Source organism: Mesorhizobium sp. M00.F.Ca.ET.216.01.1.1 (genome assembly GCF_004010325.2).
In the GTDB taxonomy this organism is placed as follows: domain Bacteria; phylum Pseudomonadota; class Alphaproteobacteria; order Rhizobiales; family Rhizobiaceae; genus Mesorhizobium.
This window is the reverse complement of sequence record NZ_SADR02000004.1, coordinates 287,063-333,818: the sequence shown is the minus strand read 5'-3', so window position 1 is coordinate 333,818 and position 46,756 is coordinate 287,063. Positions and strand designations below refer to the sequence as shown.

Below are 46,756 nucleotides of genomic sequence, written 5' to 3'. Positions count from 1 at the left end.
GTCTTTCTTTCCCGCGTTTCGACCCGGACCCGCGGCTCAGTTCCTGAGGCGCGCCGCGTCGCGAAAGCCATCACGCTTGTGCGACTGACAAAGCCCAATGCTCATAAAGCCGGATCAGGTCCGGCCGGTGTGTGGCGTAGGTGCAGTATGACGATGTGAGCCGCTACACCGTGCGCGTCGTAGCCGATTGCGCGGGCTTCCGGTCTCGCGCCGGCCCAACTGCGGCCGCTTTCGAATGGCTTTGCGTGGAAGGTTCCCAGTCTGTCCATAGGCTCGGAAGAAGTCGGACAGTTGACATGGCCGGTCAGTTGCAACTCCCTTTCCCAGCACTCCACTGCCCGGTAGAGCGCATGAAAGTTCTCCTTTCGGGCAGTTCTTAAGACGCTCGTCACGCCATGAGGCAGTGGGGCATCGGTGTGCGTCAGGTGCTTCTGCCCATGCAGGATTCCACAACATTGATGAAATCGTTTGTTTCGATGAAAGGCATCCACACTTTGGATAGTTGACCACGCGTTTCAAAGATCGTGAACTACATCTCGTCGTTGTGCTCGACGCACTTCCGACAAGTAACCTCACGGGCGCGGCATGCAGGATCCGAGCCCAGCCGGTCATGAGTGCGGCCTTGCCGGGTCGGGCGATAGGCAGTCATGCCCTTCCTGCGGGTCAAGCACTCCGAAAAAACATTTCCCCCATAAATGCTAGATCTTCCGCTGCCTTTTCGCGTCACAGGCCGTCAAACGTCCGGCCGTTCACAACAGTGATCCGGCAAGTGTTTGGCTGCGCGAGACGATGCTGCAGGGAGTCGTCCTGCATGGCACTTCGCTATGATGCTGCGGTGCCGTCTAACGGCGCCTCGTGTTTGAACACACTGAACGGCCACCGCGATCAAAATCGATGGTTCGAGGACCGTTGATCATCACCCCGCCAGCCTCGATCTTGTTTGCCGCCACGAGAGCGACACAGAGACTGCTGGTGAAGATGCCCGCCTGCCCGCTATGTTCCGGATGGTTGACCATCCCGGATGGACCCATCGAGGGTGTCAAGGCGAGCATGAGCACAGGCGCGAACAGTTCACGGGCAGGCGCGACGGTGGCCGCAAAGCAACGTCGCGCCAGCATGCGATCTCAGCAGGATCGGCACCATCCTGTCAGGGAGCAATGCGAGTGGCTGGCTTAGCCGCTGCGACGCTGCCCGGCATCGATGACGAGGACCTGGCGCCGTGCGAGGAGCAAGAGTAGACGGATAGTATGCGCGGGAGTGGCGACCGACCACCTTGTTTCTAAGGCAGACTGAAAGCGGCTCTTACCGGGCGGCTACGCTGTTTCAGAGACTGGGGCGTCGTGCACATCCAGCCGATACTCTTTGTTGCGGATTGCGAACCGATTGCATTGCCGCAGTTACTGGCATCATGTTAACGCGTCGGACGGCGACATTGGCGAGCACGGTTTTGTGGCCGCAGTTGACAAAGCCCATAAGTTCTAGATGCTGCGTGCTAGAATAGATGTTTGAAATCGCAGGGAGTTTCTGATGTCCAACCTTAAGGAAACTGAGGCAACCCAGGCAGCAGGCGAGGTGCCCGTGAAGGAACAGACACCCGATACAAAGGCGCCGAAGACGCGGAAGCGGACCGCGCAGCGCGCAGGTGCTATACGAACCAGAGCCGCCAGCTCGGCTCTTCAGGCGTCTTCATCTAAAGCGATCGCTTCGCCTACAGTCCGGGCAGCGCGGAGAAATTACTCTGAGAACGAGCGTGCCCAGAAGCTCGGCGAGATCGAGAAGCAGATCGGACGGGGAGAGAGTATCAAGGCAGCCGTTCAGAACGCTGGAATATCGGAACAGACGTACTATCACTGGAAAAGGGCTGCTGGGCAGACAACACAGAGCGATGAGCTCAAGGATCTTGTGAAGCTTGAAGAAGAGAACGCCCGTCTGAAGAAGCTCCTCGCTGACCGGCTCCGGAAAGAAAACGCCGAGCTCAGGAAAAAGCTCGGGCTTGCTTGAGCCCTTTGCCGCCATAGGCAAAAAGCCCGAGGGGCGGCTGACCTGAGCTCCAAGGTGACCTTCCTTTCTTCCTGTGACACAGCGAACAGCGTCGCGCCCAGCAGCCGATACTGGCGCAACGAGCTGTTTCGACCTGAGACCGGGCAGCCGGCAACTGAAGACGTTCTTGACGAACGCGCCCAGCCGCTCCCGCCGCCAGTGGTGATCGAGCTGGACGTCGCCGGCAAGGTGCGGCTGCGGATTCCACTGACCACGCCGCCAACACTGGCAGCGGCGATGGTGAAGGCGCGGGGCGTTTCATGATCCCGGTCCCGAGCCAGGTGCGGATCTGGTTGGCGGTGGGCCGGACCGATATGCGTCGCGGAATGCAGCGTCTCGCTCTGCAGGTTCAGGAGACATTGGGCCGGGATCCGCATTTATGCGTCGGGCGAGATTATGTGGCGGAGCCGCCCTGACCCCTTCGGACCGGCCAAACCCAGCTTGCCTCCGCCACATAAACATTCAGATGGAGTTCAGCAGTTGCAGAACGGAGTCATTTGGTCGGAAACGCACGCCGTGATCGCCGGTGACGCCCGCTTTCTCGAGTCCATTGCGCATCATCTCTACATCCGCTGTGGCATAGCGGTGGGTCGTGGCGACCCGTGCATGCCCGAGCCAGGCTTGGATCGTCAAAAGGTCCACGCCGGACTGGAGAAGCTTCATGGCGAGGGAGTGCCGGAAGATGTGCGGCGATATGGGCTTGTCGGCCAAAGCCGGTCTGGTAGGCCCGGCGCTCGTTGCGGGCGCCGAGGAATATCGGTCGCGGCTCGTGATGGGCGATCCCGCGCTCGCTCAACAAGGATGTCAGCGCCCGCAGCCGGGTCCTTAGCAATGGGGACGACGCGGTCTCTACGCCCTTTGCCGCGCAGCAGCACTTGTGGGTGCGGCCGCTCCAACTGAAGGTCGTTTGCGTTGACGCCGGTGGCTTCGGAGGCCGGGCGCCGGTTCGTGCCAAGAAAGAGCAGAAAGGCTCGGTCGCGCCGACCACGGGGCGTCTTTGGATCTGGCGCCGCGATGAGGGTGTCCACTTCGGCCGTGGTGAGGTGGTACGTCACGTCAATGTGCGTCCGTTTAATGGGAATCGTCAGCACGCGTTGGGCGACGCCGAAGGATGCCGGGTCGGCGGCAGCGACGTGGCGGAAGAAAGATCGGATCGCGGCCAAGCGGGCGTTGCGCGTGGTGACGGAATTGTTCCGCTTCTCCTCGAGTTCGTCGAGAAAAGCGAGAACGGGATCTCGATCAGCTCTTCGAGCGCCAACGCCCCCGGCTTCTTCCGCAATCGGGCGGCGGCAAAGAGGATCAGCATGCGCAAGGCATCGCGATAGCTGGCCACGGTCGCGGGAGTCGCATTGCGCTGCTTCGTCAGGCGCCGGCGGAAATAGGACTCCAGGAGCGGCGCTAGGAGTAGGTGTTAACTCATGCTGCTCCTTGAGCGCGCCGCCATCGAGTGCCACCTCGGCTTGATCAATCAGATCAACGAGGCGTTGACGGTGGTCGAGGCGGATATCGCGGTGGTGCCCACTAGGATCCGACAATCCGTCGCCTGATGACGTTGCCTCCGTCACCGTGGGTGCGAACGTTGCCGCGGCAATCGGCAACATTCGGCGCTTCAGCGATCCACAGAGGCTTGTCGCCTACCTTGGCTTCTTCCGAGCGTGCGGCAGTCGGTGAGGGACCGGCCTATCATGGCCGCATCACGAAGCACGTCTCCTGAATCGAAACCTCTATCCGATCGACGAACGCCTCAAGTCTCGCAGGCGAGCAAGGCCGGGCGGGTCCGGGCGGGTCCAGATGTAGTAGGTATCCTAATCATCGCCGAGCGTGTTTAGCTTGGGTCGCGCAGAAAGGTGGATGGCGTGAGCGCGCTGAGATGGATCGCCATTTGGACTAAACGACGGGACGGCTGACTGGTATGCGCGTTCAATTGATCTGGCGCCTTAAATGCAGGAAGGCTTCGCGGCCGGTACGAGGCGCATCCCTCCTCCGAAGCAGCACGCCCAAGTATCATCACAAGCCCCGAGCGCTCGCGTTCGGCGATGTCCAATTTCCGACAATGTCGGAATACAGTCAGATCTGCTGGATTGACTTTAAATGGTTTTCTCATTTGGCACAGCGCATGCTGGTTATCCGCAAACACGTGACCGACCAACAAGAAGTCGCATGATCACCTCACCAAAACATACAGCCGCGGAACAATCACTTGGCCCGAACTTGCTTATCGCCCTCCCCGTCACCACAACCGGAGCCATCCATGTCTGACGGGCTGCCCAGGATACCTACTGCGACCGCGCTTGCCCGGTGACGACCGCTCCGGCTCCGCCCGTTACCGACGAGGCAAAGTGACGGATTTCCTGCTTTTCAACGACATGGAGGTGGTTGTCATTCCCGCTGGGGGACAGACTCGGCCTGTTCAAGGCATTGCGCGAAGGCGGCAAGATGACGGCCACCCGTGCGCGAACTCAAGGAGCGCAGCCTGTATCGTGTATCAGGCAAATAGGCCGTGGGTCAGTGACCTTGACACAGGGGACATGCGCAAGGTCCTGAAGTTTGATGTAGCGATAGAAGGGTGCCAATGACAACAATAGCTTACAGGAACGGAACCATGGCTGGCGACGGCCGAGCCTTGGGTTTTGACTCAGTATCCGTCGGTGAGAAAACGAAGGTGTTTCGCTTATGCGACGGCACACTCATCGGCGTTTCCTCTTCGTCCTTGGGTATTCCAAAGGCCGTTCGAGACTGGGTTGAGAAGGGCATGGATGTTTCTGATATTCCTGTGCCGCGCAACGACGACAATTTTGAATTTGAGGCGCTGATAGTGCGCAAAAATGGGGAAGCCGTATTGTTGGACGGCAATTGGCTGCCAAGTGATCCCGTGAAAGGTGAATATTATGCCATCGGGAGCGGCAAGCAGTATGCTTTGGCCGCGCTGGTTTTGGGCAAGTCAGCTAAGGAAAGCGTCGAAGTTGCCGCGAAACTCGACGTTTGGACTGGTGGCACAGTCACTGCCATAACTCACTAAACCCGCCTTTCGGCGGGAGTGTGACAGTGCGAGCGTGGAAGTAGGGCGCCACCCCGGGGCACGTCGAGCCCTGTCATCTGCTTGCGTTGTTGGACATGTGAGCTGGTCCATAAGCGCGCGAAAGCGTCCAGTTGTGGCCAAAAGCACGATTTGCGACAGAACCGGCCCGCTTCTATGAGTATGGGCCGCTTTTTGCGGCCAGCGTGCTTGCCATCCTGCCGCCAGTGGCCGTCGCCTTCTTCTTCCAAGGTTACCTCGTCATGAAGTAGAGCACCACGATCTTGTCGGAGAAATCGGAAAGGCGGACGGCCCTTCCGTCCGCGTCGGCCAGTTCGAAAGGCGGCGCGGCCTGCTCGTCGATCGCCTGGAAGAACCTCTCCGCGCTGTCCCTCATCTTGTCGAGATCGGCGCCCGGATGGTGGGCCAGCGCGGAGGTCGCGAGGATCAGCGCCAGAAATTGAATCGCAAGCGACGGTTTCGCTTTCATGGACAATGCATTCCGGTTGGGGGCGTTCGAGGGCTCCGCGGCTAGAATTGGTCTCACTGTGTCTGCTCCCGCTCCCGGCGGCTCATCTGCCTGATAGGCGCGTTCCCGCTCGGGCCATGTGCTTTTGATGAAGGCCAGAACGGCCCGGATCTCCTCGTCGGTGAGGACATTCCCGAAGCCCGGCATGTCGCTCTGGTAGCCGCCGCCGACGACCGCGGCCGGTCCCGGCGCCGGCATGCGTCCCGAAGGCAGCGGGCTTTCCAATCGCGCTGACCTTCGCCTGGCTAAAACCGTCTTGCCTAGCGCTATCGCCGCGGCCGGGGCGCCGCCACCGGCCATCCGGTTGGCGAGCCAAGGCAATGTCCAGACCAATCCGAGGCCTGCCGCGGCCACGCATCGATAAGAGGACCGACGCCCTTCTCCTTTGCCGCCGCTGGAGAACAGGTACTTGATCAGCGCGGCCGTCCCGAGGACGAGCACGACGACGACAAGCAGCCACACCAGGCCCATGCCGAACATCATCATGCCGCTCATGCATTCCATCATCGAAGCCTCCTATTCCGTGGCGTAGACGCCGCCGGTCCCGTCAGACTTCCGGATTTCGAGAATCTCGAAGGGCGCTTCCTTCGTGCCACTCATGCCGGGGGAGCCCATCGGCATGCCGGGCAGCGTCATGCCCTTTGATGTCGGGCCGCTCGGTCAAGAGCTTGTTGACCGTGCCGACCGGCACATGGCCGCTCACCACATAGCCGTCGATGAACGAGAGAAGGCAGCCATCGGCTTCCGGCGGAATGCCCTCTTCGCGGCTCATGGCGAAAAGGTCGTGCGTCGGCCTTGACGGTGACAGCGAAGCCGTTTCCTGCAAATAGCCGGCATAACCTTCGCAGCAGCCGCATTGCGGGTTCTTGTAGAGCGTGACGTCCTTTCGCCGGCGAACGCCGGAGCGGCGCCTGACAGGATCGAGGCGAGGACAAGAGCTATCAGGGTATTGGACATTTTTGCTTCTCCTTCGGCTTGTGGACTGGTCAGGCGACCGGCCGCCTGGTGTTCGAGAACGTGGCAGTGGAACATCCAATTGCCGGGATTGTCGGCGACGAAGGCGATCTCGACCTTCTCGCGCGGCGAAACCAGCGCCGTGTCCTGCCATTCGCGACGTGGGGTGGGCTGGCCGTTGCGGGAAATCACCCGGAAGGAATGGCCGTGCAGATGGATCGGATCATGCCACGCGGTTGCGTTGGTCGTGGCGATGACGTGGCTCTTATTCCGCAAGAGCGTCAGCCCCGGCTTCATGTCGTGATTGGCCTCGTCGGCGGCGACGCCGTTGATGAACCAGGCGGTGCCGGAATTCATCGTCCTGCATCATGCGCCCGGACCCATGCTTTCACCCATGTCCTGCGCCACCATCTCGCCCATCATGCCGCCGGTGAAGACGACTTCGTTGCGGGACGCTGTATCGAGGTCCGGCTCCGGCAGCGGAATGGTCGGCAGGGTCAGCGGCCAATCAGGCACACGTGCCCTAAGCGGAGTGTCGGAATAAACAAGATCGACGAGCTCATATTCCAGCCCCTCGTAGAACTGGTCGAAGATCGAAAGCCGGCTGCCCGGCTTGCCCGTCATGTCGAGGATCAGATCGGTGCGCATTGCGGGACCCAGCACCACCCGCCTCCGGCGCGTGTGGCGTCACCGGCTGGCCGTCGAGCGCGATGACGGCCGGCCTGAAAACCCGTGAAGTCGGGACTGAAGATGCGTGCATTGGCGGCGTTGATCAGCCGCAGCCGGATGCGCTCGCCCTTTCTGACCGCAAAGGTATCCGGCACGCGGCCATTGATGGTAACCGTGTTGCCGACGCGGCCATTGTGGTGAATGTCGTGCCGGTTGCCGAAATCCTCGCTGATTGCGCCAGATTTCGTCAGCCCTCAGTCACCGAGCATCCAGGTCACCTCGCGATCGGCCCGCACCGCCTTCGGTTCCTCGATGATCAGCGGACCATAAAGTCCGCGCCCGACCTGTTCGAAGCTCCGCTGGTGCGGGTGATACCAGCAGATGCCGACGTCGACGGCGTCGAACTCGTAGACGAAGCGCTCGCCCGCTCCAATCGGCTTCTGCGTGAGGTGAGGCACGCCATCCATGGCATGTGGCACACGCACGCGATGCCAGTGCACGGTCGTTTTCTCGGCAAGGCCGTTCTCTACCTCGACCCGCACGCGCTCGCCCTGACGGACCCGGATTTCCGGGCCTGGAACGGGCCTTCGGCGCGCAATCGAGCCCGGTTCACCCGGCCCAATGGCGTCCACTTTGGGGGCGCATGCACTGCAGACCCGCTGGACCTGATCCGGGAGAGAATGGGCGCGGCGATTGGAATAGCTATGAAAGCGCATCGGACCGTGGAACTGCGCGCGCAGACTTTCGGAGGAAGGCTCGCTTTTAAGCGTTATCGTGCAACTCTGACCGTTCTTCGCCTTGGCGGGTGCCGCGGAAGAATCCCGGGTTCTGCGAGCGCTCCGAGAACACCTGCGGTCGATCCTGTACCACAATTTCGCGAAGCTCGATGCTCTCTACAAACGATGTCTTGGATTCTCACGCCCTTATTTCAGCACTTCGCTCGCTTGCCCGACTCGGCCGCGGTCAGCCTTCACCGCCAATTTTATTGGCGCAGCGACGTTCCTATCGGGTCAGGCGAGGCTTCTTGAACCTGCCGCTCTCTCGTTGCCCTGGCACGATTAATCGTCCTCTCAGTCTCGTCATTGGCGGAGTCGCTCCTGAGGCGCGCGCCGGCGAGTTCGAGGAGCGCGTGGCTATCTCCTCGGTCCAGCCGGATTCCGCTGCGCGCTCAGCCAATTCCTGGAAGGCCGATTCCAAGGCGAGCTGGCATTGAAGGCCGCGGTCCGGATGGTCGACTGGGCAGCTTGGTTCCACGATCGCAATGCTTGATCGCTTCATTGCAGGCCATGGGCTCTCGCCCTCTCCTTTTGCCACACGAGGCGCCAGCTCACGTGTTGTTGTTGGCGTGCGCCCCGGCAACCGCTTTCACCAGCCGCTCCGGCGATCCCGCGCGCTCCAGCTCCGCAAAGAATGATGCGGCGTGACGCTACCCAGCCGGTGCTTCTCGGCCAATTTGCACACATAGGGATAGTCGACCATGAAATCGGATCGAGGCGAGGCGTTGGACGTTTCAGTCTTGGTCTGAATGCCGCCGCCCACGAGCCGATCGGCCTTCTCGATGATTTGGCGCACCCTCGTTGTCGACAAGCCATGTTCCTGAGCCAGGTCGGCGAAACTCTTGCCCTTCAGAAAGCCGTCGACCAGGGCTATGTTCCTATCGACGGTCGGCTAAATCCCAGCAGGCGCGCAGTTTTCCAGCATCATTCCGTTTGTTCATCCGCTTGTCCGCGCCCCCTGCAAATCCTACCGGGCCAAATCGGTGCTTGGAAGACCCACTCATGTCATGGCCTCGGGAAAGTACCAGGCCGACGGTCATGTGAATACGAAAGATGCTGGCGATCACCATGATCGTTGGTGACCGCTGACCTCCCGAATGTCGGCTTCGACGGCACACCGGGAGCTCTCGGCAATGTTGAATAATTCCGTTTGAAGATGGTTGACTTCGTCGTCGAGGCTCGATCCATCAGGATCGGTATCGACGATTCTATATTTGAGGAACCCAAATTCGTTTGACTCGCGCAATTCGCTGTACGGCGTATCATCGCAAGCGCGGGATTGCGACATCCTGCGAAGTGCCCACGTTGCTGGAATCGATTTTGCGGAAGTAAAAAGGCCCCGGCGCTGGGTCGGCGCGCAGGGCCTTCAGGCATGTACGAGCTACCAGCATGTCCAGTTATGATCGTGCGCTATCATAATGAACAAACGGTGAATGATCGCTATCCGAGGTGCAGGGCGGGCGAGATGGTGGGGCGGTGGGGGACCTGTACCGCTGCAGCGGGGCCACGAGCAGCGACTCGAGCCATGCGCCACGCTGCAGGACCTCGATTTCGGGCCAAGCCTCGAGCCCGCAACTCGCCTTGCTTCTCGGAAATCATAAGGCTTTGTGGGGCGGTTAAGCAGCGCGATATGGCCGCGGCGATACGAAGTTTTCATCTTTACCCTGTTCAGACGGTCAGGCTGCCTTCGCCGCCGGCTTGGCTGCCTTGACACGGGTTATACTGCGGCGACCGTCGACGCCGATCGGAACGTCACCGTCAACCGTAGCGCGACGCACAACCCGGTGCTGGTCGCCATAGTCGTTGACCGCATAATGCTGGGTAGCACGGTTGTCCCAGATAGCGACGTCGCTTACTTGCCAGCGCCACCGCACGGTATTTTCCGGGGCAGTGACGTAGGACTGGAACACCTCGTAGAGTTTGGCGGAATCGCTCTTGGAAAGGCCGACGAGGCGCTGCACGAAATTGCCGAGCAGCAGCGACTTCTCCCCGGTTTCGGGATGGACGCGCACGACCGGATGCTCGGTCTCGTAGATCGTCGATGTGAAGACTTCCTCGAAGTGCCTCTTCTCTTCGGCTGTGGCGCGCGGGCGCACGGCTGCGTAGTCGTAGGCATTGCTATGAATAGCCCACAGATTGTCCGCCAATATTTTGAGCGGCGCCGGCAGATTCTCGTACGCGGCGTGCGTGTTGGACCAGATCGTGTCGCCCCCCGCCGCCGGAATGACGACGCCACGTAGGACCGAGAATTTCGGATAGGCATCGACGAAAGTCACATCGGTATGCCACTGGTCTGCCCTGCCACCGCCACGGCCGGAATCGAGATTGAGGATTGAGGCCGTGCCGGCTGCCGGCCCCTGCGTGGGATGAGGTACAAGGTTACCCAGACGCCGCGCGAACAATTCCTGCTCCGCATCGTCGAGGTGCTCCTGGCCGCGGAAGAAGATCACCTTGTGTTTTAGAAGAAGCTGGTTGATGGCTGCTATCGCTGCGTCCGAAAGGTCTCCGCCAAGGCGAACGCCTCTGATTTCAGCTCCGACACGGCTGGTCAGCGGTACAACGTCGGAGTCAAGAATGGTCCGGTTGACAAGGACTGGATTGCTCATGGGTTCTCCTGTTTGATCTTGAAAGGGATAGCAAGTCACATCCGGCCAGCGGATGTCCGCGCTGCGTTGAAAAGTCTCATCGCTAGTCGACAGAGCTATCGAACAGGATAATTGATGTAAACTATAGAAAGAATGTTCTAATTTAAACTGGCTCGACGAAAGAGCAGTCTCCGTTGCTCCGGTCTCGGTGTTGAGTTCTCTAAGGCTGCGCCACACCTTGGTCCCCACGCCGGCATATGATCTCATTGTGCAGCCCCGTGCTCGCACGCCCCGTACTGGCGAAACTAATTGCAAGCTGCTGCAACACGCCCCCCTGGCGGCCTGCACCGAAACGACGACAGGGGTGCATCTGATTAGCCGTGAACCCAGGTCTCAAAAACCATCCGGCGTGACGAGCGGACGCACCGCACGTGTGACACCCGCCTTGTGGGGCAGGGTTGCCTTTCTCAATCCCGGCGTTGGTCGACGTCCCAATGAGCAGCAAGCTATTATCGGCCGCCGAATCTTAGTGGCTTCGTCGAGAGCCTCAATCAACCAAGCGGCGAAAGCCTCGCTAGAGTCTCGCCCGCCTGTCGCTATGAAGCAGTTGCAGGCAGCGCTGCTTCAGGCGCATGAACTCGCCCGATGCAATGATTTCCGTTGCCCTGGGTCTTTCGAAGGGCACTGTTTCGATTCCCTTCTTCTTCGGCGCGCGGCTTGATGCCGACATACGGTTTCTTGACCTGCCGCCTGAACGGCTGCCGAAGCGGGTGCCCCGCCAGCGACCCCGACAATCCACTGTTCCGCAACTGCTGAAGAGCCGACTGCGCTCGCATCCCGATGCTGCGCAACGGCACTATGCCGACATTCTGGAGACCGCAGCCGCATGAGCCTTGAGATGTTCCGCCGACCGTCGACAAAGGCGTCCTCTCGCCTGCGTCCGCCATTTGCGTCAGTGCTCGATCTGATTGGGGAGACGCCGGTCGTCGAACTGAAGAGCTTCGATACCGGCAGGTGTCGTCTCTTCGTCAAGCTCGAAAGCCAGAATCCCGGCGGATCGATCAAGGATCGCATTGCGTTGTCGATGATCGTTAATGCCGAACAGCGTGGCCAGCTCGCGCGGGGCGGTACAATCATCGAAGCGACCGCTGGCAACACAGGGCTCGGCCTGACCTTCTGGCGGCACGAAGCGCGTGATCGCGTGTCCAAAAGCTGACAGCGTCAGACAAATGTCAGGTTCATTACAACCAACATCTGGGCACTGTCGAGGTTTTTCGAAGCAATGGGCGCTAACTGCGCGCTGAGCGCGTTGGCATGGTTTTTGAGACTGAGTGACTGTGACTGCACTCAATGGGGCAAGACGAGCGATCCGCTCCTCCCTGAACCCGTGTGCCGTCTCTGAGAGGAAACCAGCTCGTGCAGAAACCTTTGGAAATAGCTTTGGACCGCAACGTGGTATTGCAGATGGAGTCCCCGGCTCCTTCGATTAAAGTCGAGAACTGGCTGCGTGGCGAGCCCCTCACCAGCTTTGAGCCCGGCAAAGTGTGCATAGTCGAATTTTGGGCAACTTGGTGCGGCCCATGTGTGGACGGGATGCCCCATCTGATCCAGCTGCAGGAGAAATACAAGGACAACGGCGTTGAGATCGTCGGAGTCGCGGCTTCTGAAGACGCTCCAACGGCCGACGAGGCCCGAAGCACGTTGGACGCTTGGTTGACCGAAAAATTCCCGAATCTGAACTATCGGATCGCATTCGACTCCACAGGCGAAATGGACAAGCTTTGGATGGAGCCCAGCTTTTCTTACGGGGTCCCGACCTCGTTCGTGGTCGACCGAGACGGCCACATCGCCTTTATCGGTCATCCGACGCAACTCGATGAGGTTTTGCCGAAGGTGCTTAACGGCAGCTGGCGCATCAGCGATCAGGCAAAATCCGCCGATACGGAGCGGATTGCGGAAGGCGAAACCATAGCGCGCGAACAAGCGCTGACCAAGCCCATATACGACAAACTTCGGCCGGCAATGGAGGCCGAGGATTGGAAGACGGCGCTCTCGGCGATTGAAGAAGGCCTCGCATTGATACCGGACAAACTCAACTTCCGCGTGAGTCATGTCAATCTGTTGCTTCACAGAATGCGCGACATGCAGGCCGGCTTGCCCGTAATGCGCCAATTCGTTCGCGACGCGATCGACAGAAAGTCCGAGGGATGGATGTATTGGGCGCTATACCAACTCTTCGCGCCGGGCTTTGATTATTCCGGCTTTCCGTCTGCTGAGCGCTTCGCGATGGGCGAAGAGCTGTCCAAACACATCGTGGCACTGCCGCAAGGCGGCGGCTCTAAGTTCCTGTCTTATCCGGTGGTCGCTCAGTACTATCATGAGAGCGGCAACAAAGATCGCGCCATCGAGTTGGTCGAGCAGACACTGAAAGCGCTGGAGGGTCCGGAGCCTATCTCGGACGACCTGAAACAGCACCTTCTACCCGAGTTGCTGCAGGCTCTGGCCAACTACAAGGGTGAGAAGGTTTGTTACGGCGCTCTCTGTGTGGCTCCGCAAGAGGATTCTCCCAAAAGGTGAAAGGGGCGGCCAAGGAGGAAACCAAAGAGGGGCGAATGGCTTACTGGCCAATTCGTCCATTTCCCTGACGTGGATGTACAAATAGGTCGGCCCAGGCGTCCAGCCCAGCCTCGCCGTTACCGCAAACACGTGACCGAGCAAGGAGAAGACGTGCCTGATCAACTCACCAAAACATACTGCCGCTAAGGGTCTCCCGGACCCGTCAAAGATGGCACTGGAGTAAGGCTGGCAACATGAAGAAGGTTACTCAGCCAGCTCGGCGCTGCCCACCGATCCACCTGCGCCCACAGGCGGGGAAGACGGGGGACGCAGCCGACCGCCTGTCTCTGCGCCAGGCAAGAACGGAGGACAGGACGATGACGGAAGTGACGCCATCTGCGACGAACGGCCCGGCCGCGCAGACGAAAGCGCCAGCCGTCAAAAATCCGTCCATCGCCACTGGCCTGACCAGGATCGGGCGGACCCCTACCGGGTTCGCCGCCCACGGCCTCTACGATCCGCGCAACGAGCACGATGCCTGCGGCGTCGGCTTCATCGTCAATATGAAGGGCGTCAAGTCGCATCAGATCGTCACGGACGGCCTGGCGGTGCTCGAAAATCTGACGCATCGCGGCGCCGTCGGCGCCGACCCGCTGATGGGCGACGGCGCGGGCGTGCTGGTGCAGCTTCCCGACCGCTTCTTCCGCGAGGAGATGGCCAGCCAGGGCGTCGAACTGCCCAACCCCGGCCATTACGCCGTCGGCCATGTGTTCATGCCGCGCGATCCTGAGCTTCAGGCGCATATCGAAGGCATCATCGCCGAGGTCGCGCAGCTCGAAGGCCAGCCGCTGCTCGGCTTTCGCGACGTGCCGGTCGACAATTCATCGCTGTCAAAGGCGCCTGATATCGCTGCTTCCGAACCGGTCCAGCGGCAGGTATTTCTGGGTCGCGGCGCCGAGATCGAGAGCGACGACGATTACGAACGGCGGCTCTACATCCTGCGCAAGGTCATTTCCGGTCGTATCCACGAAGAGACCAAGGGCGTCGACAATGGCTTCTACGTCGTGTCGATGTCATCGCGGACCATCGTCTACAAGGGCATGTTCCTGGCCTATCAGGTCGGCGCCTATTACAAGGATCTGACCGATCCGCGTTTCGAGACGGCGCTGATCCTCGTCCACCAGCGTTTCTCGACCAACACCTTCCCGTCGTGGAAGCTGGCGCATCCCTATCGCATGGTCGCCCACAATGGCGAGATCAACACGCTGCGCGGCAACGTCAACTGGATGGCGGCGCGGCAGGCCTCGGTCGATTCCGAACTGTTCGGCAACGACATCTCCAAGCTGTGGCCGATCTCCTATGAGGGGCAGTCGGACACCGCCTGTTTCGACAATGCGCTCGAATTCCTGACGCAGGGCGGCTACTCGCTCGCTCACGCAATGATGATGCTGATCCCTGAGGCCTGGGCCGGCAACAAGCTGATGGATCAAGATCGCAAGGCCTTTTATGAATACCACGCCGCCCTGATGGAGCCGTGGGACGGGCCGGCGGCGGTGGCCTTCACCGACGGCCGCCAGATCGGCGCCACGCTCGACCGCAACGGGCTGCGCCCGGCGCGCTACATCGTCACCGACGACGATCGCGTCATCATGGCCTCGGAAGCCGGCGTGCTGCCGGTGCCGGAGGAAAGGATCGTCAAGAAGTGGCGGCTGCAGCCCGGCCGCATGCTGCTGATCGACCTGGAGAAGGCTCGCATCGTTTCCGACGAGGAGATCAAGTCGGAGATCGCGACCAGGCATCCCTACAAGAGCTGGCTCGCCAACACCCAACTCATCCTCGAAGACCTGAAGCCGGTCGAGCCGCGGGCGCTGCGCAGGGACGTCAGCCTGCTCGATCGCCAGCAGGCGTTCGGCTTTACCCAGGAAGACACCAAGCTGTTGATGTCGCCGATGGCGACCACCGGCCAGGAAGCGGTCGGCTCGATGGGCACCGACACGCCGATTTCGGCGATGTCGGACAGATCGAAGCTGCTCTACACCTATTTCAAGCAGAACTTCGCCCAGGTCACCAACCCGCCGATCGACCCGATCCGCGAGGAACTGGTGATGAGCCTGGTGTCGTTCATCGGGCCGAGGCCGAACATCTTCGATCTCGTCGGCAATTCGCGTCGCAAGCGGCTCGAAGTGCGCCAGCCGATCCTGACCAATGGCGATCTTGAGAAGATCCGCTCCATCGGTCACACCGAGGACCGTTTCGACACCAAGACGATCGACATCACCTATGCTTCGAACGAAGGCGCGGCCGGCATGCAGGGCGCCATCGACCGGCTGTGTGAGCGCGCCGAGGCGGCGGTCGCCGGCGGCTACAACATCATCATCCTGTCCGACCGTCAGCTCGGGCCGGACCGCATCGCCATCCCGGCATTGCTGGCGACGGCGGCGGTCCACCATCATTTGATCCGCAAGGGATTGCGCACGTCGGTGGGGCTGGTCGTCGAGTCCGGCGAACCGCGCGAGGTGCATCATTTCTGCTGCCTTGCGGGCTATGGCGCCGAGGCGATCAATCCCTATCTCGCCTTCGACACGCTGCTCGACATGCACAAGCGCGGCGAGCTGCCGGCCGAAGTCGACGCCAATGAGGTCGTCTCCCGCTACATCAAGTCGATCGGCAAGGGCATTCTCAAGGTGATGTCGAAGATGGGCATCTCGACCTACCAGTCCTATTGCGGCGCGCAGATCTTCGACGCCATCGGGCTGAAGACCGACTTCGTGCAAAAATATTTCACCGGCACCGCGACGCTGATCGAAGGCGTCGGGCTGGAAGAGATCGCGGCCGAAACGGTCAGCCGCCACGCCGACGGCTTCGGCAACGACCCGGTGCTGCGCAACAGCCTCGAGGTCGGCGGCGAATACATGTTCCGCATGCGCGGCGAAGCGCATATCTGGTCGCCCGATGCGGTGGCCACCCTGCAGCACGCCGTGCGCCAGGGATCGTGGCAGACGTTCAAGGACTATTCCGCTCAGATCGACAGCGAGACGGCGCGGGCGCAGAGCATTCGCGGCCTGTTCAAGATCAGGCTGGCCGAAGAAACCGGGCGCAAGAAGGTCGCGCTCGACGAGGTCATGTCGGCTGCCGATATCGTCAAGCGGTTCTCGACCGGGGCGATGTCCTTCGGCTCGATTTCCAGGGAAGCGCACACCACGCTGGCCCGTGCCATGAACGCCATCGGCGGCAAGTCTAACACCGGCGAGGGCGGCGAAGAGGCTGACCGTTACCTGCCGCTGCCGGACGGCGGCAAGAACCCCGAGCGTTCGGCGATCAAGCAGGTCGCTTCCGGGCGTTTCGGCGTGACGGCGGAGTATCTGGTGAACTCCGACGTGATGCAGATCAAGGTGGCGCAAGGCGCGAAGCCCGGCGAGGGCGGTCAGTTGCCCGGTCACAAGGTCGATGCCACCATTGCCAAGGTCAGGCATTCGACGCCCGGTGTCGGCCTGATCTCGCCGCCGCCGCATCACGACATCTACTCGATCGAGGATCTGGCGCAGCTCATCTACGACCTCAAGAACGTCAATCCGGCGGCTGATGTCTCGGTCAAGCTGGTCTCCGAAGTCGGTGTCGGCACGGTTGCGGCCGGCGTCGCCAAGGCGCGCGCCGATCACATCACCATTTCCGGCTATGACGGCGGCACCGGCGCATCGCCGCTGACCTCGCTCAAGCACGCCGGCAGCCCGTGGGAAATGGGCCTTGCCGAGACGCACCAGACGCTGGTGCTCAACGGCCTCAGGTCGCGCGTCGCGCTGCAGGTCGATGGCGGCCTGCGCACCGGGCGCGACGTTGTCATCGGCGCGCTGCTTGGCGCTGACGAATTCGGCTTCTCGACCGCGCCGCTGATCGCGGCCGGCTGCATCATGATGCGCAAGTGCCATCTCAACACCTGCCCGGTCGGCGTCGCGACGCAGGATCCGGTGTTGCGCAAGCGCTTCAAGGGCACGCCGGAACACGTCATCAACTTCTTCTTCTATGTGGCGGAAGAGGTCCGGGCGCTGCTCGCCGAGATGGGCTACACCCATCTCGACCAGATCATCGGCGACACCGAACTCCTGGAGAAGCGGGCGCTGATCCAGCACTGGAAGGCGCGCGGGCTCGATTTCAGCAGGATGTTCTTCAAGCCGGATGCCCCGCATGAGGCGGTGCACTGGACCGAGCGGCAGAAGCATCCGATCGACGACGTGCTCGACCGCAAGCTGATCGAGTTGGCCAAGCCGGCGCTCGAAGCCAGGCAGCCGGTCAGCATCGAGCTGCCGATCCGCAATGTCGACCGTTCGACCGGCGCCATGCTGTCGGGCGAAGTGGCAAAGCGCTTCAGGCACAAGGGCCTGCGCGAGGACACGATCTCGGTAAAACTCACCGGAACCGCCGGCCAGTCCTTCGGCGCCTTCCTGGCGCGTGGGGTTTCGTTCGAGCTGGTCGGTGCGGCCAATGACTACGTCGGCAAGGGCCTGTCGGGCGGCCGCATCGTCATCCGCCCGCCGGAGAACACGAAGATCGTCGCCGCGGAGTCGATCATCGTCGGCAACACGGTGCTCTACGGCGCGACCGAGGGCGAGGCCTATTTCTGCGGCGTCGCCGGCGAGCGTTTTGCGGTTCGCAATTCGGGCGTCGCCGCCGTCGTCGAAGGTGTTGGCGACCATGGCTGCGAGTACATGACTGGCGGCATTGTCGTCGTCATCGGGCAGACCGGCCGCAACTTCGCCGCCGGCATGTCGGGCGGCGTCGCTTATGTGCTCGACGAGGTGGGTGATTTCGCCGAGCGCTGCAACATGGCGATGGTCGAACTGGAACCCGTTCCCGAGGAAGACGACCTGATGGAGAAACTGCTCCATCATGGCGGCGACCTCGACCACAAAGGCCGCGTCGACGTGTCCGGCGACATGACCAGCCATGATGAGGAGCGGCTCTATCAGTTGATCTCGAACCACGTTCATTACACGGGTTCGGTGCGCGGCCGCGAGATCCTCGACAACTGGGCGACTTTCCGGCCGAAATTCCGGAAGATCATGCCGGTCGAATACCGCCGCGCGCTGATCGAAATGGAACGCATGCGCATGGGCGTTGCGGCGGAATAGGTATTGGGATTTCCGGGAAGCAAAGCTTCCCGGTCGATGCCTTCATCAACAATCCTGGCCTCGGACTGAAGGTTGCCATGGCTGCCTTATGAGGTTAACGGGTGCGACGTCGAGCGCGCCATCTGGACAGCAGGGACTGGACTATGGGCAAGGTAACAGGGTTTCTCGAGATCGACCGGCAGGTGCACAAGTACCAGCCGGCTTCCGACCGCATCCGGCATTTTCGCGAGTTCACGCTGCCGATGTCGGACAAGGAGGTCGAGAAACAGGCCGCGCGCTGCATGGATTGCGGCATTCCATACTGTCACGGGCCGACCGGCTGCCCGGTCCACAACCAGATCCCGGACTGGAACGACCTCGTCTACAATGGCGACTGGGACAATGCGATCCGCAACCTGCATTCGACCAATAATTTCCCGGAATTCACCGGCCGCATCTGTCCGGCGCCTTGCGAGGAAGCCTGCACGCTGAACCTCGAGGACATTCCGGTCGCCATCAAGACGATCGAGCAAGCAATCGCCGACAAGGCCTATGAAACCGGTCATATCCGGCCCTATCCGCCGGAAAGGAAAACCGGCAGGCGCGTCGCAATCATTGGCTCGGGGCCGGCCGGCATGGCGGCCGCCCAGCAGCTTGGCCGCGCCGGTCACGACGTTCACGTCTATGAGCGCGAGAGCCGGCCGGGCGGGCTGATGCGCTACGGCATCCCCGACTTCAAGATCGAGAAGCACTATATCGACCGGCGCATCGAGCAGATGCAAGGCGAGGGCGTGAGCTTCCATTGCGGGATCAATGTCGGCGTCGACAAGCCGGTGGCGGAGCTGCTCGCCGAATATGATGCGGTGCTCTATTGCGGCGGTTCGGAAACGCCGCGCCCGGCCAACATTCCCGGCGACGATCTCGATGGCGTGCATGACGCGATGCCTTACCTGGTGCAGCAGAACAAGCGCATCGGCGGCGAGCCGATCCAGTCGGTGGCGTGGCCGTCGCCGCCGATCGTCGCCGGCGGCCAGCATGTCGTCGTCGTCGGCGGCGGCGACACCGCGTCCGACTGCGTCGGCACCGCCTTCCGCCAAGGCGCCGTTCGTGTCACCCAGCTCGACATCCGGCCGCAGCCGCCGGAAAAGGAAGACAAGCTTTCGGTCTGGCCCTACTGGGCGACGAAGATGCGCACCTCGTCCTCGCAGGCGGAAGGCGCCGAACGCGAGTTCCAGGTGGCGACGCTCGAATTCATCGGCGAGGACGGCGCGCTGACCGGCGTCAAATGCTGCGAGGTCGATGAAAAGCGCAAGCCGATCGCCGGCACGGAATTCGTTATCCGCGCGGATCTCGCCTTCATCGCTATCGGCTTTGCTGGGCCGGCCGCGGTCGGGCCAGTGTCGGAACTGGCTGGCCAGATGAAGATCGCCATCGACAGCCGCCGCTCGAACAACGTCGAGGCCAATGATCGCGACTACAAGACCAGCGTCGAAAAGCTCTATGCAGCGGGCGATGTGCGCCGCGGTCAATCGCTGGTCGTCTGGGCGATCCGCGAGGGCCGTCAGGCAGCGCGTTCGATCGACGAGGCGCTGATGGGATCGAGCGTGCTGCCGCGCTGAGACCGTTTGGAAACGCTACTCCCGCGGCCATCTGAGGGCGCTTTGCCCTTCAGGTGTCCCGGGGGCAGGTTTACGGACGATCGCCGTGGTCGTTTCGGTTGTGGCCGCGGCCGCAGGCTGCCGCCTTGGCGGCCAAGAAAAATCGTCGGCGCGGCCGGGCGAAGCAGCGGGCGCCTTGCCCTCGACGACGAATTTTTCACCGGGCCCGGCTTGGCCGGCGCTGCGGCACCGAGGAGTTCCGAACCGCCGTCGAGTGCCGGTGATTTCGAGTCGGCGTCGGTAGCCGGGGCGGAGGCCTCAGTCTTTTCGTTCGAGGGTGGACTACGCTACTGGCCCAGTACCGGCAAGCATCGAAGGACCTTTACAATCATAAAGGTACGTCACCGGTCTCGCGGCTCACCTATGACGATCTAGACGCGCATTCGAGTGAAGTCTTCTTCAACGCGATCCACAATCCGACTGGCATTTTCGTAAAGGCCTCCTCGGTGCCGGCGGCATCAGGGAGGGTTTTCTCATGACGAGGACTTCTTACGGAAATGGGGGGCTACTCAAACACATTCAGTGATCAGCGCGGGGGCGGCGTCAGCTATTTCACCGCCGATCTTGGATATAATTTCTTGAACGCGCCGCGCTACCGCATCGGTGCTTTTGTTGGCAACAATTTCTGGCACGAGAGCTACGACGCTTTCGGTTGCACGCAGCAGGCGACCAACTGGAGGACCTGTGTGCCAACCGTCCCGACCTACGTCAACCTCATCAGCCAGGACAACGATTGGCATTCGCTGCGACTCGGCTTGGCCGGGCAGACGCAACTCACCGCGCGACTCAGCCTTTCTGGTGACGTGGCGTTCCTCTTCACGCGGCTCGACGGCAAAGATCAGCACCACATGCGCCCCAAGATCAAGCTAATTCCCGAAGACGGCGATGGGCATGGCGTCCAGCTCGAGGCGGTGTTGAACTACAAGGTCACGGATTTGTTCAACATCGGCGTCGGCGCCCGCTACTGGGCCGTGGCGAATAACGGCACGGCTCATTTCGAAGAGGCAATGGGCGGTCGTGGTTCCCCGCAGGCCGACGATTGGAAGGCAAAGCGCTACGGCGTGTTCGTGCAGGCCAGCATCAAGTTCAACTGAGAGAGCAAGAACCGGGGAGAGCGGCGATGCCACTCCAGCTCATTACGATCATTGGATCAACAGAAGGAAGTTTTCCGAAGAGTTCTGCAGGCGTGCGCAAAGTCGCCAGACAAAGTTCTCTGGTCCATAGTGTACGTGCCGTCACGCCCGTTCTCGACATGGTTGAATGATACGTCCCGCGCGATAGATCAAAGTCGTTCTTCATTGGTTTTCCGGAAATCGCGGGAGCACAGCGTGCAGTGACCCTCGGCTGCTGGTTTTCTGTCAACGCGCAGATGAGGGAGAATGAGCGTACAGCAAAAATCATCAGTGCTGTCGCTTTCGCCAAAGCCCGCCGCAGCTAAACGGGGCCCCACGTCCGGTAGCGCCCCTGCCGGTCACCTCACGGATGCCGAGTTCGGCACCAGCCCGAGCGCAGCACGCTGGCTAATTTTCAGCTCGGCCGCGACCAGACCTGCCGACACCAGCGGCCGCGCCAGCACCAGCTCGATCAGCGCCGGCAGGCTCGAGTTTTTGCGCCGGTTCCTGAGCCGGCGCTCCATCTGGCTTTTGGCCAGCGCCTGGATGATTGCAAGGCTGAAACAGTCGATGGAACGCCCCTCCAGCGAAGCCGAACCGGACGAGGCGCGCGCGCCAGGTCCTTCGGCTGCCATCGGCACGCTGGGTTTAAGTGCTTGGGGTGACACGGCGTGATCTCCGCCGTTGGCGGGAACAGGCGGTAGAACAGCTGGATGTTCTCAAATGCATGCGGGATTGCCCAGATCTGGCCGCCCTCCCCCGTTGCGATCTGACCGGCTTCCATCTTCCAGGTAAGCGCCGCACGCAGGCTCGGGAAGGAGTCGTTGTAGTCGTATCCAGCATCGGGTAAAAACGGGTAACCGGCACTTAAAGGCGTTGTAGTGTCGCCACCAGAAATACTGCTCCGTGGTGCTGGCCTTTGCGTGGGGGCGCAACACGGCAACTACCCGCTCAAAACGGTTGGTCCTCTACCTCTTATTCACCGTCGCTTTCCTCGCGGCCTAACCCGGCCGGAATATCCGTTGCCAGAAAAAGGCCTCGCGGCCGGTTCGAGGCGCATCCCTCCTCCGAAGCAGCACGCTCAAGTATCGTCACAAGCCCCGAGCGCTTCGCGTTCGGCGATGTCCAAATTCCGACAATGTCGGATACAGTCAGATCTACTGGATTGCGTTTGAATGGTTTTCTCATTTGGCACAGTACATGCGGGTCATCCGCAAAACACGTGACCGACCAACAAGAATTCGCATGATCACCTTACCACAACATACAGCCGCCTCGGAACAATCACTTGGCCCCTGATCGCCCGCCCCGGCACCACAACCGGAGTCATCGATGTTCTGACGGGCTGCCCTAGGATACCTGCTGCGACAGGGCTTGCCCTGGTGACGACCACTCCGGCTCCGCCGGTTACCGACGAGGGCAACGTGACGGATTTCCTGCTTTTCAACGGCATGGAGGTGGCTGTCATTCCCGACCACCGAAGCGAGCGACAAATTCTATCTCAACGCCGAGCAAGAGCTGGTGTTCGCCGATGAAGACAGCCCGGCCTTCATGGCAGGCGCATTCGAGTTCCTGTCCGCGCTGTGGCTCGATGAAGAAAAGGTGAGGCAGGCATTCCGTCCGGCAATGGCGTCGGGTGGCACGATCATAGCGCGTGTCTGTTTCGCGGTACGGAACGGTTCTTCCGTCCAGGCTACAATGCCAATCTGATCGACTCCTGGCTGCCGGCCTTGGAGGGCGTCGTCGAGAAGCTCGAACGCGGCGTGGACGTCGCGGATGTTGGATGCGGTCATGGTAGCATCGACCGTGCTCATGGCACAGGCCTTCCCCAATTTCGCGCTTCGTCGGCTTCGACTATCATGCCCCTTCGATTGAGCGCGCCCGCAAGGCGGCCGAGGTAGCCGGCGTCGGCGTCAACACGCGGTTCGACGTCGCCGCCGCCAAGAGCTATCCCGGAACCTACGACCTCGTCACATTCTTCGATTGCCTTCACGACATGGGCGACCCGACGGGCGCCGCCACCCATGTCCACGGATCGCTCAAGCCGGATGGCACGTGGATGATCGTCGAGCCGTTCGCGCATGATCATCTGGCGGCGAACCTCAATCCCGTCGGACGCGTTTACTATGCCGCTTCCACGTTCGTGTGCACGCCCGCGTCCGTGTCGCAGGAAGTCGGGCTCGCGCTTGGAGCCCAGGCCGGTGAGGCGAGGCTGCGCAAGGTGGTGACCGGTGGCGGCTTCAAGCGATTGCGTCGCGCCGCGGAGACACCGTTCAACATGGTGCTGGAGGCCCGCCCTTAGCGTGGCCGTCGCCAGAAATTGCAGCTCATCGCATTTGATGAAGATCACCGCCAAAATCCGGACGCATCGGGCTTTTCAAGGCGTCTGGGTTCACGCAGAGGTCGCTGCCGAGCCGCCTTCTCTAAACCACTGAAGTCGATGTCCGGCGGCAGATTCTTTCCCTCTCTGCGGCCACAAGGCGAGCAGCCTCGCTGTAGGCGTCTTCCCGCCCAGTGCTTTCTCGACCCGCCGCGGTGGGCTGATCGTCTCGGATCGTCATCAAAGCGGTGGACGCCGGTGCGAAGTCTGGGCATGGAGATCGGCACCTCCGAGGTCGAGCGGATCTGCTAAAAGCGCCAGGAGCGGCACGCGACCAGTGGCCTATTTACGACACGATGGGCTTCCACCTTCGCAATACGCTCGGTGAGTGTCATCTGGATAGCCTCATCGTGTTTGCAGCTTCACGACGCCTTACGACGCAACGCCGTTTGGTATCCAAGCCATTGGTGGATTTCAGCGGCTATACGCTCGGCATGCGCGGTGACTTCGGGAATTCCCATCAATTCGCCAACGCTGCCGCGCGCCAGCGGCCCGCTGACGAAAATGCTGTCGGTCGGTCGGCCGGAAGTGCTGACCGCACGGCCTTGGCTGTCGGTCGCCAGGCCAAGGCCAATCGGGTCTAGCCGGACCAGTCCCATTCGCCCGAGATCGGCAATTGCTGTGTTGGTCCGGAAAATATCGGCATGCGCCGGCCCGGTCGTGACGACCACCCTGTCGAACGTCTCGGTTGTCTGAGTGGGTTGGCGCCTTGGCCGCAGCGTGACCCGAATGCGCCCGTCGACCTGCTCGGCGCCGACGATCGATGCGGCGCGATAGGCGAGCATGCCTTCGGCAACGCGGCGATCGAGCACGTCCGCGACCTGTGGCGCGATGCGGAAGCGATGCACATCCCACAGCGTGCGCAAATGGCGCACGAGGCGGCGTTGCTCGTCGAGCGGCAGGGCCTGCCAGATGATTTGTCCCTGACGTCGGACGGCATCGAGGACCGGGTGCCAGTCTTCGCCCCGACGCTTGGCATCTAGGATCGTGGCCCGGATGCGTCTGAGCATCACTGTTGCGCTGCGTGAAGGCAGACTGATGAAATCACCAATCGGGTCGCCCGGGAGCACCGCGTGGCTGCGCGAACGATAACCATGACGTGACAGCGCGTCGATGCGGCTACGATGCCCATTGCGGTCCAGCGTGGCAATGATATCCGCCGACGTCAATCCAGTGCCGACTACGAGCACTTGGTCGTCGCGGCCGATCGCTTGCAGCCCTCCGAGATCATAGGGATTGGCCACCAGCCGGGCAGCAGCAGCCACAGACCGCAGGGCCGATGGCAAGGCCGGTGGCGGATGCGTCGCCGCAATCACTAGGGCGTCGGCTGCGAGCGTCCTTCCATCAGCGAGAATCAGGATGTAGCCCTGGCCACTAAGCTCGACTGACGCGACGGCGGACCTGACATGACGGATCACTTTGCCGAACAGAAAGGGTTGGAGATAAGATTCCACGTAGCGCCCGAAAACGCGTCGTTGTGGGTAGAGTGCTCCATTTGCGGCAATAGCCTCGGCATCGTCGAGAATCGCGCCGGTCTGCTCCAGCCAATCGGCAAAGTGGCTGTCCTGGCCGGAGATCAGCGTCATTCTCGACGCCGGCACATTGATGCGGTGTGAAGGATCGGCCGTCGAGTAGGCCAGACCATAGCCGAGCCCCTCTCTGGGCTCGACGACCACGATATCGGCAGCACCGGCGGGCAGCAGCCGCGCAAGATGAAACGCGGTCGCCGCACCGGAAAAGCCGCCACCGATGATGGCTACGACCGGTCCCCTGCCCAAGTCTCTGGCGCTCAAGACTGACTCGCGCGCAGTGCCGAAGGCCGATGGTCGCCGGCCACCGTTTCGCCGAACGGTCCCATGTTCACTGCCGTCGGGCGCGTCGAGATTTCATGATCGAGCGGCAACAACGGCAACACCAGTTCGCCAAACCGATAGGCCTCCTCCAGATGCGGATAGCCGGACAGGATAAAGCTATCGATGCCAATGCGCCGGTATTCGTCGATCCGTTCCGCAACTGTCGCCGCATCGCCGACCAGGGCGGTGCCGGCGCCGCCGCGCACCAGGCCAACGCCAGCCCACAGGTTCGGACTGATTTCGAGCTTGTCGCGGCGGCCGCCATGAAGCCGGCTCATGCGCGACTGGCCGACGGAATCCATGCGCGCGAAAACCTTCTGCGCCTCGGTTATCGTGTTGTCGTCCAGGCGGCTGATCAGGCGGTCGGCATCGGCCCAGGCCTCATAATTGGTCTCGCGGACGATGACATGCAGCCGGATGCCGAAGGTCACCTGGCGCCCGGCTTTCTCGGCAAGACCGCGCACATAGGCAATCTTTGCCGCGACGTCCGCCGGCGGTTCGCCCCAGGTCAAATATTTGTCGATCTGTTCGGCGGCGACCGCGTTAGCGGCATCGGACGAGCCGCCGAAATAGAGCGGCGGATGTGGCGTCTGCACGGGCGGAAACAGTAGGCGACCGTCCTCGATACGGAAGTGCTTGCCTGCGAACGCTACGGTCTCGCCGCGAAGCACCGCCTTGTAGATGTCGAGGAATTCCCGCGTCACCTCATAGCGCTCGTCATGGCTGAGGAAGATGCCGTCGCCCTTGTTCTCGACCGGATCCCCGCCGGTGACGACGTTGATGAGCAGCCGTCCGCTGGAAATGCGGTCGAGCGTCGAGGTCTGCGCGCGGCTAGCGTCGGCGATTGCAGGCCCGGCCGGACGGCGACAAGGAAGCGAAGCCGCTGCGTCAGCGGTGCCAGCGCCGACGCCACGACCCAGCTATCTTCGCAACTGCGTCCTGTCGGCAGCAGCGCGCCATAGTAGCCGATGGCATCGGCGGCTTTCGCGACTTGGGTGAGATAGGGCAAGTCGACCGCCCTGCCCCCCCTCTGAGGTGCCGAGATAGCGGCTGTCGCCATGAGTCGGCAGAAACCACAGGACCTTGATCCTGTCGGGAGTGGCAATGCTCATGAATGGTCCTCTGTGATTTGGAGGCGCTTCGCTCAGCTCCAGGCATGGAGCGGCGGATTTACGTCGTTGAGGTAGTAGTTGCCGAGGATCGCGTATTTCCAGCGCACCGGATCGTGCAGCGTGTGGGTGCGGGCGTTGCGCCAGTGCCGGTCGAGATTGTGCTCGGCCAGCGTCGAGCGTGTGCCGGCGAGCTCGAACAGCTTGTTCGTGGCAATGATGGCGATCTCTGTCGTGAGGATCTTGGATTCGGCAACCGCGATCTGCGCTTCCGCGACGGTCTTCTCGTTCGGGTCGGCCACGGCGCGATCTACCGCAAGCCCGGCCCTTTCCAGAACCGCCTCTGCCGCGTTGGCCCGCAGGCGAAGGTCGCCAATCGCCTGGATCGTATAAGGATCCTGCCAGGCATGATCGACGCCGCTGTCGATCCAGGCGCGCGACTTGGTGCGCACGAAGCCGACAGTCTCGTCGATCGCCGCCTTGGCGATGCCGAGATCGACCGCGGCCTGGATGATCTGGAAGATGGCGCCGTCGGCCGTCGGCCTGTCATAGCCCTTGTAGCCGGGGACAAGATGCGTTTTGGGCACCTTGACATTGTCGAGCAGGACCGTGCCGGACAAAGTCGTCTTCTGTCCGAAGCTCGACCAGTCGTCGATCACCGTCAGTCCGGGCGCGCCGCGATCGGCGATGGCATACCAGGCGCGCCCCTCGTCATCGAGCGCCACGATCGGAACCAGATGGGCAAGCAGAGCACCGCTCGAATAGAATTTCTGGCCGTTGACCACGACATGGTCGCCGGCGTCGACGAACTTTGTCTCGAAGTCGGCCGCGCGCTTGGAGCCGAACTCGGAGAACGCGTTGCCGAAGCGCGTGCCGGACAGCACCTCAGCGAAAAGCAGCTTCTTCTGCGCCTCGTCGGAGACGGTGCGGATAGCGGCGACGACGCCAAGATGGTTCTGCGGAATCTGGCCGAGCGACGGATCGGCCGCCGAGATGATGGTGATCACCTTCGACAGGGTCACATAGGAGAGCTCCGGCCCGCCATAGGCTTTCGGCACGTTGATCGACCACAGGCCGCTCTGCGAAAACGCATCGAGCTCTTCCTTCGGCCAGATGCGTTCACGATCCCGCTTGGAGGCATCCCTGGCGAATTCGGCGGCGAGTTTTTCGGCGACAGCGATTGCCTCGGCATCGGCCTTGATCACATGCGCCTTGGCAGAGGGTCGTTCGACCGGCGGGACGGCACTGCGGCTATCCGACGCCTGCCTGGATTGGATGGTCATGCTGCTGTCTCCTTGGGAAAATGTTGCGGTGGAAGCGGCGCGCCGCCGAGGTAGTAGGTTTTGATATCGGTGCGCTGGCGCAAGTCGGCAGCCGATCCTTCCAGCACGCTGACGCCGTTCTCGAGCACGGTGGCGCGGTCGGCGTATTTCAGCGCGACCGCCGAATTCTGTTCGGCAACGAGGATCGAAAGGCCTTCGTCGCGGTTGAGCCGTTTCAGGGCGCTGAAGATCTCGTCGACGATCAGCGGTGCCAGCCCCATCGACGGCTCGTCCAGAACAAAGAGTTTCGGCCGCGACATCAGACCCCGGCCGATAGCCGTCATCTGCTGCTCGCCCCCGGAAGTGAGGCCGGACCGGGTTCGCCGCTTCTCGGCGAGCCTTGGGAAAAGTGAATAGACACGATCCAGGTCCGCCTTGACGCCCGTGCGAGAGGACGAGCGTCCGAGCGCGCCGGTGAAGAGGTTCTCTTCGACCGTCAGCGAGCGGAAGCAATGCCGGCCCTCGAGGACTTGGACAAGGCCGCTGCGGACTAGGTGCGAGGGGCTTGCCCTTGAAACATCCTCGCCACCGAAGGTGATCCGACCGGCGGTAATGGCGCCGCGCTCGGCCGGGAGGAGATTGGATACGGCGCGCAGCAGTGTCGTCTTGCCGGCACCGTTGGAGCCGAGCAGCGCGACGATCTCGCCCCTGCCAACCAACAAGTCGACGCCGTGTAGGGCGGCGATGGCGCCGTTGTAGACAGCCTCCACGCTGCTAACTGACAGTATCGGGTATTCCGGGATGGACATCGATGACTCCGCTCGGGAAGGTGGATGGCGCGGCCGGCCAGATTTGTCGGCCGCACCATACCAAATTCAGTTGCTGACCACCGCGTCGGCGTCCTCGGCCGTGCGGATCTTGATGCCCTTTTCCTTGGCATACGCCTCGGACGACTTCTCGATGATCGGACGCAGCAGCTTCCAGTCGGGAGCGATCCAGTCGGAGACGACATTCCACTTCTTGCCGTCCCATTGCTGGAAGGTCACGTAGCCGTCACCCTCGTGATTGTCCCAGGAGACGTTGATCGAGTGGAACAGGTCCTTGGCGCCGAGTGCCTCGACGCGCGCCGGATCGAGCTTGAGATGCTTGAAGCCCCAACGCACTTCGTCGCCGGTCAGCGTGCGGTTGCCGAACTTGGCCTGTGCTATGCGGACCGCCTCGACATTGAGGATGCCATTGACGATGCCGAGATTGTGGTAGACCGAGCCGATGCGGCTTTTGTCCTCGAGATTGCCTTTGCCGTCGCCGTAGACCGTTTTGACGATCTCCTGGACCACCGGATACCGCTCACCCGAGGCCTGGGTGGTGATGGCCGTATAGCCCTTGGCGGCATCGCCGGCGGGGATGACATCCTCTTCGGAATTCGACCAGACATTGCCTATGATGTGATCGGCCGGGAAGCCTGTCTTCTGCGCGGTCTTCAAGGCGACGGGGTTCATCACGCCCCAGCCGCGCAGCACGACATAGTCAGGATGCTCGCGCCGGATGGTCAGCCACTGCGCCTGCTGCTCGTTGCCGGGATGCGGCACCTCGATCTGCGACAGCTCGAAGCCGTATTTCTGCGACAGCAGCTCATAGATCGGGATCGTCTCCTTCCCATAGGGCGAGCCGTGATAGAGCACGACGATGTTCTTGCCCTTGAGCTTGTCGAGGCCTCCTTCCTTGGACGCGATGTAGTTCACGATGCCGGAGGTCTCGCTGTAAGGATTGAGCAGCAGCGGGAAGACGTAAGGGAACACCCGCCCGTCGGTCGTGTCTGTGCGGCCGTGGTTGATGGTGATCAGCGGCACCTTGTCGTCGGTGATGCGATCGATCATGGCATAGGCGATGCCGACCGAGAGTGGATTCCAGGCAGCGATGCCGGGATTGCTCTTCAACCGTTCATACACCTCGACGCCCTTCTCGACCTCATATTGCGTCTCGCCTTCGCTCCAGGCCAGCTTGGCGCCATTGACGCCGCCGTCGCGGATGTTGATCAGGTTGAGATAGTCGATGAAGCCACCGAAAAAGCCGGTTCCGCCGGCCGCATACGGACCGACACGGTAGCTCTGCAGGGGAAAGTATTGTTCTTCGGCGTGAACCGCCGTCGCGCCGAGCACGAAGGCCGTGGCGATCGCCGCTTTTCTTAGGTGACTGAAGAAGGTCATTGCTTACGTCTCCTGATGGGTTGGTCCGAGCGGAGGAGGAAGTTGAGCGGCAATCAGCTGGACCTTGAGCCGATCCGTCGTTTGAGGCGGTCGAAGAGGGCCGACAGCCCGCTCGGTTCCGCGATGAGGAAGATGATGATAATGGCGCCGAGCACGATGCGCTGGCTCATGTCGAGAACGCCCGAATCGAACAGGCCGCCGAACAGGAATGCGCCGAGCCGGGACAGAAAGAGCGGGAGGACAACGATGAACGCCGCACCCAAAACGCGCCACGGATCGAGGCCAGCCCGCCGATGATGATGATGAACAGGATCTGGAATGAGCGGTCGAGATTGAAGCCTGCCGGCTCGACGGTGCGCAGATAGGTGAAGGCCCACAGCACGCCGGCGATACCGATGATGAACGACGAGATGGCGAACGCCAGAAGCTTGGTTCGCAGCACCGGCACACCGATGACGCGTGCGGCGGTTTCGTTGTCCCGCACGGCGATGAAGTTGCGACCGGTCGCGCTGTTGACCAAGCGCCAGACGAGGGCCGTCAGCACCATGACCGTGGTGACCGAAAGCAAATAGCGGCCGGTCGCGCTGTCGAGCGAAAGACCGGCGACGGCCAGGTGCGGCGCCGAGATCACCCCGGACGGGTTGTCGTTGGAGAACCAGCCGAACTTGGTCAGCGCCCATTGCACGAAGAACTGGGCGGCGAGCGTCGAGACGGCGAGGTAGAAGCCGCGCAGCCTGAGACTGGGCAGGCCGAACACGACGCCGAAGCCGGCGGCGGAAATTCCGGCCAGGATCATGGTCACCGCCAGCGGCAGGCCTTCGACCCTGAGGTTGAAATTGTAGGCGCCGAACGCGCCCACCGCCATGAAGGCGGAAGAGCCAAGCGAGAGCTGGCCGCAATAGCCGGTCAGCAAATTGAGGCCGACCGCCGCCAGGCTGAGCGCCAGGAATGGCAGCAGGATCGCCTCGACCAGATAGCCCGAAGCATAGGCAGGGACCACGCCGTAGGCGACGACGAACAGGGCGGTCGCCAACGCCAGCTTCTGAACGAGTTTCGCCCAGTCGACTGGAAGCCTTGCGGCGTCGAGAGCTTGCACGGCCATGGTTCAGACCCTTTCGACGGTTTTCTGGCCAAACAGGCCGGAGGGGCGCACCAAAAGCACAACCAGCGCCAGCGCATAGGCGAACCAGCCCTCGATGCCGCCGCCGACGAACGGGCCGAGATAGACCTCGGCCAGCTTCTCGCTGGCGCCGATGATGAGGCCGCCAACGATGGCGCCGAGGATGGAATCGAAGCCGCCAAGCACCAGCACCGGCAGCGCCTTCAGCACGATCAGCGACAGCGAGAACTGGACGCCGAGACGCGCGCCCCACAACAGTCCGGCGACCAGCGCGACGAAGCCGGCCGCCGTCCACACGGTGCCCCAGATGCGAGGCAGCCGCAGCCCGACGGCGAGGGCCGCGAACTGATCGTCGGCGACGGCGCGAAACGCAAGGCCGATCCGCGTCCAATAGAAGAAGGCGCTGAGGCCTGCGACCATGGCGGCGGCGATCGCCGCCGCCAGCAGGTCGAAGGATGAGATCAGTATGCCGCCGACCTCGAAGGGTGTCGTCGATGCCGAGGTCGAGCCCGTGCACCTGCGTGCCCCAGATAAGCTGGGCGGCACCTTCGATGGTGTAGGAGAGCCCCAGCGTCGCCATGAACAGCGTCATCGGCGAGCGGTTGACCAGTGGCCTGAGCACGGTCCGCTCGATGGTGAAGCCGAGCGCGACCATGACCGCGAAGGTGATGAGCAGCGAAAGCGCGAAGGGGATGCCGCGTTCGACGAGGCTGACAAAGGTGAGCGCTGCGAACAGCACCATCGACCCCTGCGCGAAGTTCAGCACGCCCGACGTCTTGTAGATCAGCACGAAACCTATGGCGACAAGCGAATACATGACGCCAGAGAGCAGGCCGCCGACCAGCACTTCGATGACGAAGAGGAAATCATAGTAGCTCATCAGATGTCCTCGCCATTCTCGCCCTCGGCGGTGCCGATATAGGCCCGGATCACTGCCGGATCGGCCCTGACCTCGGCCGGCGTCCCGTCTGCGATCTTGCGGCCGTAGTCGAGCACGGCGACGCGGTCGGAGAGGCCCATGACGACGCCGATGTCGTGCTCGATCAGGATGATGGTGACGCCGTGCCGGTCGCGCGCGGCGCGCACGAAGCCGGCCATCTCGGCCTTCTCGGTCGCCGTCATGCCGGCCATCGGCTCGTCGAGCAGCAGCAGCTTCGGCTCGGCGACCAGCGCGCGCGCCAGCTCGACCCGCTTCTGCAGGCCGTAAGGCAAGGTGGCGACGAGGCGGTCGGCGACGCTTTCGAGATGCAGGAAGGCGACTATCTGATCGGTCTTTTCGGCGATTCCCGCATCTTCGCTCCGGGCGCGTGGCAGACCTGCAATATGTTCGACGAAACTGGCGCGCCTGGTGTGGACGCGGCCGCACGCGATGTTGTTGCGCACGGACAGACCGCCGAATAGCGCCAGGTTCTGGAAGGTTCGCGCAACGCCGAGCCGTGCTAGACGGCTCGCCGGCACCCGGGAGAAGGACTGCCCGCCGATCGCAATCCTGCCGCGGTCGGCGTGATAGAGGCCGCTGATGATGTTGATCAGTGAGGACTTGCCGGCGCCGTTGGGGCCGATCACCGCGCGGATCTCGCCGACTTCCACTTCGAGATCAACATCGCTCAGCGCCTTGACCCCGCCAAAGGAAATGCCGATCCCGCTCAGCGCGAGAACCACATCCGGCCGTGACGACAGGCGTGCCAGACGCCTGTCGCCGACGGGGTTAGCCACCGCGAGGATGGCGGAAATTTCGGACGCGCGCTCGTATGCGGCCGCTCCCAGCGAAGCACCAATCATGAAACATTCCTGCTTTTGAAGGCGTGTCGGCTGCGGCCCCGTGGGCCGCGCCCGTCCTATTCCGCGGCGACAAGCTCCCTGTCGCGAGCTGCTTCCAGTTCGCGCACCAGAGGAATGACGCGCTTGCCGAAGAACTCGACCTCTTCCTGGAAATGCAGGAAGCCGAGCAGGATCAGGTCGGCACCGGCGTCCTTCAGTTTCAGGATGCGTTCGGCGATCTGTTCCGGCGTGCCGATGAGATTGCTGCGGAAGCCGTCATTGTACTGAACGAGATCCTCGAGGGACGACTTCGCCCAATTGCCTTCGCCTTCCGGCGAGGCCTTGCCGGCATTCTTGACCTGATCGGCAAAGCCCTGCACCGCCTCCGGATTCGCCTTGGCGATGATCTCGTCGAGCACGGCGCGCGCTTCCTGCTCGCTCTCGCGGGCGATGGCGAAAGCGTTGACGCCGATCCTAACCTTGTGGCCGTTGGCTTTCGCCTTGGTGCGGATGTCGTCGACCTGCTTCCGGATCTCCTCCGGGGTATTGCCGTTGGTGAAATACCAATCGGAGACACGAGACGCCATGTCGCGAGCGGCTCGCGACGAGCCGCCCTGGAATATCTCGGGCAAGGGCTCGATCGGCTTCGGCTTCATGGAATAGTTGGTGAAGCGGTAGAAATCGCCCTTCAGCGTGAAGCTGTCTTCCGTCCAGATGCCGCGCAACGCTCGGATAAATTCCTCCGACCGGCGATAGCGCTCGTCATGATCGAGCCAGAGTTCGCCAATCGCGGCGAACTCGCCTCGGAACCAGCCGCTGACGACATTGACGGAGACGCGGCCATTGGTCAGGTGGTTGATGGTAGCGATCTGCTTGGCCGCCAGCGCAGGGTTCCACGGACCGGGCAGGATCGCTGCGATGACCTTCAGCGTTGTGGTCGCGGCAAGCAAGGCATGGCTGAACGAGACTGATTCGTGCTGGTTGTCGGCCCCATAGCCGGCTGTGAAACGGATCTGGCTCAGCGCATAGTCGAACCCGTTGGCCTCGGCAATCTGGGCGAGCTTGCGGTTGTAGTCGATATCCCAACCCGTCCGCTGCTCGATGTTGGAGATGACCAGGCCGCCGGAGACGTTCGGGACCCAGTAGGCGAATTTGATGGCGTCGGAATGCGAACTCATGTCGTCGTTTCCCCTGTTGATTGGCTCAGCCGACGCGGGTGGCGACGGCGGCATTTGCGTGACTTGAGTTGAGCAAGGAGACCGCGTCGGTAGCGGCCCTTGCAATACGCTCGATGATGGCTGCGCCGACGATTTCGCCATCGACGAAATCGTCGGGCGTGCCGTAGACGCCCGTAGGGACGGTGACAGAGCCAAAAAAGCCGAACAATGGCCGGAGCTGATGTTCGAGCACCAGGCCATGGTATGGGCTCCCGCCGGTCGCCGCGAGAAGCACGGTCTTGCCCGTCAACGCGCGATAGTCGACCAGGTCGAACAGGTGCTTGAGAGCGCCAGTGTAGGAAGCCCTATAGACAGGCGTTCCGACCACGAGCAAATCGGCCTTCTCGACACGCTGGATAATCGCTTCTCCAGATGCGCCAAGTGCGCCGCGGGATAGTCCGGCGAAAAGCGACGGTGCTGCCTCCGTGATCTCAATCAGACCGGTGTCGGCAAGCAGGCGCAACGCGACCGCCTTGACCAGCGCATTGACGACCGCCGTGGTGCGGGACGGGTTGCTTACACCGCCGGATATTCCAAGAACCGATAATCGTGCCAAGTCATCTATCTCCCACACATGCGCCATAGGCCACCACCGAAACCAAACGATATTCTACGAAATCTGTAGACATAAGGTACTTTGTTCTGATGTTTTCACGTCAATGGGAAAAACGGCGCTGCTAGGAGCGGCACGCCCACCGCATTCGATCTCAAATGGGATTAACTTGGCAGGGGCCGTAGGCGTCACCCGCGAGTTCGACTTTGGTGAAAACAGGCTCCGCCGGCGCGATATGAGGAATGTCGTCCAGCCGTTTGTGACAGCGCTCTCCACCGATGCCACGCAATCAAATGAGCGCGTGTATTATGACGGCTAGGCGTGCGAGAAACGTCCTCAGGCATTGCCCTACGAAGGAGCCGATATTAGCGCCGAGATTTCAAGGCTGGTCAGGGACGATTGAGAGTTTTGAGCACCGGCAGCACGAAGGCGGCAATCGCAGCGTCATGCCTTCGGAACCATCGGTAGCTGCTCAATACGTTCTGTTGTGCTCCTGCCTGTATATGTGTTGCGTAATTCCCCTGAATGGCAACGGATTACCTGCGTCTGGTTATTCATTCTTCACCACTCACCCGCCCTTGATGATCTTTCGAAGCCGGGCGGGATCGGACAAAATCGCGAGGTCCTTCAACGGATTGCCGTAGACGGCGATGAGATCTGCGTGAGCGCCAGGCGCGATGGTGCCGATGAGGCCTTCCATGTTGAGCACGCGGGCAGCATCCACCGTCGCGGATCGGATCACGTCCCGAGGCTTGAGAACGCGGCCGCGCAGAAGAAATTCCTCTGATTGGTGCCTATGCATCTGGCCAAGCAGATCGGAGCCGTAGCCCATGGTCACGCCAGCGCTTTGAAGCGTTTCGAGCGCCGACAAGCCGGCATCGAGAACGAAGCTCACCTTTTCAAGGGATTCGGCGGACATGCCGTATCTGGCTCCGTCCCGAGCGACGACAGCAAAGGTGATGTTCGTCGGGACGACGAACGCGCCTGCCTCGCGAACCCGGTTGGCGGTTGTCGCTTTGATGAGGTTTCCATGCTCGATTCGGATGGTCGACGTTTCATCCCAGATTTACTTTCGCGCCTCACGCCGGCACTCGCGCACATAGTCCGCCGGGTTATGTCGCCAAGCGCCGAGCGGATTTGCGGCAAGGGGAAGTCCGGGCACTCCTCGCACCCTCGTCCTCGCGCAACACCGCACGTAACAGAAACGATAGCACGCATTCTCACAATTAACGACGGCTGTTCGGCAGTGGGCTTCGTCGCGAGCGAGGACGAGAGTGTCGGGTCTACAACCAAATGTCGGAGGTCGGACCCAAATGTCGGAGGTCGGACACGCAAGGCCCTTACCACGTAGGTGATTGAAAGCTTTATTGACGAGGCGCTCCAATGGCCGGCCCGCAATGCGGGAGATATTGTTAGAGGCGTCTCGAATGACTTCTCCGCGGGACCCGAAGGGCGTCTCAGGCATCCTTTGGCACGATTAGTGCAACGGATGATCCGCAAACGTTGCCGATACAATGTGAGGGGAGCGTCACCCAGATTTTTGTGTTGACCGTCCACTCACTCTTCACCCAGTGGCTGCCGCGCAGGCGCTTGCGGACGCCGGTCAGCCCGATAGCTCATCGATCCAGATCAGCGGAGAACAATACACAGAATGGGAACGAGATCAGCATGAACTCGAATTTTAGTCGTTTGGCCCAAGCCACCGCTATGAACTTGCTCTGGACGTCGGCGAACGAAGGCATGTGGATGCCGGCCCAGATTACGGAACTTGGCGCGGCCATGCGCGCGAATGGACTCCAGCTTGATCCCGCGCAGCTCAGCCGTCTAGACACTGCCCCGCTCAACGCGATCGTATCACTGGGCGGATGTTCAGCTTCCTTCGTCAGTCCGCAAGGACTGGTTGCGACCAACCGTCACTGCGTGCTGGAATCGATCCAGTACAACAGCAAGGAGAGTCAAGACTATCTCACCAAGGGATTTCTAGCGAAAAGCCTTGGTGAAGAATTACCCGCGGTGCCCGGCAGCCGCATCTATGTGATCGAGGATATCCGTGATGTGACCGCCGACATGCTCAAGGGCGTATCGGACAAGCTGAACGGCTTTGCCCGCTATGAGCGGCTCGACAGGAACCGGAAGGCGCTGATCGCCGCATGTGAAGAACAGCCCAATCGCCGCTGCGACGTGGAGTCCTATTATGGCGGCGCCTCCTACTATCTCCAGCAGAAGCTCGAAATTCAGGACGTGCGCCTAGTCTATGCGCCCGCGCTCGGCATCGGTAACTTCGGCGGCGAAACGGACAATTGGACGTGGCCGCGCCACACAGGCGACTTCGGTTTTTACCGCGCTTATGTCGCTCCTGATGGTTCCTCCCGGCCTTATGCGCGCGACAACGTGCCCTACCGGCCGAAGAGCTGGCTGCGCATTGCCTCTAAAGGCGTGCAAGACGGCGATTTCGTCATGGTCGTCGGCTTTCCCGGAGAAACCAATCGGTTCCGCACGGCGGATGAAGTACGGTTCAATTTCGCGCGGTACGAACCGCTGTTGCAGCATTTGCTGTCGGATTATGCGGCCCAGATAAACCAAACCACGGCAGGCAATCGAGAAGCGCAGATCCGCTACGCCTCCATCCTGCAAGGCGTGGAAAACTACAAGAAGAAGTTGGCGGGCGATCTCGCCGGGGCCAATGCGATCGGGCTCGACGTGCGCAAGGCTATCGAGGAGAAAGCTTATCTCGACTGGGTCGCCGACGATCCCGCGCGGCAGGCGCGCTATGGCGCAGCGATCGGCGAACTGGGCGCCATGGTGGACGAGAATAGCCAGGCCTCGCTCGAGGGGCTGCGCCAGGCGCTGCTGAACCGCGCGCAAATGCTCTCATCCGCGCGCACTCTGTATCGCTGGGCCAAGGAGCACGAGAAGCTCGATGAAGACCGCGAACGCGGCTTTCAGGATCGTGACCGTAACCAGACCGTGGATCAACTGACGCAGATCGAACGCGGTTACCTGCCCGACATCGATCGCAAGCTATTTGAGGCCGCGCTCGATGAATATCGCCGGCTAGACGCAAAGGACCGCGATACTGCGTTCGAAACGGCTCTGGACCAAATCGGCCTTGACCGACTTTATGCAGAAACCAAACTCGCCGACACGGCCACGCGGCTCGGCTGGCTCGACAAGCGGGCTGCTGCCTTCGAGGCGTCGGACGATCCTTTCATCAAGCTGGCGGTCGCGCTCTATCCCGGCGACATAGCTGCGGAGCGCGCGGCGAAGGACCGCGCTGGCCGAGCGCAGGCGGCGCGCGCGACTTATATGCAGGGCCTGCGCGCCTACTGGCAGGCGATTGGCCGGCCGGTGTATCCCGACGCGAATGGATCGCTGCGCATCACCTGGGGCAAGGTGTCGGGGCGAACACGCGACGGGCAGATCTGGACGCCATTCACCACGGCTGAGGGACTTCTGGCCAAGCACACTGGCAAGGGCGAGTTTGATGCGCCCGCCGCCGCCGTCGCTGCGATCCGGGCCAAGAATTATGGCCCCTATGTCGCGCCGGAGCTGGGCACTTTGCCGGTCGACTTCATGTCCACGGTCGACATTACCAATGGCAATAGCGGCTCGGCCACGCTGAATGGGCGCGGCGAGTTCGTCGGTCTCGCCTTTGATGGCACGCTCGATGGAGTGATCTCCGATTGGGCATATGCCGCAGACCGCAGTCGAAGCATCCATGTCGACAGTCGCTTCATGCTTTGGACCATGGACAAGATTGACGGCGCTGCCTGGTTGCTCAAGGAGATGGGAGTGCTGCCGGCGTCGCGTTCATGAGCGGGGTAGTCTGGCGGTAGGCGGCCTGTCGGCGTCATACCTCCACAAATCCCCCTTGGAATTTTAGACAAATCCCGTGTGGAAGCGCCGCCTCAGCCGGTCTTGCAGCGCCTGCCGGTCGGCGACGAGGTCGTCGCAGCGACCCGGCGCCGCTGCCCGGCCATCAATTGTCCAATCGGCGCCCACGTGCCAACACAAACACGCCGCAGTCATAAGCATTCGGCTGTCGGGTCATGGGGGCTGCCTCGAAGGTGCCGTTCAGCACCCTTGCGAGCTGGTTTGCAGGCTCGTCGTTGTGGCCCTGTCCGGGAGGAGTCGTGGTGATAGGCGACCCGCTCCGGGTTGCGGCCATCAACGAGCAGCAGCGAGCAATGGGTGCTGTCGCTGGTACGATTGCCATTGCTCACTGGCACGAATAGGAAGTCGGCTGGGCCGACAGCTCGATTATAGATGACCTGCAATGTCTCTTGCGCGTTCTGCGACCCTGCGTAACGCATTTGATCCACCTCGCGACCCAAGTTCCATGTTCCAGTCTGCCAATTATGCGACTTTAGAAGTACAAACCATGAACGCTGTGGCCGCGTGGTTATTGAGTTCCAATCGCTATTTAGTCTGCTTGCATGTTCCGAAATGACCGCGTTGGGCCCGCAAGCTGACAGGCGGCTTTGCGGACCACTGGGTAGAAAGGAGTCATCCGCCACGACGTTGCGCACAGCCCGGAGGTGCAACTCCAACGCATGATGCGTATCTTATAGCGAGTTTAGGTCTATATGGAACTCAAACGCACCTCCGGTCTGCAGATCACCACGTCGTATTCAGCGCGTGCGCATTTTCGAGAAGTCGGCACCGACGACTAGCAGGTTCTCATGTTCCATCTTGGCCCCTCCGGCATCATCCTTATTGATACTGCTTGGCACCATGACTTCGAACCTGACCGACGTCACAAGGTCATCGCTCACACTCGACACCCACGCTCAACCGGAATCGTCAATATGCAGCAACATTTCTGCATCGACATCAGCTGATACGTCATCAGCAATAGTCATCGATCGAGTCGCCAAGGTCCTCTCCAGCTAGTTCGCAGAAGTGCTTCAGAGCGCCCTTGAGACTGAAGAAGGTGAATTCGCTTCGGTGATGGAAAAGGCCATCATGGATTGAAATGTGGGCCACTGCCCAATTCTTTATGGCGTCGCCGGCAAAATGAGTGAGTACGATCAGGTCATCGTCCTTGAGATTCCGGTCGACGACGAGGCTCGTGGAGAGCTGGTTGCGCGCGAAGATACTTCCGAAAGAGAGGCGCGATTCATAAAGAAGAAGGGCGTCGTCGGTGAATTCGTCCGGGCACGCCGGAAATTCGGTTGGAACCTTCCAGCGGACCTGGACCGCAAGAGGGGTCAGAGATGGGTAGAGTGTTTCTGCCTGGTTAAGCATTCTTCAATCCTCGCGGCGTGAGTGCCTCAATGATCAGCCTTGCCGAGAAACGACACTTGGTAAAGACTTGCGACCGCAAAGATCGGGTGGCCGTGTCACTAAATGCATATAGCCCTAGCGACTGCTATACCTGATTGAGTGTTGCGCGCCCGCCACGCTCGGACTGAGCGATTTGACGGCGATGCTTGCACCGTCAACAACGTGATTCGAGACAGCATGAGACATGGCTGCATGAGTGGCCCAAGGGTCACCGCCTAACCCGTAACATCCTGAAATCCGTTGCGGCCTGCTTGGTGGCGAAGCCGTACGTCCACCACCCTTGCCATCGACGTCCAGACGGATCCCCTGGATCGGCAGCTTTCAGGAAATGGCTTGGGCAATTCGAGCGGCTGGAATGAGGCGCAAAGCCGCCGTTCACCTCTCCTTCGAGTCAGCGCTCCGACCGGCCAAAATCGTCGAGGCCTCCAACAAGGTGAAATGGGTATTTCACACTGACGCGCAACCCGGGGTGATGAAGGTATGCCAAAACCCACCGAGCCTGATTGGCGATCCAGCGTTAGCCGTCTCAACCTGAAATCGCGGCAACGTTTGCCGACGACTGATCCAATGCCAACCGCTCCATTTCCGGGCGACTGTGTTCACGGGCGGCAAGAATCTGGGCTCTTGTCTGCTTGAGTTGCTCAAGACCGAGAACCAAGGCGCCCTGCAGCCGCTTGCGGTCGCCGAGAATATCCTGGTCAATCTGCGCGATATCGCGTGGATCGATCGCGCGTGAGGGATCGAAGACAAAGCGGGCTTCGACGGACCTTCGCCAATTTAACAACTTCTGCGCCGTTTTGGGTTCGAATCCGGACACGCTGTAGAGCTTGTTCCTCTCGACATCGAGCGCTGTTTCGACGCCATACGACTCCAGGACCTGTTTCTTTCCCGGTCCGATGCTCTCGATCTTTGCCGATGAGATTTCAAAGTTGTCCAGGAACCGGTGCAGTTGCGCCTGACGGCGGTTGCGCTCGAGCTCCGAGATCCTGGCTACCGTTTGGAAGGTAAGATGTCCCATTCGCGCCTGAGCCCGGCGAGCACCGTTTTTTGCCTGTCGAAGGCATCCGGCCCGGCTCTCTGCATCCACGTGGTTTGCGCGTTTTTCCACTGGGTGGCGGCCTCGCCGGCGATGCGCCGGTATTCCGCAGCCTCACTGTCCCTGTTCAAGAAACCTCTCAACCCCAGAAAAACCCCCAAGGCAATGCCCAGCACCCAGATCTGCGCCATCATCAAGCCAGCGACGCCGACTACTGCGGCCGCTACTCCTGCCCGGAAGTTGGTGCGGCGCGCGTGCCCCTTGAGCTTCAAGGCGTTGGGATCTGGTGTCACATTCTTCTCGGGGACGGTCGGCACCGGCCCGGGATGCGGGATGGCGTCCACCTGCGCTGGAATCCGGCGATATCGAAAAGCGTCGCCCCGCTGGCGGGAACAACGGTTGAGAACAGCGGGACGCCAGTGGCGCCTTCCATTTTGCACCAAGGGCACGGCGATGAGCCAAGTGACCAGTGGCTGGAATTGGCGGAGCACTGCTTGAGGTTCGCTTCAAGTTCGGCCAAGGCAGCCACCCAGTCCCGGGCCACGGGCCTGCCAGCCGACGTTCCTTTTTGCGAGAAGGCATCCTCAAACATTTTTGCAAGTCGTGGGCCGACGGTGGAACGCGCCCCGAAACCCGAAGCTTCTTGCAGGCCGAGAAGGAACTGGACGGCAAGGGCTGGCTTCCCGCAGCGTTGCGGGCGACGGTCAAAGTAGAAAGCGAAAGTATGGCAATCGCCGCCGACTAAGCACGGTTCGCATTCAAGGTCAGGGCAGCGATGCCCCGACCTTGAATGCGTCCGGAATGTCTTTCGAGCCGGTATCGAACCCGCCAAGGCCAGGCGAGCGTGCCCCTGGCCCGCCCCTCGCGCTCCCCCTCCCGTCTGAGGCAGAGCGCAAAGCATCTACTATCTAGGTGGACGACGTTTACTCCATTTCCGCCCACGGCGCATCTTTCGCGCTCTGCATGTCAGCCGGAACGGCCAGATCCTGGAAGCAGACGGCGGCACTGCACGCCACTCAGCGGTCAGTGGATCTCGCCAACCGCCTTTCCAGGCTGTTCGGCATCGACCCAACCCATCACCGCGTCAAGATCGACGCCCTTGCGAGTCGACCACTCAACCAAATTGGCGGGCCGGTAGCTTGACGAATGGCGATACCGCTCGAAGACCGAGCCATCAATCGTCTCATTGACATTGATGTACGTCGCATCCGGGTCCCGGCCGGGAGGGGATGCAATGGGCCGAAGATGCCTCTTGCTGAGGATGGCGTAGGAGCCGCGCATGAACTCCCGGTAAGAGTCTGAAATCGGAGCGTCGAGGGCCCCGTCGTCCACCTCGATGTCGCTCCTGAACGCGAGACCGTGGGACCGGGCCTTTTCGATGATCCAGCTGAGAGGAGCCTGTGCAAGCAGATCATTCGGGTATCCGCCGCCCACATTACCGTGGGCGCCAGCAAACCAACGCTGCTCGACACTGCTGTAGGGACGCGGCGGTGCGATCACCGCCTGGGGATCGGTAGGGATTCTCTTCGTCCATAACGTCGGCATGAAGCTGTTGCGATGCTCATCGAGGGCAAGGGCGTGAAACGCATTCTCGATTGGCACCCTCAAGCCCGTGTCCAGAAATCGGAAACTGGTCCGACTGATGCCTTCCCAGCTGAACGCGGGAATGCCGAGCGCGCCGACAGTGTCCCAGACGGCCACCAGCTTGATCGGCACGCGGCGGGAGTATTTCAGCATCCAGCGTTCTTCCAGGGCAGAGGCCTTCAGCGGGCCTGCGACCAAGTCGTCATGAAGCTTCCACACGGTCAGCGCGTCGCGTCGGCGGTACCGGGCGAACAACTGGTTGACGCTTAACGGGGCACCCGGCCTCAACAGGCCACACTTGGTGATAAAGCCTGTCAGAGAACGCGCAGTGAAGGCGCCACGGCTGAAGCCGAACACGAAGATGTCGTCACCATCGTTGTAGTTTTCGACCAGCCACTCATAGGCATCAAGGATATTCCTGAGCAGCCCCTTCCCAAAGGCTCCGCCAATGACTCCGTTCACCCCGATATCATAGTAGGCGAGCTGGGCTGGGTTTCCGGTGTCTTTCGTTGAACACAGGGCGCGCAAGCGCCAGACATTGGTGTTGTCCGACACGGAATTCCAGGTTCCATCAAGGAAAACCGCCAGCCGCTTCTTACCCGGTCCCGCTGCCGATAATGATTCCATTTCGCTTCCTTGAAAAGGAAGACAGACCACGACATATGGCGGCTGTCCAGCGGTCCTAAGTCAGCGCCCTCCGGAGATTCTGTCCGGTTGCTAAGAAGGTGGGGTAACGCGGCCACAGATGGTGACAAAGGCTGAACTGCCCCAAGCGGCACGAGGCGCGAACAAGATCGAGTAGTCGCGGCTGCTGGTCGTGGGCCGGCCGATGGTGATCATGGACACGCCGACGTAGCTCCCGGTCTTGAAGCGGCCGATGAATTCGACAGGCATCGCCTATGTAGCGGAAGCACCCGTCGCGCCGGTCGAGCTTGAACCTCAGTGTCGGGTTCGGTTGCGTTGGTTCTTCCTGGGCCCTTGCCGGAGCAGATATGAGAATGGCGGCGCCGACAGCCCAGAGCAGCGGCCATTTGGAGGCACTATGGCGCATCACTTGGTCTCGGGGTCGGGCTCACCAAAGGTCTTCACGAAGATGGCCTTGCCAGTGCCTGAAATTTGCTTCTGGATGTCCCAGTCGAGCTTGCTGTCCCTGATGTAGAGACTGAGGGTACAAATCTCGCCGCGGCAGGCACTTGGCGTTGAGGACTGCTTGTCCTGGATAGAATATGAGGCGATATATCCAACGATAACGTCCTTGCAGTCCGTGTCGGGTAAGCGGCAAGGCGGCGCGTTTGACACTTTGCTACTTAAGGAGTTCCGGTGCATAGGATTTGACGCGTGCCATCGTGAGGGCCCGACCATGTCGCACCAAAACCTCATGCTCTTCGGCCTCCAATCTCTTTAAATCTGTTGCCACCAGCGAGGCGAAAGCGGCGTCGCCAGGCCGTTCCTCGCCTACCCGGCTGTCGATTGAAAACCAGATGGGTTTCGGGCCCTTTTTCGCGTCGTACGACAATTGCAGACGAGCAAATTGAAGACCTCTTACCTGCTCCATCATGATGTTGATCGCCTCCTTGAGCACGATTGTCCCGGACTCCGTCGGATGAGGGGACACGGCGAACGGCTTGCCGCCATCACTTACAAAACACACATCGACGGGATTGCGCCGCGCTCGCATCAACGGGTTCACGCCCAGATTATCGTAAATGCCTCCATCGCTCAGCGTCGCGTATTCGCTCAGGGAATTGGGATAGATGTCGGCATTGAGCCGTAGCGGGGGAAACACGGGCGGGAAAGCCGAGGATGCTGCCACGGCCAAGCTGATTGGATAGTTACTCGCATTCGCGGTGCCGCTCTCGTGCTCCCCCATCGTTTCTCCAGCGTCTTCTCCGGGCGCCAATGCCTTGCCTGCAACAAAGAAAAACATGTTGCCGGTGGCCAGGTTGGTGGCGTTGAGATAGATTCGTGGACCATCTCTGAGAGCGGATAGCCGTGCACCCGCGAACAGATCCCGATCGTAGCTTGCGCCAAGCTTCTCCAGGCGTGTTTCGAAGGGGTCCAGGATACCTCCGATGATCGAAGAGACGGCGATCGACTTTGTCAGCAGATAGTCCGAAAGGCCCTTCAGCACATCCTGTTTGCCCCAATTCAGCGCCAAGTAGGCGCCTGCCACGCTCCCGCCGCTCACGCAGCTGATGAGATCAAGCTTGTCGAGTAAGTCGAGTTCCTGGAGAGCCGTAAACGTCCCTACATGGAACGCGGCAGCACGAAACCCGCCCCCCGAGAGCGCAATTCCAAGTTTCTTGGTTTCGCCGTTGATTAGAACGACCATCGTATACCCCCCATTGAGAATTCCCCGCCGACCCGAGCAGCTGGCATCATGAAAGGTCGAACGTCATCTCAACAAAAAGATCGCTGTGTTCGATCTTGACCGGCCGCTTTGCTGACGTCGGGTTGTTTCGGAAAGCTCGTTTTTCGACGGTTGGATTACCGTCGCCCTGAACGATGCGTCCCTTGGTCTTTTCCTGCAACGCCTTGTAAAGCTCCTCGAACGGCATCCTCCACCCGCTTCCAGGTTCCGCTCGACCCTTACCTTGAATGGCCGCGACCGCCTCTACGACCGGTATCGCGGCTACTAGTCGTGGGTCGACCATGCGCTCCAGACCGAGCGCTTTGACCGTGGCATTATGACTCCCATGGTGTCCGACCTTGTAAAAGGTTGTCCGGCGCAACAGGTCCTCTGCGGTGACAGGTTTGCCCGAGGACATAGTCTTCGCGGCGGGAGGATAGGTCTGGTCATTCCAAGACAGCCAATTCCCCACCTGGGCGTCTCCGGGAAACAGCAATACCTGGCCATCGGGGAGTTCAAACGCCAGTGCCAGGCTGGTGTTGTTTGTATCCGAATCCATCTTCAGGGCCAAAGCTTCGATGGAGCCTGTCCAGTCGCTGTCAATCCTACGCCACTTTTCGGCCGGAGCGTCATACAGTTTGCGGACCCCCGACTTGGTCGCCTTCTTGCGACGGGTTTTCTCTTTCAGGGGTCTTTGGTAAACGGCCGAGAAAGGCAGGACTGTGTCGGTTCGATTGGCAAGAAGCGAGAGCTGGGCATTTACTGTGCTTTCCGCCGCCGCGGCGGCGTCCAGACGCGTCAGATATACCTCCTTCGCCTGTCCCTTGGATGGGGTGTCTTTTCGCAGCAAAACTTCATCTCGAGGCGGGCCAAGAACAAAGGCCTTGATATTGAACTCGTCGAGGTCAATGACCTGTCCAGGCTCAAGATAAGATGTTGAATCGGCACCAGCTTTATCCTTCAGCATTTGCATGATTTCGGCCGTCCCGAAGACGCCCGATGCACCTAGCCCGTTTATGGCGACTGGCCCGGCGAAAGCGGCAAGCGCCGCTGCCGTTCGCAAGCCGGGATGCGCATCGCCTTGCGCCAGCGTGGCCGCCGCCGCCAAAGCCTGCTTTCCCTTCGAAAATCGTGCCCTTAGGACCTGAGCCTGCGGATCTTTCAGGTTTTCGGTCCAAGCCATCCAAAGCCGGCCGATGGAAACCGCACCGTCAAGGAATGCGCCTTTTTCGAACGCAAACCCGGACAGATGGTCGTAGTGCTCGTGGGTTATGACCAGCAGGTCGATCCGGTTGCCGACGGTCTTCAGGACGTCTTTCGCGATCGCTGAAATGCGGGCCGGGCCTGCCTCAACTTCGGACAGGCGCTTTTTACCGATCCGGTTCACGACCTTCGGGTCAAGTTTGGCGATCAGATCGGCTCCAGCGGCAACGTTCTGGAGGACCCCACAATCTATAAGTATGGATCGCTCCAACTCCGCGCCGCCGTCGTCCAACGTGGTGCGAATGAGGAAGCAATCGCCCAAGATGCCGCGATACATCCTGATCCTCAAGAGCTTCAATATCCCCACACCTAACCTCCCCGGTGCACCAGAGCGAACGGTTCGTCCAACGCAGTGCCGGTCGATCCCCCTTGCAGTCCATAACCGAACGCAGTCGAGCCGAAGCGGTAACCCGCAAGGAAATCGCGTTGTTGCTCCAGCCGGGCATCGTCACTAATTCGCTTTCGGACTGCGTAACGCAGGTGACCCTCCCGAAGGTCGAAGATGAGTGTGGCACCACCGCGGAACACAAAGTCCGCGCCCGACGGGTTATCGCCGTGCTTGTCTTGAAGCTCCTGTTCGTTCTGATCGTAGAAGCCGCGCCGCTGCTGTACAATTTCAATGATAAGTTGGCGGAGATCCTGGCCGTCGGGTCCTGTTCGCCGGGAGGTTCTTACAGAATGAATTTCCACGGGCGGAGCAAATCCCTTCGGGTCCCCTGGCCGGCTCAGTATCGTCTCGCGGTCGTCATACGAGATCAAACCTCGTCGGAAGACT

General features: G+C 61.1%; 39 protein-coding genes and 7 pseudogenes (1 of these 46 only partly in view). 16 read left to right on the top strand and 30 right to left on the bottom strand.

The features are described 5' to 3' along the window. Positions 1-143: 143 nt before the first annotated feature. Together EN859_RS08340 and EN859_RS08335 are read right to left on the bottom strand one after the other, a co-directional pair. Positions 144-269, bottom strand: a pseudogene (locus EN859_RS08340) (acyltransferase); the annotation flags it as partial. A gap of 573 nt (positions 270-842) precedes the next feature. Then, positions 843-1,118: a hypothetical protein gene (locus EN859_RS08335; protein WP_091600633.1), complete on the bottom strand. Its 276-nt coding sequence runs from the start codon at positions 1,116-1,118 to the stop codon at positions 843-845. Between the two features lie 409 nt (positions 1,119-1,527). Here EN859_RS08335 and EN859_RS08330 point away from each other — a divergent pair, with 409 nt between their 5' ends. From EN859_RS08330 to tnpB, 3 genes are read left to right on the top strand one after another with little or no spacing between them, the layout of a single operon-like run. Next, the gene (locus EN859_RS08330) at positions 1,528-2,001 is read left to right on the top strand and encodes a transposase (RefSeq protein ID WP_091600632.1); all 474 of its coding nucleotides are present in this window, start codon (positions 1,528-1,530) and stop codon (positions 1,999-2,001) included. Positions 2,002-2,055: 54 nt separating this feature from the next. Then, positions 2,056-2,304, top strand: coding sequence for a transposase (locus EN859_RS39160; RefSeq protein ID WP_236473611.1), 249 nt, complete (start codon positions 2,056-2,058; stop codon positions 2,302-2,304). Beyond that, a complete protein-coding gene (gene tnpB / locus EN859_RS40215) occupies positions 2,301-2,456 on the top strand; it encodes an IS66 family insertion sequence element accessory protein TnpB (RefSeq protein WP_084831567.1) in 156 nt (51 codons plus the stop codon). Before EN859_RS39160 ends, tnpB begins: the two co-directional genes overlap by 4 nt. A gap of 46 nt (positions 2,457-2,502) precedes the next feature. On the opposite strand, the gene EN859_RS39155 is transcribed toward tnpB, so the two are convergent. Further along, positions 2,503-2,751, bottom strand: a complete 249-nt coding sequence (locus EN859_RS39155; RefSeq protein WP_236372574.1) for a tyrosine-type recombinase/integrase — start codon at positions 2,749-2,751, stop codon at positions 2,503-2,505. Between the two features lie 170 nt (positions 2,752-2,921). Here EN859_RS39155 and EN859_RS39150 point away from each other — a divergent pair, with 170 nt between their 5' ends. The 3 genes from EN859_RS39150 (at position 2,922) to EN859_RS08305 (ending at position 5,059) form a co-directional block, all read left to right on the top strand. Then, complete coding sequence (locus EN859_RS39150) at positions 2,922-3,365, top strand: hypothetical protein (protein WP_245464791.1); 444 nt, start codon at positions 2,922-2,924, stop codon at positions 3,363-3,365. A 93-nt stretch (positions 3,366-3,458) separates the two neighbouring features. Beyond that, entirely contained in the window at positions 3,459-3,587 is a 129-nt protein-coding gene (locus tag EN859_RS40210; protein ID WP_259980032.1) for a hypothetical protein, read from the top strand. 1,055 nt (positions 3,588-4,642) lie between these two features. After that, positions 4,643-5,059 (top strand): hypothetical protein, encoded by a 417-nt coding sequence (locus EN859_RS08305; RefSeq protein ID WP_063169404.1) that lies wholly within the window; start codon positions 4,643-4,645, stop codon positions 5,057-5,059. A 250-nt stretch (positions 5,060-5,309) separates the two neighbouring features. On the opposite strand, the gene EN859_RS40450 is transcribed toward EN859_RS08305, so the two are convergent. The 5 genes from EN859_RS40450 to EN859_RS39125 form a co-directional block, all read right to left on the bottom strand. Beyond that, a complete protein-coding gene (locus tag EN859_RS40450) occupies positions 5,310-6,080 on the bottom strand; it encodes a redoxin domain-containing protein (RefSeq protein ID WP_245330000.1) in 771 nt (256 codons plus the stop codon). A gap of 52 nt (positions 6,081-6,132) precedes the next feature. Then, positions 6,133-6,357 (bottom strand): DUF411 domain-containing protein, encoded by a 225-nt coding sequence (locus tag EN859_RS39140; RefSeq protein WP_236372580.1) that lies wholly within the window; start codon positions 6,355-6,357, stop codon positions 6,133-6,135. Further along, entirely contained in the window at positions 6,354-6,896 is a 543-nt protein-coding gene (locus EN859_RS39135) for a multicopper oxidase domain-containing protein (protein WP_236473613.1), read from the bottom strand. Before EN859_RS39135 ends, EN859_RS39140 begins: the two co-directional genes overlap by 4 nt. Before the next feature lie 9 nt (positions 6,897-6,905). After that, positions 6,906-7,202, bottom strand: coding sequence for a hypothetical protein (locus EN859_RS39130; RefSeq protein WP_236473614.1), 297 nt, complete (start codon positions 7,200-7,202; stop codon positions 6,906-6,908). A gap of 260 nt (positions 7,203-7,462) precedes the next feature. Then, positions 7,463-7,750: a multicopper oxidase domain-containing protein gene (locus EN859_RS39125; RefSeq protein WP_236473615.1), complete on the bottom strand. Its 288-nt coding sequence runs from the start codon at positions 7,748-7,750 to the stop codon at positions 7,463-7,465. Positions 7,751-8,232: 482 nt separating this feature from the next. Between EN859_RS39125 and EN859_RS38020 the strand changes: the two genes are divergently transcribed. Then, positions 8,233-8,421 (top strand): hypothetical protein, encoded by a 189-nt coding sequence (locus tag EN859_RS38020; RefSeq protein WP_158302651.1) that lies wholly within the window; start codon positions 8,233-8,235, stop codon positions 8,419-8,421. Positions 8,422-8,573: 152 nt separating this feature from the next. On the opposite strand, the gene EN859_RS08270 is transcribed toward EN859_RS38020, so the two are convergent. Both EN859_RS08270 and EN859_RS08265 read right to left on the bottom strand, forming a co-directional pair. Then, on the bottom strand, positions 8,574-8,780 hold the full coding sequence (locus EN859_RS08270; RefSeq protein WP_091600627.1) for a hypothetical protein: 207 nt from the start codon (positions 8,778-8,780) through the stop codon (positions 8,574-8,576). A gap of 880 nt (positions 8,781-9,660) precedes the next feature. Further along, positions 9,661-10,590 carry a TauD/TfdA family dioxygenase gene (locus EN859_RS08265; protein WP_091600626.1) on the bottom strand — a complete coding sequence of 310 codons (930 nt, stop codon included), beginning with the start codon at positions 10,588-10,590 and terminating at the stop codon, positions 9,661-9,663. A 611-nt stretch (positions 10,591-11,201) separates the two neighbouring features. Here EN859_RS08265 and EN859_RS08260 point away from each other — a divergent pair. The 5 genes and pseudogenes from EN859_RS08260 to EN859_RS08240 all read left to right on the top strand — a co-directional run bounded on the left by EN859_RS08260 (position 11,202) and on the right by EN859_RS08240 (position 19,849). Next, complete coding sequence (locus tag EN859_RS08260) at positions 11,202-11,459, top strand: hypothetical protein (protein ID WP_091600625.1); 258 nt, start codon at positions 11,202-11,204, stop codon at positions 11,457-11,459. 8 nt (positions 11,460-11,467) lie between these two features. Beyond that, positions 11,468-11,740: pseudogene (locus EN859_RS08255) on the top strand (pyridoxal-phosphate dependent enzyme); the annotation flags it as partial. A gap of 293 nt (positions 11,741-12,033) precedes the next feature. Beyond that, positions 12,034-13,146, top strand: a complete 1,113-nt coding sequence (locus EN859_RS08250) for a TlpA disulfide reductase family protein (RefSeq protein WP_126095612.1) — start codon at positions 12,034-12,036, stop codon at positions 13,144-13,146. A gap of 356 nt (positions 13,147-13,502) precedes the next feature. Then, a complete protein-coding gene (gene gltB, locus EN859_RS08245; protein ID WP_126089949.1) occupies positions 13,503-18,251 on the top strand; it encodes a glutamate synthase large subunit in 4,749 nt (1,582 codons plus the stop codon). A 143-nt stretch (positions 18,252-18,394) separates the two neighbouring features. Next, positions 18,395-19,849: a glutamate synthase subunit beta gene (locus EN859_RS08240; RefSeq protein WP_023798073.1), complete on the top strand. Its 1,455-nt coding sequence runs from the start codon at positions 18,395-18,397 to the stop codon at positions 19,847-19,849. Between the two features lie 15 nt (positions 19,850-19,864). Here EN859_RS08240 and EN859_RS39120 read toward each other — a convergent pair. Beyond that, positions 19,865-20,109: pseudogene (locus tag EN859_RS39120) on the bottom strand (hypothetical protein); the annotation flags it as partial. A 276-nt stretch (positions 20,110-20,385) separates the two neighbouring features. On the opposite strand from EN859_RS39120, the gene EN859_RS08230 reads away from it, so the two are divergent. Continuing rightward, positions 20,386-20,982, top strand: a complete 597-nt coding sequence (locus tag EN859_RS08230) for an omptin family outer membrane protease (protein WP_091600473.1) — start codon at positions 20,386-20,388, stop codon at positions 20,980-20,982. Between the two features lie 377 nt (positions 20,983-21,359). On the opposite strand, the gene EN859_RS08225 is transcribed toward EN859_RS08230, so the two are convergent. Continuing rightward, a complete protein-coding gene (locus EN859_RS08225; protein WP_236473435.1) occupies positions 21,360-21,668 on the bottom strand; it encodes a helix-turn-helix domain-containing protein in 309 nt (102 codons plus the stop codon). A gap of 811 nt (positions 21,669-22,479) precedes the next feature. On the opposite strand from EN859_RS08225, the pseudogene EN859_RS08215 reads away from it, so the two are divergent. After that, a pseudogene (locus tag EN859_RS08215) lies at positions 22,480-23,302 on the top strand (class I SAM-dependent methyltransferase); the annotation flags it as partial. 440 nt (positions 23,303-23,742) lie between these two features. On the opposite strand, the gene EN859_RS08210 reads toward EN859_RS08215, so the two are convergent. The 11 genes and pseudogenes from EN859_RS08210 to EN859_RS08160 form a co-directional block, all read right to left on the bottom strand. Beyond that, on the bottom strand, positions 23,743-25,173 hold the full coding sequence (locus EN859_RS08210; RefSeq protein ID WP_126089950.1) for an FAD/NAD(P)-binding protein: 1,431 nt from the start codon (positions 25,171-25,173) through the stop codon (positions 23,743-23,745). Further along, positions 25,170-26,345, bottom strand: a pseudogene (gene ssuD / locus EN859_RS08205) (FMNH2-dependent alkanesulfonate monooxygenase). Before ssuD ends, EN859_RS08210 begins: the two are co-directional and overlap by 4 nt. A gap of 32 nt (positions 26,346-26,377) precedes the next feature. Next, positions 26,378-27,625, bottom strand: coding sequence for an SfnB family sulfur acquisition oxidoreductase (locus tag EN859_RS08200; RefSeq protein ID WP_095517101.1), 1,248 nt, complete (start codon positions 27,623-27,625; stop codon positions 26,378-26,380). Continuing rightward, entirely contained in the window at positions 27,622-28,413 is a 792-nt protein-coding gene (locus EN859_RS08195) for an ABC transporter ATP-binding protein (RefSeq protein WP_091600476.1), read from the bottom strand. The genes EN859_RS08200 and EN859_RS08195 overlap by 4 nt, the downstream gene beginning before the upstream one ends. A 66-nt stretch (positions 28,414-28,479) precedes the next feature. Further along, entirely contained in the window at positions 28,480-29,811 is a 1,332-nt protein-coding gene (locus EN859_RS08190) for an ABC transporter substrate-binding protein (protein ID WP_126089951.1), read from the bottom strand. 53 nt (positions 29,812-29,864) lie between these two features. Next, positions 29,865-30,913 (bottom strand): annotated as a pseudogene (locus tag EN859_RS08185) (branched-chain amino acid ABC transporter permease). A gap of 3 nt (positions 30,914-30,916) precedes the next feature. Beyond that, positions 30,917-31,811: pseudogene (locus tag EN859_RS08180) on the bottom strand (branched-chain amino acid ABC transporter permease). Further along, positions 31,811-32,713, bottom strand: a complete 903-nt coding sequence (locus EN859_RS08175; protein WP_091600479.1) for an ABC transporter ATP-binding protein — start codon at positions 32,711-32,713, stop codon at positions 31,811-31,813. Before EN859_RS08175 ends, EN859_RS08180 begins: the two are co-directional and overlap by 1 nt. Before the next feature lie 56 nt (positions 32,714-32,769). Then, the gene (sfnG, locus tag EN859_RS08170; RefSeq protein ID WP_091600500.1) at positions 32,770-33,870 is read right to left on the bottom strand and encodes a dimethylsulfone monooxygenase SfnG; all 1,101 of its coding nucleotides are present in this window, start codon (positions 33,868-33,870) and stop codon (positions 32,770-32,772) included. Positions 33,871-33,895: 25 nt separating this feature from the next. Beyond that, on the bottom strand, positions 33,896-34,465 hold the full coding sequence (gene msuE / locus EN859_RS08165) for an FMN reductase (RefSeq protein WP_236473434.1): 570 nt from the start codon (positions 34,463-34,465) through the stop codon (positions 33,896-33,898). Between the two features lie 565 nt (positions 34,466-35,030). Further along, positions 35,031-35,483, bottom strand: coding sequence for an amidohydrolase family protein (locus EN859_RS08160; RefSeq protein WP_236473437.1), 453 nt, complete (start codon positions 35,481-35,483; stop codon positions 35,031-35,033). A 647-nt stretch (positions 35,484-36,130) separates the two neighbouring features. Here EN859_RS08160 and EN859_RS08155 point away from each other — a divergent pair. Continuing rightward, entirely contained in the window at positions 36,131-38,278 is a 2,148-nt protein-coding gene (locus tag EN859_RS08155; protein WP_091600481.1) for a S46 family peptidase, read from the top strand. Positions 38,279-39,310: 1,032 nt separating this feature from the next. On the opposite strand, the gene EN859_RS08150 is transcribed toward EN859_RS08155, so the two are convergent. The 3 genes from EN859_RS08150 to EN859_RS08140 all read right to left on the bottom strand — a co-directional run bounded on the left by EN859_RS08150 (position 39,311) and on the right by EN859_RS08140 (position 41,128). After that, complete coding sequence (locus EN859_RS08150; protein WP_091600482.1) at positions 39,311-39,709, bottom strand: hypothetical protein; 399 nt, start codon at positions 39,707-39,709, stop codon at positions 39,311-39,313. A 565-nt stretch (positions 39,710-40,274) separates the two neighbouring features. Beyond that, a complete protein-coding gene (locus tag EN859_RS08145) occupies positions 40,275-40,766 on the bottom strand; it encodes a hypothetical protein (protein ID WP_091600483.1) in 492 nt (163 codons plus the stop codon). Next, complete coding sequence (locus EN859_RS08140) at positions 40,739-41,128, bottom strand: hypothetical protein (RefSeq protein WP_091600484.1); 390 nt, start codon at positions 41,126-41,128, stop codon at positions 40,739-40,741. The genes EN859_RS08145 and EN859_RS08140 overlap by 28 nt, the downstream gene beginning before the upstream one ends. Positions 41,129-41,253: 125 nt before the next feature. Here EN859_RS08140 and EN859_RS08135 point away from each other — a divergent pair, with 125 nt between their 5' ends. Then, positions 41,254-41,529, top strand: a complete 276-nt coding sequence (locus EN859_RS08135) for a hypothetical protein (RefSeq protein WP_091600485.1) — start codon at positions 41,254-41,256, stop codon at positions 41,527-41,529. A 278-nt stretch (positions 41,530-41,807) separates the two neighbouring features. Here EN859_RS08135 and EN859_RS08130 read toward each other — a convergent pair whose 3' ends face one another. From EN859_RS08130 to EN859_RS08115, 4 genes are all read right to left on the bottom strand, one after another. Then, a complete protein-coding gene (locus tag EN859_RS08130; protein WP_091600486.1) occupies positions 41,808-42,995 on the bottom strand; it encodes a DUF2235 domain-containing protein in 1,188 nt (395 codons plus the stop codon). 676 nt (positions 42,996-43,671) lie between these two features. Next, positions 43,672-44,700 (bottom strand): patatin-like phospholipase family protein, encoded by a 1,029-nt coding sequence (locus EN859_RS08125; protein WP_091600488.1) that lies wholly within the window; start codon positions 44,698-44,700, stop codon positions 43,672-43,674. Positions 44,701-44,746: 46 nt separating this feature from the next. Continuing rightward, positions 44,747-46,258: a hypothetical protein gene (locus tag EN859_RS08120; protein WP_126089952.1), complete on the bottom strand. Its 1,512-nt coding sequence runs from the start codon at positions 46,256-46,258 to the stop codon at positions 44,747-44,749. A 32-nt stretch (positions 46,259-46,290) separates the two neighbouring features. Beyond that, a protein-coding gene (locus EN859_RS08115; RefSeq protein ID WP_091600490.1) for a hypothetical protein crosses the window boundary here: on the bottom strand, positions 46,291-46,756 show its final stretch. Its footprint extends 1,436 nt past the window's final position; 466 of the gene's 1,902 nt are visible here — the last part of the coding sequence; the start codon falls outside the window, past its right edge; its stop codon occupies positions 46,291-46,293.

Coding starts and splice junctions, on each gene's coding strand:
- EN859_RS08240 (WP_023798073.1), top strand. CDS start 18,395: ATGGGCAAGGTAACAGGGTTTCTCGAGATCGACCGGCAGGTGCACAAG.
- EN859_RS39140 (WP_236372580.1), bottom strand. CDS start 6,357: ATGAGCCGCGAAGAGGGCATTCCGCCGGAAGCCGATGGCTGCCTTCTC.
- EN859_RS08230 (WP_091600473.1), top strand. CDS start 20,386: ATGGGGGGCTACTCAAACACATTCAGTGATCAGCGCGGGGGCGGCGTC.
- EN859_RS08330 (WP_091600632.1), top strand. CDS start 1,528: ATGTCCAACCTTAAGGAAACTGAGGCAACCCAGGCAGCAGGCGAGGTG.
- EN859_RS40450 (WP_245330000.1), bottom strand. CDS start 6,080: ATGAGCGGCATGATGATGTTCGGCATGGGCCTGGTGTGGCTGCTTGTC.
- gltB (WP_126089949.1), top strand. CDS start 13,503: ATGACGGAAGTGACGCCATCTGCGACGAACGGCCCGGCCGCGCAGACG.
- EN859_RS08155 (WP_091600481.1), top strand. CDS start 36,131: ATGAACTCGAATTTTAGTCGTTTGGCCCAAGCCACCGCTATGAACTTG.
- EN859_RS08335 (WP_091600633.1), bottom strand. CDS start 1,118: ATGCTGGCGCGACGTTGCTTTGCGGCCACCGTCGCGCCTGCCCGTGAA.
- EN859_RS08125 (WP_091600488.1), bottom strand. CDS start 44,700: ATGGTCGTTCTAATCAACGGCGAAACCAAGAAACTTGGAATTGCGCTC.
- sfnG (WP_091600500.1), bottom strand. CDS start 33,870: ATGAGTTCGCATTCCGACGCCATCAAATTCGCCTACTGGGTCCCGAAC.
- EN859_RS08150 (WP_091600482.1), bottom strand. CDS start 39,709: ATGCTTAACCAGGCAGAAACACTCTACCCATCTCTGACCCCTCTTGCG.
- EN859_RS08260 (WP_091600625.1), top strand. CDS start 11,202: ATGAACTCGCCCGATGCAATGATTTCCGTTGCCCTGGGTCTTTCGAAG.
- tnpB (WP_084831567.1), top strand. CDS start 2,301: ATGATCCCGGTCCCGAGCCAGGTGCGGATCTGGTTGGCGGTGGGCCGG.
- EN859_RS08130 (WP_091600486.1), bottom strand. CDS start 42,995: ATGGAATCATTATCGGCAGCGGGACCGGGTAAGAAGCGGCTGGCGGTT.
- EN859_RS08305 (WP_063169404.1), top strand. CDS start 4,643: ATGGCTGGCGACGGCCGAGCCTTGGGTTTTGACTCAGTATCCGTCGGT.
- EN859_RS08190 (WP_126089951.1), bottom strand. CDS start 29,811: ATGACCTTCTTCAGTCACCTAAGAAAAGCGGCGATCGCCACGGCCTTC.
- EN859_RS08195 (WP_091600476.1), bottom strand. CDS start 28,413: ATGTCCATCCCGGAATACCCGATACTGTCAGTTAGCAGCGTGGAGGCT.
- EN859_RS40210 (WP_259980032.1), top strand. CDS start 3,459: ATGCTGCTCCTTGAGCGCGCCGCCATCGAGTGCCACCTCGGCTTGATC.
- EN859_RS08120 (WP_126089952.1), bottom strand. CDS start 46,258: ATGTATCGCGGCATCTTGGGCGATTGCTTCCTCATTCGCACCACGTTG.
- EN859_RS08200 (WP_095517101.1), bottom strand. CDS start 27,625: ATGACCATCCAATCCAGGCAGGCGTCGGATAGCCGCAGTGCCGTCCCG.
- EN859_RS39135 (WP_236473613.1), bottom strand. CDS start 6,896: ATGAATTCCGGCACCGCCTGGTTCATCAACGGCGTCGCCGCCGACGAG.
- EN859_RS08250 (WP_126095612.1), top strand. CDS start 12,034: ATGGAGTCCCCGGCTCCTTCGATTAAAGTCGAGAACTGGCTGCGTGGC.
- EN859_RS08265 (WP_091600626.1), bottom strand. CDS start 10,590: ATGAGCAATCCAGTCCTTGTCAACCGGACCATTCTTGACTCCGACGTT.
- EN859_RS08145 (WP_091600483.1), bottom strand. CDS start 40,766: ATGGGACATCTTACCTTCCAAACGGTAGCCAGGATCTCGGAGCTCGAG.
- EN859_RS08175 (WP_091600479.1), bottom strand. CDS start 32,713: ATGATTGGTGCTTCGCTGGGAGCGGCCGCATACGAGCGCGCGTCCGAA.